Origin of the sequence: Duganella vulcania (assembly GCF_009857655.1) — a bacterium.
In the GTDB taxonomy this organism is placed as follows: Bacteria; Pseudomonadota; Gammaproteobacteria; order Burkholderiales; family Burkholderiaceae_D; genus Rugamonas; species Rugamonas vulcania.
The window spans coordinates 113,953-171,195 of the sequence record NZ_WWCX01000003.1; the positions used below are offsets into that span (position 1 = coordinate 113,953).

Consider the following 57,243-nt stretch of genomic DNA (forward strand, 5'->3'; position numbering starts at 1 on the left):
TGATTCCGACAATCAGGGCCAGCTTGCGGAATGAGCCGAACTGCCAGATGAACAGTATCAGCATCGCCACGACGGCCCCCGGCAGATATTTGCCGAGCGAGGAGTTCGATTCGGCCGCTTCCTCCAGCTCGGCGCCGATCTCAATGCGGTAGCCGGGCGGCAGTGCGATACGGGCGATGGCCGGCGCGGCCAGGTCGACCGCTTGCTGGGCCGTGCCCTGCGTGTTGCGCGCGCTGACGGTCAGCGTACGTTCCAGGTTGCGGCGGCGGATCGTCGACGGTTCCGTGCCCAGGCTGACACTGGCCACCGCCGACAGGGGCACGGCGGCGCCTCCGCTTGCTGGCTGGACCAGGGTCTGGGCCATGTCTTCCGGCGTGATGCGCTCGGCCTGGCTGCCGCGTACGACCAGGGGCACCAGCGTGTCGCCATCGCGCAGCACGGAGACCGCGGCGCCGCTGTTGCGGGTGGCCAGCGCACTGGCAATTTCCTCGCTGCTGATGCCGAGGCGGCGGGCCTTGTTCTGGTCGACCTCGATATCCACGCGCGACAGGCGTGGACCCCAGTTGTCCTTGACCTGCACCAGCCCGGGCAAGGGGCGCAGGGCGTCTTGCACCTGCTGGCCGATCTTGCGCAGCACGGCTTCATCGCCGCCCGAAATGCGATAGGCCACCGCGCCCGCGTCGTTGGACGTGCGCGAGAAGCGCTTGGCGTCAACGCGCACGTCCGGGTGATGCGCGGTCATCCAGTCCTGGGTACGGGCCATGGCCTCGGCAAGCTTGTTTGGATCGGCAACGGTGACGGTGAAGTAGCCAATATTCGAGGCGGGCAGTGGCGGGTTCAGCACCAGCACCACGCGCGGACCGCCTTCGGCCACATAACCAATGCTGGTGGTGACCTCGGGATTGGCGCTGCGGTCGCCGAGCCAGCGGCTCAAGTCGCGCACCACGTCCTGGGTGCGGCGCGAGTCGCTTCCGGGCTGGAGTTCAAGCTCGACCTGGAACTGGGGACGGTCCGAGGGCGGCAGGAAGCCGGCTGGGCGGCTGCCCAGCACCGTCAGGGCGATCGCCAACACGGCACACATCCCGGCAAGGAAAATGCCTTTATGGTCGAGCACGCGGCGGATGGTGCGCGCGTAGGCGGCGTAGAAGCGGCTTTGCTTGGGCGCCTCGTCATGGGCATGCCCTGCCTGCAGGAAGTGGTAGCACAGCAGTGGGGTGACGGTCAGGCACAACACCCAGGAACCGAGCAGGCACAGCGTCAGCACCACGACCAGCGGACGCAGGTACTCGCTGGTGGAGGTGTTACCGAAGAAGAAGGGTGAGAACGCGAAGATGATCACCAGCGAGGAGGCCAACAGCGGAATGGCGAGCGTGCGGCCCGCCTCGATGCAGGCGTGGCGGCGGTCTTCCCCCGCGGCCAGGCGGCGCTCGACGTCTTCCACGATGACGATGCCGTTGTCGACCAGCAGGCCGAGGGCGATGATGATGGCGGCCATGGAGACAATGTGCAATTCGATGCCGATGGCACGCATGACCAGCAAGGTGGCGAGGATGGTGAGCGGCACGATGCTGCCCACCACGACGCCGGCGCGCCAGCCGAGGAACAGCACCACCACGATCATCACGATGATGACCGTTTCCAGCATCACCTGGTTCATGTGGCCCATTTCGGCGGCCACCACATCGGGCTGGAAGGTCACATAGTCCAGCGTAAAGCCGGCGGGCAGCTGGTGTTCCAGTTCGTCCACGCGCTCCTGCAGCGCCTTGCCCACGGCCTTGATGTTCTGGCCGCGGCGCATCGCGACGCCCAGCACCACCGCATCCTGGCCGCGCAAGATGGCGGCGCTTTCGACGGGATCGGCCTTCCGCAGCTGAACCTGGGCGATGTCACCCAGGCGCACGCTGGCCGTTGCGGCGGACTTGTCCGCGCCCGGCACGCTGAGCAGGAATGCCTTGAGCGCGGGCAGCGAGCGGATTTCACCCGATGCCACGACCGCGCTGTTGATCCCGGCAATGACGGCCTGGCCGCCGGACTGCACCACGTTTTGCTGCTGCAATTGCTGCAGGACGCTGCCGCTCGATAGGCCCAGGGCCGCCATGCGGGCGCGGTCGAATTCGATGTACACGCGTTCCTCCTGCAGGCCGTGGAAGCTGACGCCTTGCACGCCTGGCACGCGCAGCAAGCCTTCACGCAGCTGTTTGAGCGGCGCGCGCATTTCGCTCATCGAGAACCCCGGCGCCGTGACGGCAATCGAGGCAATGGCGACGCGGCCAAAGTCATCGTCCACCTGCGGCGGCAGCGTGCCGGAAGGGAAGTAGGGAACGGCCTCGTCCACCTTGGAGCGCATGCGTTGCCAGACCGGCACGAGATCGCGCACGTCTTCGCGCAGGCTCACTTGCACCAGCACGCTGCCGGCGCGCACGGTACTGGTGACGGCCTTGAGTTCGCTTAGCTGGCGCAGGCGTTCCTCCAGCGGGCGCGCGACCAGTTGCTCCATGCGCTCGGCCGGCAGGCCGGGATTGGCCACCAGGATCACGCCTTCGCGCATGGTCACGGATGGCTCTTCCTGGGAGGGAAAGGTGAGGAAGGCAAAGGCGCCGGTGACCAGGATCAGCAGCGCGACAAAGAAAGTCAGCCGGCTTGAATTCAGCGCGGAGGAGGTGAGCTTCACTGTTGGGCTCCTTGCAGCAAGGTCTGCGACCGGTGCGCGACCACCGCCTGGCCTTCGCTCAGGAACGCGGTGCCGGCGACCACCACCTGGTCGCCGATGCTGACGCCACTGGTGATGGCGACGCGCCCTTCGGGCAGAAGGCGGCCGTCGGTGCCGACCGGGCGGCGCTGCACGCTGCCGTCCCTGACGAGGTACACGCTGGCGCCCTTGGCGTCATTGGCGGCGATGATGGCGCTCGCGGGCAGCGTCAGGGTTGGCGTGCCCTGGCGTGGCAGTTCCAGCGCCACGGCGGCACCGCTGCGTATGCCTGCGGGCGCCTGCTCGACACGGAAGATGGCTTGTACCAGCGAACCATTGTCGCTGCGGCCGGAGAGGCGTTCCAACTTGACGGCTAAACGATCATTGCCGCTGCGGGCTTGCGCCGCCATCCCGGGCTTCAAGTGGGCGATCGCCGCATCGGGAAGCTGGGCGACCAGTTCCAGCGCGTTCCCCGACTCCAGCTGCAAGATGGTTTGGCCTTGGCCGACATCGACAAAGGGCTGTGCCGAGCGTGCCACCACCTGGCCGTCGAACGGCGCGGTGATGCGGGTCAGTTCCAGGTCACGGCGCGCAGTGGCGAGAGCCGCTTCGGCGGCGGCTTGCTGGCTTGCGGCCAGTTGATGCGACGCTTGCGCCGCTTGCAACGCCGCCGGGGAAATGACACCGTCGCGGGCCAGGGCCTGTTGCTGGTGCAGCCAGGTCTGGCGCTCGGCCAGCGTGGCGTGGGCCGCGTCGCGCTCGGCCACCGCCTTGTCGAGCCGCCAGCGCGCCGGGGCTGGATCGAGTTGCGCCAGGACCTGGCCCGCGCGCACCTGATCGCCGACATCGGCTTTGATCAGGGTGAGACGGCCGGCGGTTTCGAAGCTCAGATCGGTGCGCTGGCGGGCGCGCAGGGTTCCGACAAAGCTGTCGGCTTGTTGGCTGGCGCTATCGCCGGCAACTTCAATTTTGACCGGTTTTGGGGGAGTGGCAGCCGGGGGAGCGTGCCTGGCGCAGGCCGCCATCAGCAGGGCGGCGCTGAGCGCGCAGAGGGAACGGGTACGCATGGGGGATCTTCCTTATAAATGCGATGGTGTTTCGGTTCATGGCAGGGCGCGGATAGCGCTGTCCAGGGCGGCGCGCATCGCATCGCGCTGCTGAGGGGTAAATTGGTGCAGGTTGAGCAATTCGAGCAAGGCGATGCCGTCCAGTGCCGCAGCCAGGAGCAGCGCCTGGTCGGCCTGTTCGCCGCTTTGGCCCAGCCAGCCATAGCTGCGTGCGTAAAGGCCTTGTACTGGCGCGATCAGTTGCGGATGCGACGATACGGCGGCGAGCAAATTGGTCAGCAGCCGGCGCTGCTCCGGGGGCATCTCGAATGTCTCGCGGGACATCTGGCTCAGCGCCGATTTGATGGTCGGACCGTCCGCAGCCTGGTGCTCTTGCGGGCGGGCCAGCACGTCGTATTCGTTGACCATGCGCTCCACGAGGGCGGCGAGCAGATCGTCACGGGTCTTGAAGTGATAGATCAGGCCAGCCTTGGTGACATTCGCGGCCAGGGCGACGGCATCGATCGTTAATTGTTGGACGCCGTGTTTGCCGACAACAGCGGCGGCGGCATCCAGTAATTGGTCGCGCTTGCTGGTGCGGCCGGGTCGTTTTTCCGTGGAGGTCATGGGGTTTTCCTTTTCATTTGATTCTTTACTTTACGTATAGTATAGTTTTGAAAAACTGCTGTCAATTGAAAAGGTGTGTCAATGAAGATTCTTAATTCCCTTCCTCTGCTTGCCGCTGTGGCGGCGTTGTGCGGGTGTGCCGGCATGGCACCTGAAATTGCGCCGAAGATCGCGCAGAAAGCGACGGATGTAGAGATCCCGGCACAGTGGGCAGGTGCTGTTCCGCCTGCCGACGGCGCGGTGTCCGCCGCCTGGTGGCAGGCGTTTGGCGATCCGGTGCTCGATGCGCTGGTGGTGTCGGCGCTGGTGAACAACCAGGATTTGAAAATTGCCGCCGCCCGGCTGGAACAGTCCCGCGCGCTGGTCGATGGGGCAGTGGCCGAGCGCCGTCCCCGTTTGGACGCCAGCGCCGGGGCGCAGCGTGGACGCGATGGCGCAGGCAGCCCGAAGATGGAGCGTACCGCGCTGGGCCTGCGCGCTGGCTGGGAGGTCGACCTGTTCGGCCGCGGCGCCCAGGGCGTTTCCGCGGCCCGGGCGGATGCGGAGAGTGTGCGCCGTGGCTGGCAAGCCGCACGGATCGCGCTGGCGGCGGATGTCGCGACGGCCTACTTCGAATTGCGCACGATCGAGCATCGCCAGGCGCTGCGCCGCGAGGCGATCGAAGTCGCCCAGCGCCAGGTTGAAGTGTCGTCGCGCAAATTCCGGGCCGGCATGGCGACCTCGCTGGATATGCAGCGCTGGGATAGCGAACTGGCACAGGAACGCGCCGCGCTGGCGCAGATCGATGGCCAGCATCAGGTTCGCTTGCGCCAGCTGTCGCTACTGCTCGGAAGCAGCCAGGCGCCGGCCCTCGGTGCGGCTGTCTTGCCAGCGGAGGTGCCGGGAGCGCCGGCGACGCTGCTGCCCGGTGAGTTGCTGGAACGGCGGCCCGATGTGCAGCGCCAGGCCCGCGCTTTGGATGCGGCATTGGCGCGGGCCGGCGTGGCGCGCCGCGATGTCTATCCCAGCCTGCAGATCGGCTGGTCCGCCTCGCGGGAACGCCTGGCGGAGCAGGGGGCCGCGGTGGCGCCGCAACTGGCGGTCGGTTATGGCGTGTCGCTCAGCATGCCGATCCTCGACGGCGGCCGCATCCGAGCCAATATCGCCGTGCAGGACGCGCGCGTGGCCGAGGCGATGGCAGAGTACGAGAAGGCCATGCTCGGCGCATTGGTCGATGTCGAGTCGCGCCTGAGCCAATGGTCGGCGTCCGGCAGCGCGCTGCAAGAGTGGCGGCGCGCGGACGCTGCTGCCGGCACTGCCGTGCAACACACGGCACGGCTGTACGAAGCTGGGACGGTCGACATGGGCGCGGTGCTGGACGCGCGCCGCGTGCATGTGCAGTCGCGCGATGCGCTCGCGCAAGCGGTCGGCGCGCGATGGGAGGCGGCAGTGGGATTGCGGCGGGCCTTCGCGGGCCCGTTGTGATGCGCCCCGATAGTACAATGGCGCCGCGCTGACGGCGCGCGCATGGCAAGGCGTGGCCCGGCCGGCGTCCACACGGGAGAGCACATACATGAACCAGTTGCGTTTCGACCTGAGCGATTTGCAGGCGATGGTGGCGGTGGTGGAGCAGGGCGGCTTTCGTGCCGCCGCGACGGCCTTGCACCTGTCGCAGCCGGCGCTGTCGCGCCGCATCGCCAAGCTGGAAGAAGCGTTGAACGTCAAACTGTTCGAGCGCAGCACCCGGCGCGTGTCGCTGACCTTGATGGGCCGCGAGTTCTTCGTGCAGGCGCAGGAGATACTCGACGGCGTCGAGCGCTCGCTGCACCAGATCAGCGACCTGTCGCGGACCCATTCGGGGCAGGTGACCGTGGCCTGCGTGCCATCGGTGGCGCATCACTTCCTGCCGCCCATCCTGCAGCGCTTTCATGTGGCGCTGCCGCGCGTGCGCGTGCGGGTGGCCGACGAGGGCGCGCACGAGGTGTTGAACATCGTCGCGCGCGGCGAGGCCGATTTCGGCGTCAACTTTCTCGGCGCGGGCGAGCCGGGGATCGATTTCGAAGCCATCCTCAAGGAACGCTTCGTGCTGGCCTGCCTGGCGGACCACCCGCTGGCGCGGCGCCGTTCGGTCAGCTGGGACGATATCGGCAAGCATCCGTACATGACCGTGGCCAAGTCCAGCGGCAACCGCCTGCTGCTGGACCAGGCGATGGCGCCGGCCGAACAGCGGCCGGCCTCGTTCATCGAGGTGCGCCACGTGTCGACCCTGCTGGAGATGGTGCGCGCGGGGCTGGGGGCCGCCGTCGTGCCCCAGCTGTCGATGCCGGCCGGCGCCACCGGCGCGATGCTGCGCGCCGTGCCGCTGACCGCGCCGGGCATCGAGCGCACGCTGGGCATTATCCGCCGTTCCGGCCGGGTGTTCTCGCCGGCGGCCCAGCAGTTGTATGAGGAACTGAAGGCGGCGCTGACCGCTTGATTGATGCTTTCAGGGTATCAATACGAAGAAAGTATGCATTTTACTTTCGCTATGACCCTCCTGATAATGACCAGACAAAAATCTGATCGTAAAACAGGAGATACTCATGCAGACCTCTATCGTGTGCGCGGCCGTGCTGGCGTTCGCCATTCCGGCGGCCTCCGCCGAACAACTGGACATAATGAATTCCGGCGGCTACACGGCGGCCTATCTGGCGCTCAAGCCGCGCTACGAGGCCGCCAGCGGCGACACGCTGGCCACCGCCTGGGGGCCGTCGATGGGCAAGTCGCCGGAGGCGATACCCAATCGCCTGGCGCGCGGCGAACCGGCCGATGTCGTCATCATGGTGGGCTACGCGCTCGACCAGTTGATCGCGCAGGGGAAGGTCGATCCCGCCAGCCGCACCGAGCTGGCCGACTCCCGCATCGGCATGGTGGTGCGCGCCGGCCATGCGCTGCCCGATATCTCGACCGTCGAGGCGTTCAAGGCGACCTTGCTCGGCGCCGGGTCGATCGCCTATTCCGACAGTGCCAGCGGGGCCTACATCGAACGCGAACTGCTGAAGAAACTCGATATCGAGGCGGCCGTCAAACCCAAGGCCCACATGGTGCAGAAGACCCCGGTCGCCATCCAGGTGGCCGAGGGCAAGTACGAACTGGGCTTCCAGCAGGTCAGCGAGATCCTGCCGGTGCGCGGCGCCACCTTCGTCGCCCGCATCCCGGAGCCGCTGCAAAGCGTGACCCGCTTCGCGGCCGGCATTCCGGTGCAGGCGCGCCATCCCGAGGCCGCCCGCAAGCTGCTGCGTTTCCTGGCCGGGCCGGAGGCGCGTGACGCGGTGGCCGCCAGCGGCCTCGATCCCTTGCCGAACAACTGAGTTCCCCACGTTTTTCCACCCCTGATGCCGCCGATGCGCGGCCAAGCGAGACCACAATGACTGCCACTTCAACCAGGACGCAATCCCGCGTCGGCATGGTGCTGCGCGTTACCAGCGGCAATTTCATGGAAATGTTCGATTTCTTCCTGTTCGGGTTTTACGCGACGGCCATCGCCAAGGCGTTTTTCCCGTCCGATAACGAGGTCGCGTCACTGATGATGACGCTGATGACCTTTGGCGCCGGCTTCCTGATGCGCCCGCTGGGCGCGATCGTGCTGGGCGCCTACGTCGACCGCGTCGGCCGCCGCCAGGGCCTGATCGCCACCCTGGCGCTGATGGCGCTGGGCACGGTGCTGATCGCCTGCGTGCCCGGCTACGCCAGCATCGGCGCGCTGGCGCCGGCGCTGGTGCTGATCGGCCGCTTGCTGCAGGGCTTTTCCGCCGGCGCCGAGCTTGGCGGCGTGTCGGTGTATCTGGCGGAGATGGCCACGCCGGGCCGCAAGGGCTTCTATGTCAGCTGGCAGTCGGCCAGCCAGCAGGTCGCGATCATCGCGGCGGCGGCGCTGGGCTACGGCCTGAACCTGTGCTTCACGCCGGCGCAGATGGGCGCCTGGGGCTGGCGCATTCCGTTCTTCATCGGCTGCATGATCGTGCCGGTGCTGTTCGCGATCCGCCGTTCGCTGCAGGAGACCGAGGAGTTCCAGCGCCGCACCCATCGTCCGACCTTGCGCGCCATCCTGCGCTCGATGCTGGACAACTGGGGCCTGGTGGTGTCCGGCATGATGCTGGTGGCGCTGACCACGGTCTCGTTCTACCTGATCACCGTCTACACGCCGACCTTCGGCAAGACCGTGCTCAAGCTGAGCACCGGCGACAGCCTGATCGTGACGCTGTGCGTGGGCCTGTCCAACTTCATCTGGCTGCCGCTGATGGGCTCCCTGTCCGACCGCGTGGGCCGCCGCCCGCTGCTGCTGACCTTTGCCTTGCTGACCATCGTCACCGCCTATCCGGCCATGCGCTGGCTGGTGGCCGACCCGAGCTTCGGCCGGATGCTGGCGGTGGAGTTGTGGCTGTCCTTCCTGTACGCCAGCTACAACGGCGCGATGGTGGTGGCGCTGACCGAAGTGATGCCGGTGGAGGTGCGCACGGCGGGCTTCTCGCTGGCCTACAGCCTGGCCACGGCGCTGTTCGGCGGCTTCACCCCGGCCATCGCCACCGCGCTGATCGAAGCCAGCGGCGACAGGGGCGCGCCGGGACTGTGGATGACGGCGGCGGCGGGGTGCAGCCTGTTCGCGACCTGGATGCTGTACCGGCGCCACGATATGCGGCAGGCCGTGCTTGCGCCTGCGCACTAGATCGAGCAGGGCGCGGGCATCGAGGAGGTCAACAAGGCGATCATTCGCATGGACGTGGCCACGCAGCAGAACGCCGCGCCGCCGGCGGCCAGGATGGACGTCATCTGGCGCGGCTTTGATGCAGATCAAGGTTCTTGGGGGAGGCGTTGGACTACAGTGACCCTGCCTCAATAAAACTCAAGAGCCGAGAGCCATGATTTCGCTCTACACCTGCCCGATGCATCCGGAGATACGCCGGGATCATCCGGGAAGCTGCTGCGGCAGCCGATGGTGGCGGCGCCGGCGATGAGCCTGAGTTCGGCGTCCGTCATCGGCAACGCCTTGCGCCTGCGGTGACTTGTCAACATCATCCTCTGGAGCTAATGTGCGAAAACTTCTCATTCTTCTGCTGGCAACGCTGACGCTCTCGCTCAGCGGCTGCGGCTACAACACCCTGCAGGCAAGCGATGAACAGGTCAAGGCCAGCTGGTCCGAAGTGGTGAACCAGTACCAGCGGCGCGCCGACCTGGTGCCCAACCTGGTCAATACGGTCAAGGGCTATGCCGCCCACGAACAGAGCGTGCTGACCGAAGTCACCCAGGCCCGGGCGCAAGCAAGCTCGATCCAGGTGACGCCCGCCGTGCTGGCCGATCCCGCCGCGTTCGCCAAGTTCCAGCAGGCCCAGGGCGCGTTGTCGGGCGCGCTGTCGCGCCTGCTGGCGGTGAGTGAAAACTATCCGCAGCTCAAGGCCGACGCCGGTTTCCGCGATCTGCAGGCGCAGCTCGAGGGTACCGAGAACCGCATCACGGTGGCACGCAAGCGCTACATCGAGTCGGTGCAGAACTACAACGTGACGGTGCGTTCCTTTCCCAGCAACCTGACGGCCAGGATGTTCGGCTTTGAGCTCAAGCCCAACTTTACGGTGGAGAACGAGAAAGCGGTCAGCACGGCGCCCGCCGTCTCCTTCGACGCGCCAGCGAAGCCGGCGCCGGCCAAGTGAGATGAGCTTCCCCCGGCTCCCTTGGATGGTTGTCGCGGCCCTGTGCGTGCTGGGCAGTCTGGCATTCGCCCAGGATGCGCTGGTGAAGGTGCCGCCGTTAAACTCGCCGGTCACGGACCTCACGGCCACCCTGAGCGCCGACCAGCGCAGTGGCCTGGAGGCCGATCTGCGCGCGTTCGAGCAGCGCAAGGGGAGCCAGGTGGCCGTGCTGATCGTTCCAACGACCAAGCCCGAGTCGATCGAGGCATACGCGATACGGGTGGCCGAACAATGGAAGATCGGACGCAAGAAGATAGACGACGGCGCCATCCTGGTGGTGGCCAAAGACGATCGCGCCTTGCGCATCGAGGTCGGGTATGGGCTGGAGGGGGCGCTCAACGATGCAACGGCCAAACGCATCATTGACGAGGTTATCGTGCCGCGCTTCCGGCAAAACGATTTTTATGGCGGGATAGCCGCCGGTACCGCCAGCATCATCAAAGTGGTCGACGGCGAGGCGTTGCCGGCCGCTGAGTGGGAGCGCCGGCCCGATGAGCTCCCGGGGTTGCGGCAATGGCTGCCGGTCGCCCTGATCGCCGCGCTGGTGCTTGGCGGGATCCTGCGGGCGGTGCTTGGCCGTGTACCCGGCGCCGTGGCCGCCGGTGGCATCATCGGCCTTGCCGCCTGGCTGCTCGCGGGCGCGGCGGTGATTGGATTGATCGCCGGCATGCTCGGCTTCGTGTTCACGCTGGCCGGCGGTTCGCGCCTGGCCGGCATGTACCTCGGCAGCGGCCACGGCCGTGGCGGCTGGGGTGGTGGCGGGGGAGGTGGTGGCTGGGGCGGGGGCGGTGGTGGATTTGGCGGCGGTGGCGCGTCAGGAAGGTGGTAACGATGGACTTCGCACGCACGGCAAGACACCTGCTGACCAGCCAGCGCACGGCCAGGCGCTATTTCACGGCCCGGGGCCTGGCTGCGATCAAGGCTGCCATCGCCGAGTCCGAGACTGCTCATCTGGGAGAAATCCGGTTTGCCATCGAGGCGGCATTGCATCCGGCCCAGCTGTGGCACGATGTCACGCCGCGTGAACGCGCGGTCGAACTCTTTTCCGAACTACGGGTATGGGACACGGAGCACAACAGCGGCGTGCTCATCTACGTTCTGCTGGCCGACCACGCCATTGAAATCCTTGCGGACCGGGGCATCCACGCGCGCGTCGGCGGCGCCACATGGGATGCGATCGCGCAGACCATGCAGGCCGATTTCGCGGCCGGCCGGTTCGAGGCGGGAGCGCTCGGCGGCATCGCCGCCGTCTCCTGCGAATTGGTCGCCTGCCTGCCAGCGAAGGAGGGCAATCCGGACGAATTGCCCAACGACGTAACCTTGCTGTGAGGCGGTCGGCTTACTTAGCCGTATCCGGCGTGGCCTCCATCCGGTCCATCATCATCTGCATCATCATCTTCATCATGCCCATCTGTTGCTGGGTCGCGTCGGGGGCGCCTGGCTTGCCGCAGCCCATGGTGCCGGACGGGCCGTTCATCATCGACATCGCGTCTTTCATCGTCTTCATGTGCTCGCCCATCAAGGCCTTGCGGTCTTCCGGGGTTTTGGCGTTCATCATCTTTTCATGCATTTCCTGCATGTGCTTCATTTGCGCATCCATCTTCGTCGCAGGCGCGGAGGCGGCGGGATGGTGCGCATCGTGCTTCGGCTGGTCTTGTGCCGCAGCCAGCATCGGGCTCATGATCAGCGCGAGCGCCAACGCGATAGTTTTGCTTTTCATGTGGTTCTCCAGAGTAGGTCGGCAGCCAATGGGTGCCGATCCATACTACGGAGGTGGTCGTCGAATTTGATTGATCCAAATCAAAACACCACAAATACCCCGATTGCACGCGCTGACTGATCAGTGTTTCTCGAACACCAGTTCGCTTTCGCCGCGCTGCATCAGCAGGCTGCCATCCCGCACCGCGAGCGTGTGGTCGAAGCGCGCCTGCGGCGGCGCCGGCGGCTCGAAGTCCAGCTGGTAGGTGCCGCGCCGCGCATCCGCCGCCGGCACGGTGTACACCATCCATTTGTTGTCGTTCACTTCCGGGTGGCTGATTGCGATCTGGCGCACCGGCGCATCGAAGGTGGTGTACCAGCCCTGCGCGCCGGTGCGGCCTTCCGCTTTGAGCGGCGCATCGCCCAGCAGCGCGATCTTGAGGCCGGGGATGATCTTGCCGTGGTAGCGCATCTCGACCCGCACCCGGCCGGCGATCACGGTGATGGGCGGCGCCCCGGTGGACGGCCGCATCGACGCTGCCCGCGCCGTGGCGCTCTCGGAACGGAACACCACTTGCTGGCCCAGGACTTTCCAGCTGCCATGGGCGTATTCGTCCACCGCGCCGTAGGCCATCGAGTACTCGAATTTGCCGTTCGGCCGCAGCAGGATCTCGGCACCCACTTCCGTCACGCCGCGCAGATAGTAGTGGCCGGGCAGCGTGGCTTGCAGTGCCAGGTCGTCGGCGCTGGCCTGCTGCGGGACCGGCTTCGCCTCAGCCTCAACCACGGCCGGGCTGGCCGGCGCGACCCAGCCGGCCTTCTCCAGCAGAGCCGCCAGCGGTGGGTTCTTGCTGTCGGCGATCGATGCCCAGGTGTCGGCGCTGAAGGTTTCGCGGCGCGATCCCAGCTGCGGCAGGCGTTCCACCAGGTTCTGGCCCAGCCAGCCTTCCAGCAGCGGATCGGCGTAGCGGGACAGGTGCAGCGCCAGGGTTTCCTGCATGTTGCCGCAGTCGCTGCCGGTGCCAAAGCCGTGTTCGCGCAGCAGGGCCCAATAGCTGGCCGGCGACTCCAGCACGACCTTGGCCAGATGGATATTCGAATAGAGGCAGGCCCGCTTCAGCGGCAGGCTGAAGTTCTTGCTCACCTTGCGCAGCATGTCGGCGTCGAGCGACGCGACGGCCCGGTCCAGCGCCGTGCCCCATGGCGTAAAGGTGGTGGTGTCGATCACGCCGCCGTGGGCCAGCAGCATGTCCAGCGCCTCCATATTCCCCTGCGAAATCGCATAGTCCACTGGGCTGGGCTGCAGCCCGCCGTTGTTCAGCTTGTTGCGTCGATTCGGATTTTCTCCCTGCGCCAGGATCGAAGGCAGCAGGTCCGTGCGGTCCGAGCGGATGGCGACAAACAGGAAACGCGGCGCGCCCGGCTTGGCGGCCGGCGCGCGATTGCGCAGCAAGCCCCGCTGGATCAGCAGCGTCGCCACGTCGGGGTCCGGCGCGGCGAAAGCTGCATCGATGGCGTTTTCGCTCAAGTCCTGCACCGGGGCTCCGGCGTTGATCAGCTTGCGCACGCGCGCCACGCTGATCGGGTTTGCTCCCGTCAGCACTTGCTCCAGTGGCGGGTTGCGCAGCTTCGACAGCGATTTCTTTTGCACCCGCACGATATGATCGAGCAGCAGGTCCAGCACGGCGTCGTCGTCGCCGGGCGCCGCCAGCGCCATCGACAGCGCAGGATCGGCGCCGGCGAGGGGATCCACGCCTTGTGCCAGCAAGGCTTTCACGCTGCCGGCGTCGTTGTCGCGCGCGGCGTTGGCCAGATCCTCCTCGCTGCCGCCGGCGCTGACGGGCGCGCCCAGTGCGGCCAGTTTCGGTATCCATTCGAAGCGGCGCGCGCGGGTGGCGTGGTTCAGCAGCGTACCGAATCCCACGCCCGCGCTGCCGGCGTAGAGAGTGCGGTAATCATGAGTCGAGCCCTCTTGTTGCGGACCTTGCTCCTGCCAGTGCATATCCTTGACCAGCAATTGCTGCAGCACCTGGTCGCGTTCCGGCGCGTTGCTGTGCATGGCCAGCATGGCGGCATCGAGCCAGAGGTCGCGCTTATCCTTGTCGTAGCGCGGCAGGCGCTGCTTGAGCCAGGCGATGGCGTCGGCATTGCCCGCTTCGGCCGCGAAATCAAAGAGGGTTTTGCCTTCTTCGCTGTCGGCCGGACTGGTGCCGGTTTTCAGCAGGGCGTCCAGCACCTCGGTGCCGCGCGTCTGCGACAGCACGGCTGGCCACATCAAGTAGTCGGCAAAGGGACGCGAGATCTTGTCTTCCTCGTTCTTCTTGCGCTTGTTTTCGATGTCGTAGCGGATGTAAGGCCGCAGCGCGCCGGCCTGCAGCAGCGCCAGGATATTCCCGGTGCGCTGTTGCGGGGTGATCAGCTCCGGTACACCGCGCCCGTGCTCTTTTTGCTCCAGTGCGAACTCCAGCGGCGCCAGCATGCTGTTCTGGCCGCCGAACTGGCGCGGATCGGCGCCTTGCTTGAGCAGCATCCGCACCATCTCGGGCGTGCCGAACATCGCGGCCAGGTGCAGCGGCGCGGCGTTGTCGCGGCCGGTGCCCTCGTCGATGCTGGCGCCGCGCGCCAACGCCAGCGCCAGCATGCGGGTCTTGGCCGGCAGCAGCGCCGCGTGGCGGGCCTGCATCGCTTGCCAGTGGGCGGTGTCGCGGGCATCTTTTTCCTCCCGGCGCCATGCGTCGGCTTCCGCGCGCAGGCTGGCCGCCGGCAGCAGCAAGGCATGCAGCAGCTTGTCGCCTTCGACCAGGTAATCGTTGAGGTGGTCCACCTTGGCCAGCAAACGGGTGAATTCCGCTTCGTCGCCCTCGCTGGCCGACTTGAACAGGGCCAGCACCTCGGGCGTCGGCGCCAGCTCCCCGCGCGCATGCTCGACATAGTTCACCTTGCGCTGCATGCCGTAGCGGGATGCCCGGGGCAGGGCGTCACCTTTCTTCCACTGGGCGATCAGTGCGTCCGCTTCGCCGAGTTGTTGTTCGGTCAGAGTGTCGTCCCAGGCGTCCTCGTGCCGCAGCGCTTCCTTGCCGCCACCCTGGACGGCCAGGCGGTGCAGGGTGTAGCCCAGCACATAATCCTTCGGCACGCCGTACCCCATGGCGTAAAAATTACTGAGATCCTGCTGCGCATCCGCGCTGCCGCCTTGCGCGGCCTTGCGCAGCCAGAACTCGGCCAGCTTGGGGTCCACCGACAAGCCATAATCGGATTTCCAGTACAGCGTGCCCAGTTTGTAGGCGGCCTCGATGTCGCCCTTTTCTGCGCTGGCCTTGTACCAGTCGCGCGGATCGCGCCGGCCCGTGACGGAGGTGCTTGGCAGCGGCGCGCCGACCTTCCAGGCGGTCGCGATGCTTTCGGCCTCGGCCAGCTGTTCCGGCGACATTTCCGCCGCGCCGCGCTGCAGGATCGCAGCGAGATCGACGCCCTCGGCCTTGTCCGGGCGACGGCTGGCCATCAGGAAGAAGGCATGGGCCAGCACGCGGTCGTAGGCCACGCCTTCGGCGCGCTGACGGCGCGTGGCCAGCTCGTACAAATCGTTGGCGCCGCCCAGCGCCGCCAGGCTGGCGATCCACCTGGTGGACTGCCCCCGGTCCGTCTCCGCGAATTCGACGTCGTAGATGGCGATCAACTGGCGCTGCGCCTCCGTGTTGCCTGAGCGGGCCGCCAGCAGGTACCAGGGTTCCGCTTTGCGGGCATTGCGCGTCCAGTCCTGGCAGCGCCGGTCCTTGTTCATGTAGAGGTCGCCCAGCGCGGTCTGGGCCGCCGCGTCGCCGGCCTCGGCGACCGGCGTGAGCGCGCTGACCGCCTCGTCGCAGCGGCCGTCCTCATAGGCGGCCAGGCCGCCCGCCAGGTCGGCGTGGGCGGTCCCGGCCAGGCCGATTCCCATGCCCAGCAGGGCCAGCGTGAGGACTTTTCGTTTCATATGTGCTTTCACAATGCTGCGGCGAAGCCGCGAAGGCCACCATGATAAACGGGAAACATATTTTTATGGCAACACCGTTGAAGCTTGGCGGAGTCCGTCGCAAAAATGGCTTGAGTTTTATAGATTATGTCTGTAATCTATTTTTAGCGTTTGCTTGAACTCTAAATTACGAGGGCCTTATGAACACGACATTCCCCACTTTCCCCCGGCGCACCGTCATCGGCGCCGCGCTGCTGCTCGGCCTGGCCGCGTGCAGCCAGCCGGCGCCGCCGCAGGACACGGTGGCGCGGGTCGCCTGGTTCACCGCCCAGCCGGCCGCGTCCGGCGTGGCCAGTTTCACCGGTGTCGTGCATGCGCGGACCGAAAGCAACCTCGGTTTCCGCGTGGCCGGCAAAATCGTCGAGCGCCTGGTGGATCCCGGCCAGATTGTCCGCAAGGGCCAGCCGCTGATGCGCATCGACGCGGTCGATTACGACCTGGCGCTGGCCGCCGCCCGTTCGTCGGTCGACGCGGCGCAGGCGCGCCAGGTGCAGGCGGTGGCGGAGGAGGCGCGCCTGCGCAACCTGCTGGCCCACGGCGCCACCTCGGCCCAGGCCTACGAGCAAGCCAAGGCCGCCGCCGACGCCGCCATCGCCCAGACCCGCGCTGAATCGGCAAGGGCGCGCGAGACCGAGCACCAGCGCGACTACGCCGTGCTGCTGGCCGACATGGATGGCGTGGTGCTGGAAGTGCCGGCCGATGTGGGGCAGGTGGTGCCGGCCGGCCAGAGCGTGGTCAAGCTGGCGCGCCAGGGCGTGCGCGAGGCGCAGGTCTTCCTGCCCGAGCAGGAGCTGGCGCTGGCCAGGCGTCCTGCCAGTGCCTCGCTGTACAGCGAACCGGGCAGCTCGGCGCCGGCCACCTTGCGCGAGCTGGCCGCCGTCGCCGATCCGCAGACCCGCACCTACCTGGCGCGCTACACGCTGAGCGGCAGCGCAGCCCAGGCGCCGCTGGGCGCCACGGTGACGATACGCATCGCCACGGCCAGTTCGGCCGCGATCAGCGTGCCGGTCAGCGCCCTGACCGACCAGGGCAACGGTCCCGCCGTCTGGGTGATCGACAACAAGAGCTCCACCGTCAGCCTGCGTCCGGTGACGGTGGCGCAATTGGGAGAAGAGCAGGCCAGCCTGTCGCAGGGGCTGGCCGCAGGCGAGCGCGCGGTGGCGGTCGGCGGCCATCTGCTGAAGGCCGGCCAGAAGGTTCGCCTGCTGGCCGAGAGCAAGACCGGGAGCGGATCATGAGCGGCTTCAACCTGTCCGCCTTTGGCGTGCGTGAGCGCGCCATCACGCTGTTCCTGATCATCGCCATCAGCGCTGCCGGGCTGTTCGCCTTCTTCCGTCTCGGGCGGGCGGAGGATCCCAGCTTCGTGGTCAAGGTGCTGACCGTGGCCGTCAGCTGGCCGGGCGCGACCGCCAGCGAAATGCAGGAGCAGGTCGCCGACCGCCTGGAAAAGCGCCTGCAGGAACTGGAGGCCTACGACCGCGTGGAAACCAGCGCGCGGCCCGGACTGGTGACCATGAAGGTCTACCTGAAGGACGACGCTTCGGCCAAGACGGTCGAGGACCAGTTCTACCAGGTGCGCAAGAAGCTGGGTGACGAGGCGATCAACCTGCCGCGCGGCGTCCTCGGCCCCTTCGTCAACGACGAGTTCTCGGACGTGTATTTCTCGCTGTTCTCCCTGAGCGGCAAGAAGCTGCCGCACCGCCAGCTGGTGCTGAAGGCGGAAGATGTCCGCCAGCGCCTGCTGCATGTGCCGGGCGTGCAGAAGGTGAACATCCTGGGCGAGCAGCAGCAAAGGATTTTTGTCGAGATTTCGCACGAGCGCCTGGCTACGCTGGGCATCAAGGCGCAGGCGGTGATCGATGCGCTGGGCCGGCAGAATACCGTCACCTCGGCCGGCTTCGTCGAAACGCGCGGGCCGCGCGTGCAGCTGCGCCTGGACGGCGCCATCGACAGCGTCGACAGCGTCAAGGCCATCCCCATCGCCGCCGCCGGCCGCACGCTCAAGCTGGGCGACATCGCCGACGTGCGCCGTGGCTACGAAGACCCGGCCAGCTTCGCCATCCGCACCCAGGGCGAGGCATCGCTGGTGCTGGGCGTGGTGATGAAGCGCGGCTACAACGGCCTGCAGCTGGGCCGCGACCTCGGCGCCGCCCATCAGACGCTGCAAGGCGAACTACCAACCGGCATCGAACTGGCGCAGATCTCCGACCAGTCGCTCGCCATCAAGGCCGCCGTCAACGAGTTCATGATCAAGTTCGTGGTGGCGCTGGCGGTGGTGATCGTGGTCAGCCTGGTCACGCTGGGCTGGCGCGTCGGCCTGGTGGTGGCCGCCGCCGTGCCGCTGACGCTGGCCGCCGTGTTCGTCATCATGCTGGTGACCGGCCGCGTGTTCGACCGCATCACGCTTGGCGCGCTGATCCTGTCGCTCGGCCTGCTGGTGGACGACGCCATCATCGCCATCGAAATGATGGTGGTGAAGATGGAGGAGGGCCTGAACCGGGTCGCCGCCGCCACCCACGCGTGGACCGCGACGGCCGCGCCCATGTTGTCGGGCACGCTGTTGACCATCATCGGCTTCCTGCCGGTCGGCTTCGCGCGTTCCACCGCCGGCGAATACGCGGGCAACATCTTCTGGGTGGTGGCCTTCGCGCTGATCACCTCGTGGGTGGTGGCGGTGCTGTTCATTCCCTACATGGGTGTGAAGATGCTGCCGGACATACCGGTCAAGGCCGGTGGCCACGACGCCATCTACAGCACGCCGAACTACCAGCGCCTGCGCCGGCTGGTGCGCTGGTGCGTGGACCACAAGTGGCTGACCGCAGCCGTCACCGTCACCTTGTTCGCATTGGCGGGCGTGGGCATGGGCGCGGTGCAGAAGCAGTTCTTCCCCAACTCGGAACGTCCCGAATTGACACTGGAAGTGAACCTGCCGCCGGGCAGCGCCTTCGCCGCCACCGACGCGGCCGTGCGCCAGATCGAGGACGCGCTGCGCAAGGAGCCGGAAACCAAGCTGGTGTCGAGCTATGTCGGCCAGGGCACGCCGCGCTTCTTCCTGTCGGTCAATCCCGAGCTGCCCAACCCGGCCTTTGCGCAGCTGATCGTGCTGACCGCCGGCCCGCAGGCGCGCGACATTCTGAAGCAGAAAATCCGCGCCATGATCGCCGAGGGCCGCTTCCCGCAGGCGCGGGTGCGCGTCAGCCAGTTCCTGTTCGGGCCGCCGGTGCCGTATCCGGTGCTGTTCCGTGTGGCCGGTCCCGACCTGGACCGCGTGCGCGAGCTGGCCGGGCAGGTGCGCGCCGTCATGGCGCAGAACCCGGACATGCGCGACGTCCACCTCGACTGGGGCAACCGCACGCCGTCGCTGCACCTGGCGCTGGACCAGGAGCGGCTGCGCCAGGTTGGCCTGTCGCCGCGCGACGCGGCCACCCAGTTGCAGGCGCTGTTGAACGGCATCCCCGCGACCCAGGTGCGCGAAGGCTTGCGCACCGTGGATGTGCTGATCCGCAGCCCGCACGCCGAGCGCAACAACCTGGCCGACCTCCGCAACCTGACGCTGACCACCGACAGCGGCGCCAGCGTGCCCTTGTCGCAAGTGGCGCGGCTGGAGACGCGCATGGAAGACTCGGTCCTCAAGCGCTATGACCGCGAAAGCTATATCGCCGTGCAGGGCGACATCCGCGACGGCACGCAGCCGCCGGACGTGACCAAGGCCATCCTGCCCAGGCTGGAGCAGCTCAAGGCCAGCCTGCCGCCCGGCTACCACATCGACACCGGCGGCGCGGTGGAGGAGAGCGCCAAGGCCGACACGGCGCTGGCCAAGCTGTTCCCGCTGATGATCATCCTGATGCTGGCGGTGATCATGGTGCAGGTGCGGTCGTTCGCGACGATGTGGATGGTGTTCGCCACCGCGCCGCTGGGCCTGGTGGGCGCGGTGCCGACGCTGCTGGTGTTCCATCAGCCGTTCGGCTTCAACGCCATCCTCGGCCTGATCGGCCTGGCGGGCATCTTGATGCGCAACACGCTGATCCTGGTGGACCAGATCCAGCACGACCTGGCCGCCGGCCTGACGCCTTACCAGGCCGTGATTGAATCGACGGTGCGCCGCGCGCGGCCGGTGATCCTGACGGCGGCCGCCGCCATGCTGGCCTTCATCCCGCTGACCCATTCGAGCTTCTGGGGGCCGCTGGCGTATGTGCTGATCGGCGGCGTTGGCGTCGGCACGGTGCTGACGCTGCTGTTCCTGCCGGCGCTGTATTCGCTGTGGTTCAGGGTCAGCAAGCATGCCGCCGCGGCGGTTGAATCGAACGATATGGAAACCAGGGAGGCAGCATGAACACCGTCGTCAAACAATTGAGCGGCGTGCTGGTCGCGCTGCTGGCGGGCTGCTCGCTGGCGCCGACCTATGAACGTCCTGCGCTGCCGGTGGCCGGCGAGTGGCCGGCCGCGGGCGCGCCGCAACACGCGGACGAAGGCCCGTCGGCGCGCAGCGTGCCGTGGCAATCGTTCTTCCGGGACGAGCAGTTGAAGCAGCTGATCGGCATGGCGCTGGAACACAACCGTGACCTGCGCGTGGCGACATTGAACATCGAGCGCGCCCGCGCCCTGTATCAGGTGCAGTCGGCCGACCGGCTGCCGGGCGTGAACGCCGGCTTGAGCGGCGCGCGCCAGCGGGTGCCGGACCTGGTGGCGCCTGGCGGCCGGGGCGGACTGACCACCAGCTACACGGCGGGCCTGGGCGTGACCGCCTTCGAGCTGGACTTGTTCGGCCGCGTGCGCAATCTATCGGGTGCGGCGCTGGAGCGTTTCGCCGCGACCGAGGAAGGGCAGCGCGCCGCGCAGATCAGCCTGGTGGCGCAAGTGGCGTTCAGCTACGAGGCGGTGCTGGCCGACGAGCAGTTGCTGGCGCTGGCCCGCCAGACGCTGGACAGCCGCAGCGCCTCGCACCAGCGCCAGACGTTGCTGCGCGCCTCGGGCGCCAACTCGGACTACGACTTGCGGCAATCCGAGTCGCTGCTGGAGGCCGCGAAAATCGCGGTGCTGCAGGCGCAGCGCCAGCGCGCGCTGGACGAGAACGCGCTGGTGGTGCTGATCGGCCGGCCGGTGCCGGCGGCCTTGCTGCCCGGTCCCGGCAAGCGCTGGGACGGCGAGGCCATCGCGGCCCTGCCGGCCGGGTTGCCGTCGGACTTGCTGACGGCGCGGCCCGACATCCGCCAGCAGGAATCGCTGCTGCGCGCCGCCAACGCCAACATCGGCGTGGCGCGGGCCGCGTTCTTCCCGCGCATCAGCCTGACCGGCGCGTTCGGCTCGTCGAGCGACGCGTTGGGCGGCCTGTTCGATTCCGGCAGCCGCGCCTGGAACTTCCTGCCCCAGGTCACGCTGCCGATCTTCGACGGCGGGCGCAACCGCGCCAATCTCGGCGCGGCCTTGGCGGAGCGTGACATCGCGGTGGCGCAGTATGAAAAGACGGTGCAGGTCGCGTTCCGCGAGGTGGCCGATGCGCTGGCCGGCCACGCCACCCTGGGCGAGGAACTGCGGGCGGTCAGGGCGCAGGAACAGGCCGAGCAGGCAAGGCACGACCTGGCCAGGCTGCGCTACGACAGCGGCGAGGCCAGCTACCTTGAATACCTGGACGCGCAGCGCGCCTTGTTCGCGGCGCAGCAGCAGGCCATCCGGGCCGGCCTGGCCGAGCTGCAAAACCGCATCGCCTTGTACAAATCGCTGGGTGGTGGGTGGAGCGCGCCGCAAGGCTAGCGTTCCGAAGGGCTGCCGTCAGGTCTCGGCGGCGGCCCGGTGATCCGGTTCCAGGCCGGTGCTGGTGGGGGCGTTGCGCAGGATGAGGTTGACCGTGTTCCGCGCGTTGCGCAGGATGGTCTCGGACAGCACGGGATCGGCAACGACACGCGCCACCGACACCGCGCCGACCATCACAGAGACGATGGATTCGGCCACGCCGAGATAGTCGCTGTAATCGAGTCGCATCAGATAAGACGCGAACAGTTTGACGAAGCGCGTATAGCCGTCGGTGACCACTTCCTTGATCTGGTCATCCGCATCCCTGAGTTCGCTGGCAAGGTTGGCCATCGGGCAGAGATTGCCCAGCGTGGTGTCGCGGTGCTGGTTGAGGTAGTAGTCCACGATCAGGCCGATCGCTTCGCGCGGCGGCTTGCCGGCGGTGGCGGCGTCGATCAAGGCGCGGATCTGCTCGAACGCGGCGGCGCTGGCCTCCGCCACCAGGTGTTCCTTCGATTGGAAATGGCGGTAGAAACCACCCTGCGTGAGTCCGGCCGCGACCATGATGTCGGAAATCGCCGTTGCGGAAATGCCTTGTCGTAAAAACATTCCCGACGCGGTCGACAGGATACGCTTGCGGGTTTCCGCCGCCTCTGCATTTGATTTGCGCATAGTGAGCTCCCGAAAACGATCACCGAAATATAGATGATCATTGTACGCCAAAATGGTTTTGGCCGAGAGCGGGCGGATGGCGTCCCCAGGGGGATTCGAACCCCCGTACTCACCGTGAAAGGGTGATGTCCTAGGCCTCTAGACGATGGGGACTGTGAACTGCCAGATATTCGCACATTGGTGGAGGTAAGCGGGATCGAACCGCTGACCTCTTGCATGCCATGCAAGCGCTCTCCCAGCTGAGCTATACCCCCCTGTGTGCGGGCCGCATTATAGCAAAGGCCGGGGCAAAGCAAAAGGTGGCGTTTTCAAGCGCGCACTACCTTTCCAATCTGTAATGAAGTGATCATGCTACCGTTAGCCGCGAATGGCTAAAATTCGCCATCCAAATCGGTCGGACCAGTATATCCTCGCAATTTCCCACAGCATCCACGTCCCGCTAGTGCCGTCACACGAGCTGATTGGTCTCGCGTTGCGCAACCCGGCAAAAAACCTGTATGTCGACGGCATTCCGGCGCTGAGGTGACTGGAGTTTCTGTGCCAAACGAGGGTATGATGAACCTATTTTTTAACGCTCGCGGCAACAGCGACTGATGACCGCTTCCCGGTCAACAATAAAAAGATTTTCTTGAACAGGGTAGTATGAAGACTATTGAATTGGCAGGCGGTCCGCATGCCGTGCTGGCTTTGCACGGCTTGCTGGGCAACCCGCTGGAAATGCAGTATGTGGGCAAGCGCCTGCAACGTGCAGGCTACACCGTTGTCATTCCATTGATACCGGGTTACGGCTACTCGTCCGGCCAGGCCGACTCCTATCGTACTACCCGCAGCGAGCGCTGGTACGAGGAGGTCGCGCGCCTGTTCGACCAGCTCAAGGAGACCCACGCCAGCGTGTCGGTGGTCGGCCTGTGCATCGGCGCGGTGCTGGCCTTGCGCCTGGCGATCGAGCGCGGCAACGAAATCGCCTCGCTCGGCCTGCTGGCCACCACGCTGTCCTACGACGGCTGGAGCATTCCCAAATACCGCTTCCTGTTGCCGCTGGCGTATTACACGCCGGCCCGCCACTGGTATTCGTATGAGGAGCGCTATCCCTACGGGCTGAAGAACGAGAACCTGCGGCGCTGGATCGCGCGCGAGATGAAGGTCAGCGATTCGTCGGCGGCCGGCGCCTCGCGCCTGTCGGCCGAAGGCATCTTCCAGGCGCACCGCCTGATCAAGCAGGTGCGCGCGCAGCTGTCCAAGGTGACCGCGCCGGCGCTGATCATCCACGCCGAGGAAGACGACGTCGCCAGCACCAAGAGCGCCGACCTGGTCGAGCGCAGCATCAGCTCGCCGAGCCGCCGCAAGGTCATCCTGCACGACAGCTACCATATCATCACCCTCGACAATGAGAAGGAACTCGTTGCCGACGAAACGGTTGCGTTCTTCAACCAGCATCTGCCGTCCCAGGACGCGCTGCTGAACCGTGCTTAACACCTATTAAACAGAGATTATTTTTTATGAATTCATTCCCAACCGTCGCCAAACTGCTGGCCAAAAGCCTGGACGTGCCAGAAGATACGATCCAGCCGCAGACCGAACTCGAAGCGCTGGGCGCCGATTCGCTGACCGTGATCGAACTGATTTTCGACCTGGAAGAAGAGTTCGGCATCGAAGTGGGCGACGAGCGTCCGAAGCTGGTCGTGGTGCAGGACATCGCCGACCAGATCGATACCTACCTGGCCAGCAAGGCCACCAGCGCATGACCATGCAGCGTGTGGTGATCACGGGCCTGGGGGCGATCTCGTCGCTGGGCGTCGGCGCCGACCGCAACTTCGAGCAGGCGCTGGCCGGCCACAGCGGCATCGGCCTGCTGCAGCTCGGCGGCGACCGCCAGCGGCCGGACACGCCCGCCGCGCAAATCCGCGGTCCCTTGCCCGAGCTGGTCAAGAATTCCGAACTGCCGATCTTCGACCGCTTCTCGCTGCTGGGCTGGGCCGCCGCCAGCGAGGCGCTGGCCCAGTCGGGCCTGGATGCGACCGTCGCGCCCGAGCGCAGCGGCGTGTTCTGGGGTAGCGGCATGGGGGGCGCCGGCACCGTTGAATCGGGCTACGTCGACCTGTTCATCGACGGCAAGACCCGCGTGCGGCCGATGTCGGTCGTGGCCGGCATGACCAATGCGGCGGCCGCGCAGATCGCGCTGCGCTGCGGCTTCAAGGGCAGCGTCAACAACTACAGCAGCGCCTGCGTGTCGTCGGCGCAGGCCATCGGCGAGGCTTACCGCCACATCCGCCACGGCTACGCCGACCGCGTGCTGGCCGGCGGCTCGGAAGCCCTGCTGTGCTACGGCGTGGTCACCGCCTGGGACGCCCTGCGCGTGCTGGCGCCGTTCGACGCCGAACACCCCGAGCGTTCGTGCCGGCCGTTCTCGGCCGGACGCGGCGGCCTGGTGCTGGGCGAGGCGGGCGCCGCCGTGATGCTGGAATCGCTGGCATCGGCACGGGCGCGCGGCGCCACCATCCTGGCCGAGCTGGTCGCCTACGGCACCAGCAACGACGCCACCCACATCACCAAGCCGGACGCCGACGGCCAGGAGCGGGCCATGCGCCAGGCGCTGGAACAGTGCGGCCTGCCTGCGTCGGCGATCGGCTACATCAACGCCCACGGCGCCGGCACCCCGGCCGGCGACTTGGCCGAGACCACCTCGATCAAGCAGGCCTTCGGGCCGCTGGCGCGCGATCTGATGGTCAGCTCCACCAAGTCCGTGCACGGCCACACGCTGGGCGCGGCCGGTGCGCTGGAATTCGTGATGACCACGCAGGCCGTGCGCCACGGCGCGGTGCCGCCGACCGCCTTCCTCGACCGGCCCGATCCCGAGTGCGACCTCGATTTCGTGCCGCTCGAAGCCCGCCGCGGCGTGCCGCTGCAGGCGGCGATGTCGAACTCGTTTGCCTTCGGCGGCAGCAACGTCGCGCTGATCGTCAGCGCGTTCCGATGAGGGCTGGGCTGCGGCGCTGCGCCGCGTTGGTGCTGCTGTCGGCCGGCTGCGCGCAGGCGCAGCAGCAACCCGCGCAGGATCAGGCGCCGCGCCTGGTCGGCGACATCGGGCTGGGCATCAGCAGTTCGCCGGTCGCGGTGCCGGCGCAATCGCGCAGCACCAGCGCCGTCCCGTACGCCAATTTTGAATACGGCCCGGCGTTCGCGCGCATCGACACTTTCGGCGTCAAGCTGGCGCCGGCCGGCTACGGCAGCGTCGAACTGCTGACGCGCGTGCTGGAGGACGGCTACCGCGCCAGCGCGCCGCCGCAAGAGCGGCTGCGCTCGTCGGTGCCGCTGGGCCTGGGCACCTTGCAGGTCACGCCGGTGGGCGCCTTCATGGCCAACGTCTATCGCGACCTCGGCAAATCGCACGGCACCATGGTCGACCTGATGTACGGGGCCGAGATCGATCACGACCGCTTCGCGTTTTATCCGCAAGCCGGCGTCGAGTACCGCTCGGCCAGCTACGTGCGCTACTACGACGGCGTGGCGCGCTCGGCCAGCAATCCGTTCGCCGGCCTGCTGGTGGAGGCGCGCCTGAGCGGCCACTGGTACCTGGTCGCCAACGTGCGCCGCACCTGGCTGGACGACTCCATCCGCAGCAACCCTGCGGTGCACCGCCGCTCGCTCGATTCCGGCCTAGTGGCGCTCAGCTACCGCTTCGAATAATCACAAGTCCACCTTCACACCCAGCTTGACCAGGCGCGGCACGCCGGCGGCCAGCCGCGTGCCGGCGCCGGCCCAGTACTGCTTGTCGCCGAGGTTCTCGATATTCAGCTGCCACGTGGCGCGCTTGCCGCCGATGCTGGTGGCGTACCGCGCGCCTGCGCTGAACAAGGTCACGCCGCCGAGGAAGGCCTGGTTCAAATCGTTGACCGGACGGGCGCTGTAGTAGTACGCGCCGCCGTTGACCGACCAGCCGGGCAAGGCATCCACGTCATACGAGAGGAAAGCGCTGGCGGTGCGCCGCGAGGCGTTCTCCGGCGCCTTGCCGTTGTAGGCGGCGGTGGTGTTTTCAAATGCCGGGTCCAGCAGCTGGGCCGAGGTCTGCCATGACAGCTGGCGCGTCAGCTTGCCCTGCGTGGACAGCTCCAGCCCGCGATAGTGCTGCGCGCCGTCGGCCACGAACACATTGGCCGCGTTGGTGTAGTAGCCGGGGCGGTGGATGTCGAACAGCGCGGCCGACACCAGCGTGCCGCCGACGCTCAGCCAGCGCGCGCCCAGCTCGCGTTGCTTGCTGACCCCGGGCGCCATCTTGACGCTCTGGTTGGCCGTGCCGGTGGGCGCCGATTCGCCTTCCTCCAGTCCGCGCGCGGCCGAGCCGTAGAACGACAGTGCCGGCGACAGCTTGTAGATCAGCGAGGCCATCGGCGTGGTCTGGCCGACGTCGTAGTGATTGTCGCCCTGGTCGCTGCGGTAGCTGGTGTGGCGCAGGCCCAGCACGGTCTGCCACTGCGGCGACAGCGCGATGCGGTCCAGCGCGTAGACGCCGGTCTCGCGGGTCTTCAGTTCGGCGGTGGTGGGCGCGGCCGGCGCGGCGCCGAACACCACGCCCGACAGCGGAATCGCCACCGGGTTGTACAGGTTCTGCGCGGCGATGGTGTAGTTGCGCTGGTAGATCGGGTCCTGCGATTTGCCGGTGTGGGTGGCGCCCAGCGTCAGCTCGTGCTTCAGCGCGCCGGTGGCGACCGTGCCCGCCAGCTCGGCGCGCAGCAGCGTCGATGCCGTCACCTGATGCTGGATGTTGCCGGTGATGCGGCCGGCGCCGGTCTGCAGCGCGGCCGCGTTATTCAGGCGGAAGATGGGCAGCGTGCGGTCGCGCGCGGTTTCCGAGTGGCCCGCTTCCAGCGTCACCGCCCAGTCGCCGGCCAGCGCGTAGTCGGCGCGCAGCTGGGCGTTGTCGGTCCTGGTTTCGAAGCGTGCCCAGTCCGGGCCGACCAGGGCGCGCGGATCGACCGCGCGCGGCAGGCTGATGACGTTGTTGACGGCGGCCGGCAGCATCACGGCGGCTTGCTCCGTCACGCGGCGGCGGTCGTGCTCCAGGTCGGCCTTGAGCAGCAGGCGGCTGTTGACGCGCCAGTCCAGCGCGGCCGATGCGAAGCCGCGGTTGCCGTTGCCGACGTCGCGCAGGTAGGAACCCAGCGTGCCGCCGGCGGCATTGATGCGCACGCCGAATTCGCCGCGCTCGCCGAAGCGGCGCGCCACGTCGGCGCTGGCGACCGCGCTGCCTTGCTGGTCCAGCGCCAGCCCGACGCTGGTGACCGGCGTGGCCCCGGCGCGCTTGGTGACGAAGTTGACCACGCCGGATGGCGACGTGAAGCCGTAGTACAGCGCGGATGCGCCTTTCAGTACCTCGACGCGCTCCTTGTCCTCCATCGGCACCTGCGAGAAGTTCATGATCGGCAGCGAGCCGTTCAGGCGGTAGTTGGTGCGGTTCTCCACGGCGATGCCGCGTATCACCAGCTGGTCCCAGGTATCGCCGCCGTTCTGCTGGCGCGTGACGCCGGCGGTGTTGCGCACCGCGTCGTAGAGGCCGGCGGCTGCCTGGCGTTCCAGCAGCTCGCGCGTGACGACGTTGACGGTGGACGGCACGTCCATGATGTCCGCGCCGCGAAAGCTGCCGGCCTCGGTGGTCCGGGGCAGCAGGCCATCGGCGCGGGCCGCGGTGACCTTCACTGTCTGCAGCACCTCGTCGTTGGCGGTCTGGGCGGCGGCGGTGCCCGCCAGGCAGGCCAGGGGGAGGGCATAGCAAAGACGGAAGTAGGAGGGACTGCGCATGTTCGGCTTTCGGGACGACGGAAACGCGCATTTTAACGCAAATGAGAACCATTCGCAATTGTGGTGGAATACAGGCGTTCGGCTAGTCCGTAATTTCAGGAAGCATGGTGGGATCCAGAAGAATCGTGTGCTGTTTCGCGTTTCGCTCGCACACAAAAATGTCGTCCTTGGGACCGTCTTTCGGCCCGAGATGAAGCAGTTGCATGCCGGACTGGCACCACGGGCAGGTAGCGGTCAGCCGGTGAAGGCACAGTGCATCATTTACGCTGAGCTCCAGGTAATACTTCCCTAATAGGATGTGCTCGAACTTGCGCCGCTTCAGTACTTCTGAAAGCATCAGCAGTATTAAACCTCCGCCGAACAGAAACACTGCGGCAGGACTCCAATTTGAGAATTTTCTTGAGAACGATGGCAGTATCGTGCACAGAAGGGCTGCGATGCCCGCGAAAGTAGCCCATCCGCCTGCGCGGGCGAGGTGCCGCCTTGGTATTCGTTTCCCTGCCAATACCGGGTGTCGTACTATCCGCATTTGTTCTACCGTGAAGGTCGGTTTGCCATTAGCTGGCGGAATCGAAACGGGAGGCGGCGCAGGCGCGAGATACGGGTAGTGCTTGAAGAATTCGTCCCGATCTTTTGCAAGGTCAAAAACCAGATCGCTCCAGAAAAGAATATCTACCGAGAACTTCCCACGGGCAGTGCGGTCGGCCGAGACTATACGCATCTTTTCCTGGAGGACGTTATCGCGGCTGGCTGTCGTCGCAATATAGAGCGCGCCCAATGGCGGCTTGAAGGACTCGGCGTTTCGGATTTCCGCCAGGATGGCGTCTTCGGTCAGGCCGCCCATCGTGTTCTTGCACTGGATGCCGATTGCTGTCCTGGGGGCGCCGAGAGTCCCGTAGATGTCGACGCCGTCCTGCCGTTGGCCGGGCCGGCCATGACGGAAGAAGTCCGTGTGCCGCCAGCGAAGTTTGGCGGCGGATAACGCTATGTCCTCGAATTCGTCCCCGGTTCTTGGCGGAGGGACCTGTGATCCAACAATGGTAGGCATGTGAGCAGGGGATTCTTTTGAGGTGAGCAGGAAAACATGCTAATGCAAACATGTCCGTGTGGCAACATCATATTTCCATTGACCTGCGGGGACTTTGCGATCGCGTAAAATAGTGCCCCCTGGATGCTCGCCTTGCCTTTCCTGATGATTGTCGATAATGCCGTTGCCGCTGATTTCCGCCCGGACCTGGTCCGCTGGCGCCAGCTCGTCACGCCGGCCTGGCTGGCGGGGCTGACCGCGGGCGCCGAGGTCGAGGCGCCGCCGGCGGCGGACTGGCGCCTGTTCGAAGTCGGCTGCGGCGCCGCGGTGCTGTTCGAGCAGGCCCATGTTCCAGGCGCGTCCTACTTCGACACCGCCTGCATCGAACAGCTGCCCCTGTGGAACAAGGTCCCCGACCAGGCCTTGCTGGCGCTGCTGCTGGCGCGCGGCGTGCGCCACGACACCACCGTCATCCTGTACGGACGCAACAACCTGGCCGCCGCGCGGCTGGCGCACCTGCTGCTGTACGCCGGCGTGGCCGACGTGCGCCTGCTCGACGGCGGCTTCGCCCGCTGGCAGGCCGGCGGCCATGCCTGCGCGCGCGGACCGGCGCCGGCCCCCGCGGCAGCCTCCAGCTTCGGCGCCAGCTTCCCGGCCCATCCTGAATACCTGATCGGCACACCAGAAGCGTGCGCCTTGCTGGCGCGCGGCGACGGCGTGCTGGCCAGCATCCGCACCCGGGCCGAATTCACCGGCCAGGCCTCCGGCTACCACTACATCGCGGCCGGCGACATCCCCGGCGCGCGCTGGGGCAGGGCGGGCGAGGACGGCGACGTCAACAGCATGAGCGCCTATCACGAGGCCGACGGCAGCATGAAACCGGCCGCCGAGATTGCCGCGCAGTGGGCCGAACAGGGCATCCTGCCCGGCACGCCAACCGCCTTTTACTGCGGCACCGGCTGGCGCGCCTCGATGGCGTTTTTCTACGCCTGGCTGATGGGTTGGCCCGCGATCAGCGTCTACGACGGCGGCTGGTTCGAATATGTGGAGACGGGCTGTTTCGACGCTGGTCAGCTCTGACTCGTATCGGCCAAGCTAAAGAGGGGAGACCCGCTCCGGTGCAGGCCGGAACAAATTTCCCCGCATGTTGAATAACGATATAAACTATTTCTATCGTTGGTCTATGCTTATTGGGGGCGCAAATATGGGCAAGCTGGTGCATTGCGGCGGTATCCCGTCGCACGAGAAAGTGGCGGGAGGGTTCGACATCAAGGTGCCGGGTTTTCTTGTTGCGCCGACGCGCCATCTGTTCTTTACCGGTAAAGGAGGAGTAGGGAAGACATCGCTGTCGACTGCCACTGCGCTCACGCTGGCCGATTCCGGTAAAAAAATCCTGCTGGTGAGCACCGATGCCGCGTCCAATCTGGATGAAATGCTGGGCGTCGAGCTGCGCAACAGCCCCACGCCCGTGCCCGGCGTCCCCGGTTTGTCGGTATTGAATATCGACCCCGACAACGCGGCCGAGTCGTATCGCCAGCGCGTGCTGGGGCAGATGGACGCCGGTGCCAGCGAAACGGAACGCGCGACCGTGCGTGAGCAACTGTCCGGCGCCTGCACCACGGAGATCGCTTCATTCGACGAGTTTGCAGCGCTGCTGGCCGACGATGCGGGTGGCTATGACCATATCGTCTTCGACACCGCGCCAACCGGACACACCTTGCGTCTGCTGAGCTTGCCGCAGGCGTGGAGCGGATTTTTGGCGGGGAACGACCGCGGGGCGTCCTGCCTCGGCCCCCACTCGGGATTGAAGATGCAGGAAGTGCGTTTCAAGGCTGCCTTGCTTGCCTTGAGCGACCCTGCCCGGACCACCGTCATCCTGGTCGCCCGCGCCGACAAGGGCGCACTTGCCGAGGCGGCGCGCACGTCGGATGAATTGCGCATGCTTGGCCTGAACAACCAGCGCCTGATCGTCAACGGCGTGTTCCGCGCCAGCGATCCGGCCGACGCGGTGGCCTGCGCCATTGCCTCGGTCGGGCAGGAGGCGCTCGATGCGATGCCGCTCACCTTGCAGTCTCTGCCGCAAGACCAGGTGCCCTTGCGCGCCTTCGACACGGTGGGTTTGCCGGCATTGCGCGCGCTGCTCTCGGCGCATGCCGCCCCGGTCGCCGGCGCCGAAGCGGTGACTGGAACGGCTCAAGCTTTGCCGGGCCTGGACGCGCTGGCCGACGAACTGGCGGCGTCCGGCCACGGCCTCATCATGGTGATGGGCAAGGGCGGCGTGGGCAAGACGACCATCGCCGCGGCCTTGGCCCTCGGGTTGATCGCACGCGGCAAGACCGTTCATCTGAGCACCACCGATCCGGCGGCCCACCTGGCCGGAACGCTCGCCAGCGAGGTGCCCGGCTTGCGCGTCGACCGCATCGACCCCAAGATCGAGACCCAGCGCTACATCGACCGCATGATGGCGGCAAAATCGCCGGGACTGAACGCGCAGGAACAAGCGCTGATGCTGGAAGACTTGCGCTCGCCGTGCACCGAGGAAGTCGCGGTCTTTCACGCGTTTTCCAGGATTGTCAACGAAGCGCGCAGCGCCTTCGTCGTGCTTGACACTGCGCCAACCGGGCACTCGCTGCTGCTGATGGATGCTGCCGGCGCCTACCATCGGCAAACGCTGCGCGATTTCGAAGGCCATGGCAGCGGCCGCATGACCACGCCCCTGATGCGGCTGCAGGACGGAGCCTACACCCGGATCATTCTGGTCACGCTGCCGGAGGTCACCCCGGTTTCGCAGGCGGCGGCCCTGCAGGACGACCTGCGCCGCGCAAGCATCGAGCCATACGCCTGGGTCATCAACAAGAGCGTGGCGGCGGCCGGCACGCGCGATCCGCTGCTGGAAGCGCGCCTGGCGGGAGAGCGCAAGCAGATGCGCCGTATCGCAGCAGGATTGGCGGCCCGCAGCTTCATCGTGCCGTGGCGAATTCATCCGCCGGTCGGAGTGGCCGAGCTATCCGAGCTGGTCACTCACAAGGTGTCTCGGGAAAACGCCTGAGCCGGCTGGCGACCGTCCAACTTTCCATACAACAGCCATCGCAAGCGTCTGAATTTCGGGGCGCCTCGGGCATGTTACAAGATGTTGCCATTGTGAACTATATTTAGAATCAAGGACTTGCCTCCAAATTTTCGTTCGTCCAAGGCTGGCACAACCATTGCTATCTAGCCTGAACCCCGCCGGCGCACTGCTTAGCGGTGACGACAACAAAAATCTGGAGAACCAAGTGAAAAAGAAACGCCCATTAACCCTCTACATCCTGATCGCCATGGTGCTCGGTATCGGTGTCGGCTATGCCTGCCATGACACCTTCCCCGACAAGGCGCTCAGCGCCACCATCGCCGGCAATATCTCGATCGCCACCGACGTGTTCCTCCGTCTGATCAAGATGATCATTTCGCTGCTGGTGTTCTCCACGCTGGCGGTCGGCATTGCGCACATGGGCGACGGCAAGGCCGCCGGCCGGGTCGGCATCAAGGCCATGGGCTGGTTCGTGATCGCTTCGCTGGTGTCGCTGACCTTGGGCATGCTGCTGTCGAACTTCCTGCAACTGGGCACCCACCTGGGCCTGCCGCTGCCGCCGATGGACGCCGCCACCGGCCTGAAGACCTCGGCCTTCACGCTGAAGGACTTCGTCGCCCACATGGTGCCGAAGTCGCCGATCGAGGCGATGGCCAACAACGAGATCCTGCAAGTGCTGGTGTTCTCGATCTTCTTCGGCAGCGCGCTGAGCGCGATGGGCGAAGCGGGCGCCAAGCTGACCGCCGTGATCGACCAGCTGGCCCAGGTGATGTTGCGCATCACCGGCGCCATCATGAACCTGGCTCCGCTGGCCGTGTTCGCCGCGATGGCCTCGGTCATCACCACCAACGGCCTGGGCATCCTGGCCACCTTCGCCAAATTCATGGGCGGCTTCTACCTGGGCCTGGTGTGCCTGTGGGCGCTGCTGGTCCTGGGCGGCTTCCTGTTCATCGGCAAGCGCGTGTTCCGCCTGATGGCCCTGATCCGCGAGCCTTTCCTGCTGGCGTTCTCGACCGCGAGCTCGGAAGCGGCCTATCCGAAACTGCTGGTCGCGCTGGACCAGTTCGGCGTGCAACGCAAGATCTCCAGCTTCGTGCTGCCGATGGGCTATTCCTTCAACCTGGACGGCTCGATGATGTACTGCACCTTCGCCGTGCTGTTCATCACCCAGGCCTACGGCATCGATTTGTCGCTGGGCACCCAGATCACCATGCTGCTGTTGCTGATGGTGACCTCCAAAGGTATCGCCGGCGTGCCGCGCGCCTCGCTGGTGGTGATCGCCGCCACGCTGAACCAGTTCCACATCCCTGAAGCCGGCCTGCTGCTGTTGATGGGCATCGACCAGTTCCTGGACATGGGCCGCTCCGCCACCAACGCCGTCGGCAACGCTGTCGCCACCGCCGTGGTCGCGAAGTGGGAAGGCGCCTTGGAAGAAGAAAAGGAACAACCTGTCGTCGCCACGATGCGTGCGGCTTGAAGAATAATTAGAGGAGATTGAAAGATGCAAAAGCATGTGATGGGCGCGTTGGCGCTGGGTCTGGTATCGGCCGTCGCGCAGGCGCAATCGAGCGTGACCGTGTACGGCATCGCCGACGCCGGCCTGGTGCTGGAACGCGGCGGCCCCGCCGGTAACACGCAGAACGTCAGCAGCGGCGTGGGTTCCGGCTCGCGCCTGGGCTTCAAGGGCAAGGAAGACCTGGGCGGCGGCATGAGCGCCGGCTTCGTGCTGGAGAACGGCTTTAACATCGACACCGGCACCGCCGGGCAGGGCGGCCTGCTGTTCGGCCGCCAGGCCTACGTCAGCCTGTCCGGCTCGGCCGGCTCCATCAGCGCCGGCCGCCAGTACATGCCGTACTTCAAAGCCCTGCGCGACGTGATCGATCCGTTCGGCACCGGCTTCGCCGGCAACGTGCAGAACATCTTCTTCCCGAGCACGCGGGTCGACAACTCGGTCGAGTACATGACGAAGAAGTACAACGGCTTCTCGGCGGACCTGCTGTACGGCTTTGGCGAAACGCCGGGCGACACCGTCAAGAACCGCACCCTCAGCGGCGCCGCCAGCTACGACAACGGCCCGCTGAGCGTGGTGCTGACCCACCACCAGCGCGATAACGCGCTGGCCACCGCGCACACCCGCTACACCATGCTGGGTGGCCGCTACCGCTTCGGCGACATCACCGGCCACGCGGCCTACTCGCGCAACAAGGACCTGCTGGGCATCGGCAGCCGCGACGCGCTGGTGGGCGTGACGGTGTCGGTGGGCGCCGACAAGCTGCTGGCCTCGTACATCGACCACCGCGACGACTCGTCGCCGCGCCAGCGCGCCCGCCAGGCCGCGATCGGCTACCTGCATCCGCTGTCGGTGCGCACCGACCTGTACGCCGCGTACGGCCACATCGTCAACCGCAACGGCGCCAATTTCCACGTCGGCACGGCCACCGATAGTGGTACCGGTACAACCGGATTCAACCTGGGCGTGCGTCATGTGTTTTAATGACGGCGTATGAAACGAGGATAACAACAGAGGAGACTATGGCAGCAGCACCACCGCAGACCGTCTTGCCGTCTCGGCCGGGCCGCCGGCTGCTGCGCCGGGCCGCGCTGTGGGTGTTGCTGCTGCTGTGCTGCCTCGCGGTGGCGGCGCTGGCCTGGCGCTGGACCGAAAACGCCGCCACCGAAAAGCTGCGCCTGGCCGCGGCGCAGCGGCTCGACGGCTACGCCGTCAGCCTGGAAAACCTGTTGTCCAAATACGACTTCCTGCCCGGCACGCTGGAGCTCAACAAGGACGTGATCGCCTTGCTGCAGCAGCCCGACGACGAGACCCTGCGCGCCGAGGTCAACGCCTATCTGGAACAGGTCAACCACCTGTCCAAATCGACCACCATCTACATCGTCAACTTGCAGGGCGTGACGCAGGCGGCCAGCAACTGGCGCGAGCCGGACAGCTTCGTCGGCGACAACGTCGCCTTCCGCCCCTACGTGCGCGACGCGCTGCGGCGCACGCCCGGCGGCTTCTACGGCGTCGGCACCACGCGCGGCGAGCCGGGCTACTTCTTCGCGCATGGCATTTATCACAACGGCCGCATGCTGGGCGTGGCCACCGTCAAGGTCAATATCGAGAAACTGGAAAGCGGCTGGATGCAGGGCAGCGACAAGGTGCTGCTGACCGACGCCCACGGCGTGGTCTTCCTCAGTTCCGAGCCGGAATGGAAGTACCGCGCGCTGGCGCCGCTGTCGCCGGCCGTGCTGCAGGAGCTGGAAGTGTCGCGCCAGTACTTCTCGCACGCCTTGCTGCCGCTCGGCATACGCGAACTGCGCAAGCTCGACAACGGCGCCGCCATCGTCGCCACGCCGGCGCCGGCCGCGCGCATGCGCATGCTGGCACAGACCCGTTCGCTCGCGCCGCGCAAGTGGCAGTTCGTCTACCTGTCGGACCTGGCGCCGGTGGAGGCCAGCGCCCGCAACGCCTTCCTCTTCACCTGGCTGTCGGAAGCGCTGCTGCTGATGCTGGTGCTGTACGCGCGCCAGCGCCGCCGGCTGGGCCGGCAACGCCAGCGCGCCCGGCTGGACCTGCAGCGCGCCTACGACGACCTGGAATCGATGGTGGCCGAGCGCACCGCCAGCCTGCAACAGATGACCCACAACCTGAGCGAGGAAAACGTCGTGCGCCGCCAGGCCGAGCAGAAGCTGCGGCAGGCGCAGAGCGAGCTGGTCCAGGCGGGCAAGATGGCGGTGCTGGGCCAGATGTCGGCCGGCATCACGCACGAGCTGAACCAGCCGCTGACGGCGCTGCGCACCATGTCCGACAATGCCCGCGTGCTCATCGAGCGCGGCCGGCTGGACGAGGCCAAGGACAACCTGCTGACCATCTCGCAACTGGTCGCGCGCATGGGCGCGCTGACCGGCCAGCTGCGCCAGTTCGCCCGCAAGTCCGACGCCAGCGTCAGGCCGGTGGCGGTGGCGGGGGCCATCACCGCCGCGCTGTTCCTGGTCGAGCGGCGGGTGGAGCAGGAGCGGGTCAACTTCCGCATGTCGATGCAGAGCCCGGACGTGTTTGCGCTGTGCGACACCAATCGGCTGGAGCAGGTGCTGGTCAACCTGTTCACCAACGCGCTCGACGCGATGGCCGACAGCGACCCGCGCCAGCTGACCGTGAGCGTGTCGCGCAGTTTTCAAAAGGCCATGATCGCCGTCTCGGATACCGGGCCGGGCATTCCGGAAGCGATCCGCCGCCACTTATTCGAACCCTTTTTCACAACAAAACCGCAAGGGCAGGGCCTGGGCCTGGGGCTGGCGATATCCGAGCAGATCATCCGCGAGTTTGGCGGACGGTTGCTGGCGGAAGCCACGACCACGGGCGGCGCCCGGTTCATCATTGAATTACCCATTGCGGAGCAGGAGACAGCATGAAAGTATTACTGATCGAAGACGACCCGACCGTGCGCGCAGGCAGCGCACAGGCGCTGGACCTGGCGGGCATCGAGGTGCAAGCCTTCCACACCGCCGAGCAGGCGCTGCCGCTGATTACGCCGGGCTTTGACGGCGTGGTGGTGAGCGATGTGCGCCTGCCCGGCATGAGCGGGCTGGACTTCATGGCCGCCGTCAAGACCATCGACGCGCAACTGCCGGTGGTGCTGGTGACCGGCCACGGCGACATCACGATGGCTGTGGGCGCCATGCGCGACGGCGCCTACGACTTCATCGCCAAGCCGTACTCGTCGGAGCAGTTGACCGACGTGGTGCAGCGCGCGATGGAAACCCGGCGGCTGGTGCTGGAAGTGGCCGCGCTGCGCCACCGCATCGCGCACGGCGAGGGCATCGAGGCGACCCTGCTGGGCGACTCGGCCGCGATCCGCGACCTGCGGCGCCTGATCCTGGACCTGGCCGACGAGCCGGCCGACGTGCTGATCTACGGCGAAACCGGCACCGGCAAGGAAATGGTGGCGCGCTGCCTGCACCAGTTCAGCCGCCGGCACCAGAGCAATTTCGTCGCGCTCAACTGCGGCGCGATTCCCGAGACCATTTTCGAAAGCGAAGTGTTCGGCCATGAATCGGGCGCCTTCACCGGCGCCGCCAAGCGCCAGGTCGGCAAGATTGAGCACGCGGACGGCGGCTCGCTGTTCCTCGACGAGATCGAAAGCCTGCCGATGGCGCTGCAGGTGAAGATGCTGCGCGTGCTGCAGGAGCGCTACGTCGAACGGCTGGGCTCGAACAGCCCGGTGCCGGTGGACGTGCGCGTGATCGCGGCGGCCAAGGTCGACCTGAAGGAATGGTCGGACCAGCAGAAATTCCGCAGCGACCTGTACTACCGTTTGAACCTGATCGTGCTGAACCTGCCGCCGCTGCGCGAACGGCGCGAGGACATCCCGCTGCTGTTCGAGCACTTCCTGCTGGGCGCCGCCGCGCGCTACAAGCGCAGCGCGCCGCCGGTGCCGGGGCCGCTGATGCAGGCGCTGATGGCGCACGACTGGCCGGGCAATGTGCGCGAACTGCGCAACATCGCCGAGCGTTTCGTGCTGGGCCTGTCGAGCGGCGCCGATGGCCTGCTGTCGGCGCGCAGCCTGGCGCCGTTGCCGCTGGCGGAGCAGGTGGGCTGCTTCGAACGCGCGGTGATCGAACAGGAATTGCGCAGGGCCAGCGGCAGCGTCACCGAAGTGAGCAACGCGCTGGGCGTGCCGAAGCAGACGCTGTACTACAAGATGCAAAAGTACGCGCTGACGCCGGACGATTACAAGTAAGCGCCTAGTTCAGTGCGCGCTCGCCGGCGCGCAGCGTCAGCACCTGCACGCCGCTGCGCGTGACCGCCACCGTGTGCTCGAACTGCGCGGACAATTTTCCGTCCATGGTGACGACGGTCCAGCCATCGTCCTCGGTGCGGACCGCGCGGCGGCCCTGGTTGAGCATGGGTTCGATGGTGAACACCATGCCTTCCTGGAGCACCAGTCCGGTTTTCGGCTTGCCCCAGTGGAGCACCTGCGGCGGCTCATGCATCTCGCGGCCTATGCCGTGCCCGCAATATTCGCGGACCACGGAATAGCCGTTGCGGCGGGCGTGGCGCTCGATCGCATGGCCGACATCGCCCAGCCTGGCGCCGGGGCGGACCGCTCGGATGCCGCGCCACATGGCCTCGTAAGTCACCTGCACCAGCCGCCTGGCCAGCGGCGACACCTCGCCGACCAGATAGGTCTTGCTGGAGTCGGCGATGAAGCCGTTCTTCTCCAGCGTGATATCGAAGTTGACGATATCGCCGTCCTGCAGAAACTCCGTGTGCGACGGCACCCCGTGGCACACCACGCTGTTGCGTGAGGCGTTGAGCGCGTAGGCGTAGCCATATTGCCCCTTGCTGGCCGGCCGCGCCTGCAGCTCGTTGACGATCAGGCTGTCGACCATATCGTTGACCTGCATGGTGGACATGCCGATCAGGCTCAGTCGATCCAGATGGGTGAACACGCTGGCCAGCAGCTTGCCCGCTTCCGCCATCAGCGCGATTTCCTCGGGACGCTTGGTCATGCCGCGCTCCGGAGAGGCGGGGGCTCGACACCGGCCGCGCGCAATTCCCGCGCGACGATCTCGTTGAAGGTCAGCGTAGGGTTCAATTCGCTCAACATGCCCATCTTGATCCAGAACGCCGCCTGCGCGTTGATGGACCGGCAAGCGACGGCGCTTGCCTTGCGGATCTGGTCGTGCAGATCATCGTCGATGTTCACAATGCCCATTTTTTATCCTATATATGAAACGTATACGAATCATATACGAGCTTGCGACGATTTTCCATAACTAAGTGATAATTTGTGTATTTTTTACACTGGCTAGCTGCTATCCTGACGCCCTCCGCCGGAGCGGGCCGTCAGCCGGGACATATAACTGAATGAGGAGTTGAGATGCGTCGAATCTGCTTATGCCTGATATTGTCCTGTGGTGCGCTTTCCCTGTCGGCCAATGCAGTTGATGTGTTGCCAGCTCATTTGGTCGGCACGTGGGGCACGGGATCCTCGCTGTACGATGGCGTGGATAAGCAAACTGAAATCTACCTTCTCCCGGACGGTTTTGGGATGGCCGCCGGCTCATCGGAGCCTGCCCGCCGTGCCGATGCCCTCGACGGTGGAAAGCCCGGTGCGCGCGCGATCATCGGTTTTCCTGTGCGCGCGGTCTTGGACGGCGAGACTTTGTCGGTTCGCGTTGTGTTACCCAAGAACCAGCCAGCAACGAAAGACGTTAATGCGGCCCTTTCATGCCGCTATGAGCGGACAGGCGAGAAATTAACGTGCACCGGCCCGGACGGCGTTCCAGTGACCATGACCCGACGCAGCGTTTCCGTTTCGGACGAAATTGTGCGGACCATCGATCAGGTTCGGGCGCAGCAGTATTAACCCATCAACGAAATGAAGAGAATTAGATATGTCATGCACGAAGCGCGCTTCGCTTTTTATCCTTGCCGCACTGTTGTTTGGGTGTTCACGTTCGCCCCAGCCACCGCAGGAGGTGCCGGCGTCCAAGCCCACGGCAAGCAAGCAAACCGCATCTAAAGAGATCACCGAGAGCCAGGCGCTGGATCTGCTTTTGGCCGCGCTGAAACGGCGCAAGGTTGCTGACCTGGATTGCCTTGAATTTATGGCGGAAACCGACGATCCCGCTGTCTTGAAGGCGGAACAGTGGGAGTTTGCGGCGCATGAAATACACGATCAAAGATGCGGTGGAGACCCTGCTGTGTCGCCCGTGCGTGATCGCTATCAAGTCAGCTCGGCGGGTAAGGTCAAGGTCTATAACGCGGCAGAAGGCGAATTCGAAAAATTCAAATGAGGCATCTTGCTCTCCTTGCAATAGTGATGCAGTGTGACAACATAACAGCTGTTCTTTCGATGTTGCCATATGAAAACGGGAACGTTTTCGGTAGAATTTAACTTGCTCTACAGTAAGTAAAGCACTCCTCGGCGCCGCTCAGCTCCCGCGCGCCAGTCACCGCAGCCCCGCTCCGCTGCTCTTGAATTCTCTCCGGTTTCCCCAGTCCGCCAGCACCGGCGGCATCGCGTGTGGCCGGCCTTCTCGTCGCAAGGTAATGTCATGAACCGAATTTACAGAGTTGTGTGGAATGCCGCCCTGGGTGTGTGGCAGGTCTGTTCGGAGCAGGGTGGGGCGCGCGGCAAGCGCAGCGCTTCCCGTACCGCGCGGCGCGCGTTGGTCGCCGCCGGCCTGGCATTGACCGGCGCCCTGGCGCTGGCGGCCGACCTGCCCACCGGCGGCGCGGTGGTGGCGGGCCAGGGCAGCATCGCGCAACAGGGCAAGACGCTGACCGTCAACCAGAACTCCGGCAAGCTGGCCATCGACTGGAACAGCTTTTCCATCGGCAGGGATAGCACCGTCAACTTCGTGCAGCCATCGGCCGGTTCGGTTGCGCTGAACCGCGTGACGGGCAGCGACGTATCGCAGATCCAGGGCGCGCTCAAGGCCAACGGCCAGGTGTTCCTGCTTAATCCGAACGGCGTGCTGTTCTCGCCGACGGCGCGGGTGGACGTGGGCGGCCTGCTGGCGTCGACGCTGGCGATGACCAACGATGATTTCATGGCCGGGAACTATCGCCTGCAAGGCGCCAGCGCCAACGCCATCATCAACCAGGGTAATATCCGCACCGCCGGCGGCGGCTCGGTGGCGCTGGTGGCGGCGCGCATCGTCAACAACGGCGAGATCGCGGCCGATCGCGGCAATGTGCTGCTGGGCGCGGGCAGCGAGGTGCAGCTGGATTTCGGCGGCCCGGTCAAGCTGCAGGTCAAGCAGGCGGCGCTCGATGCGTTGATCGACAACGGCGGCGCGGTGCGCGCCGATGGCGGCACGGTGCTGATGACGGCCAAGGCGGCCGGTGACCTGGCCAGCACGGTGATCAACAACACCGGCGTGGTGCAGGCGCGCACGCTGGCCACCGGCGAGCGTGGCCAGATCGTGCTGCTGGGCGATATGCACAATGGCCGCATCGATATCGGCGGCACGCTGGACGCCAGCGCGCCCTTGGCCGGCAACGGCGGCTTCATCGAAACCTCGGCGGCGGAAGTGGCCACCGGCCGCGCGCTGAAGGTGGACGCGGGCGCGGCGCGCGGGCAGGGCGGCGAGTGGCTGATCGATCCGTACAACTACACCATCAACGCCACCGCAGCCAACAACATCGACGCGGCGCTCAATGCCGGCACCAGCGTCACGGTCAGCACGTAGACCAGCGTGAGCGGCTATGGCGGCGGCGCCAGTGGCACCGGCGACATCACCGTGGCCAGTGCGATCAGCAAGACCGGCGGCGGCGACGCGACGCTGACGCTGCGCGCGGATCACAGCATCGCGGTCAACAGCGATATCACCTCTACCGCCGGCAAGCTGGGTATCACGCTGAGCGCGGCCAACGCGAGCGGCGCCACCTCGGGCGGCGTCGATGTCAACGCCAACCTGACCAGCAATGGCGGCGCCATCATGCTGGGCGGCGCTGCGGGCACGGTCACCAACGGCATCGGCTATGCGCTCAACTACAGCGGCAGCACGGCCGGTGTGATCGTTGAAGCGAACATGAACATCCTGTCGCAGGGAGGCAATATCACCATCAACGGCAAGTCGTCGGTGGGCTCGAACAATGGCAGTTACTCGGGTGTGACAGGCGGCGTGTATATCTACTCTGGCGCGACCATCCTGTCGGGGACCGGCAACCTGTTCATGACCGGCGAGAGCACCGGCGGCATCAAGACGTTTGGCGTCGGCTTCGAGGGCAATTCCGGCACGCTGACCACGGTCGGCAGCGCGACCAGCGGCGGCGGCATGCTGCTGAACGCGGTGAATTCGACATCCGGTTACAGTTCGTCGCTGCAGGACCAGGGGGCGATCGGGCTGGTGCCCTACGGCAGCCGTGCGCGCGTTGCGTTCCAGGGGCCGTCGGTGGCGAGCTGGCTGGTGTTCGTCAACGGGGCGCCGCAGTTGTCGGCTTATACGCAGTCGCCGCAGTTGTCCAGCTGCGCGACGCCGTATCCCAACTGCGGCACGCTGGTGATTCCGGGCTCGAACAACAGCTATCTGTATGCGACCTACCAGGCGGTGAGCATGGCGACCCAGCCGGTCTATGTGATACAGAGCGGGGCAGGCACCAAGGTCTATGATGGTTCGACCACGGCGACGGGCCTGACCTTTACCACGCTGGGCGGGCCGTCCGGCTTCTCGGTGTCGTCGCTGACGCCGTCGGTGACGTACACCACGTCGAGCAAGAACGTGGGCAGTTATGCCAGCCTGACGCCCGATGCGTCGAACCCCTCCAGCTATGTGAATGGCGGTACCACCTATGCGGTGGGCTACTTCAACACCGGCAGCTATACCATCACGCCCAAGACGCTGACGCCTGCCGCGTCCAGCAAGGTGTATGACGGCAGCACCACGGCGGCGGTGACTGCGAGCGGTGTGGTGTCGGGCGACTCGGTGACGCTGAGCGGGACAGGCGCGTTTGGCAGCAAGAACGTGGGCACCTATTCGGTCAATGTCAGCAATATCTCGTTGGGTGGCGCGGACGCGGGCAACTACACGCTGGCGAGCAATAGCGCCAGTGCGTCGGCCAGCATCACCGCGCGTGCGGTGACACTGACCGCATCCAAGACTTACGATGGCGCGGCCGGCCTGGCGGGGAATGTCACGCTGGGGAATCTGGTGGCTGGTGAGGATCTCACCTACACCGGTGCGACGGCGAACAGCGCGCAGGTGCTGGGTGCGAGTTATGTGAATGCGATTACGTTGGCCGATGGCGCTACCGGCCTGGCTTCCAATTATGCGGTGCCGGGTTTGTCGGCGGCAGGTGCGTCGAATACCGCGTCGATTACGCCGAAGGCGTTGACGGTGACCGGCATGACGGCGGGCGACAAGACGTATGACGGCACAACGTCGGCGGTGCTCACTGGCGGTTCGCTCAGTGGCCTGGTGGGTTCGGAGACGCTCTCGTTCTCCGGCCAGGTGGGCTCCTTCGCGGACAAGAATGCCGGCGCCGGCAGGGCGGTTACGGTGAGTGGCGTGGCGCTGGGTACTGGTACTGGGCAGGCGTCGAACTATACGGTGTCCAACCCGGCCGGCTTGACGGCGACGATTTCGAAGCGTGCTGCCAGCGTGTCCGGCATTACGGCGGCGGACAAGACATATGACGGCAGCGCGGCTGCGGTGGTGGATGCCAGCGGCGCGCTGCTTTCGAACCTGGTGTCGGGCGATCAGGTGACGGTGTCGGCGAACGGTGCGTTTGCTGATGCGAATGCGGGTGTGGGCAAGCCGGTGACGCTGACCAGCACTTATGGCGGTTCGGACGCGGGCAATTACGCGATCACCGATCAGGCCAGTGCGGCGGCGACGATCGCGCGCAAGCAGTTGACGATTGTGGGGATGTCCGCGGCCGACAAGACGTATGACGGTACGACTTCGGCCACTTTGAGTGGTGGTTCGCTCAGTGGCCTGGTCGGAACGGAGACCTTGGGCTTTTCCGGGCAGGTCGGTGATTTCGCTGATCGCAATGCCGGTAATGGCAAGGCTGTGACGGTAAGTGGGCTGGTGCTGGCCGATGGTTCGGGACTGGCTTCCAACTATCAGTTGACGATGCCGTCGTATGTGGTGGCTTCCATTTTGCCCAAGGGTTTGACGGTGAGCGGCGCGACCGCTGCGGATAAGCTTGAGGATGGGACGACGGCGGCTGTGTTGACGTCCGGTGGGGTGGTCAGTGGTAAGGTGGGTAGCGATGATGTGCATCTCAATGATGGTGCGGCGTCGGCGAATTTTGCGCAGACCACGGCTGGCAATGGGTTAACTGTTAACGTCAGCGGTCTGGCGTTGGCCGGGACTGATGCGCAGAACTACAGCATTAGCGGGACCACGGTGGCTACCGCGAATATTCTGCCGGCGCCCACGCCAACGCCGACGCCGACGCCGACGCCAACGCCGGCACCAACGCCAGTGCCAACGCCAACTCCAGCACCAACGCCAACGCCAACGCCAACGCCAACGCCAACTCAAGCACCAACGCCAACGCCAACGCCAACGCCAACGCCAACGCCAACGCCAGTACCAACGCCTGTCCCGACGCCAGTGCCAGTGCCTGTTCCGGCCCCTGTGCCGACGCCGGTTCCTGCGCCGGTTCCAACTCCCGTGCCGACTCCAGTTGAAGTGCCGGCACCCGCGCCGGTGGTGACGCCAGCGCCAGCGCCTGTTCCGACGCCAGCACCAGCACCAGCACCAGCACCAGCACCAGCACCAGCACCAACGTCGGTCCCTGCCGCAGTATCAGTTCTGGCGGCGACGCCGGTGCTGCAGTTGCAGGGCGGCTCCGCGCCTGCCTTGCCATCGCTTAGTGTCGGCGGGCTGAATTACACGCCGGTCTCCGACGCCAGCGGTGCGACCCTCGCCGCCGGCGGCACAGGTGGCGCTGCCAGCGGCGGCAGCTCAGGCTCCAGCTCCAGCTCCAGCACCGAACGCTCACCAGTCTCGCAAGGACTTGGCGCCGGACGTGACGTGAAGTTCCTGAGCGTGTTCGTGGTTGGCGGCGGCATCCAGATGCCATCGGCTGCCGTCGACACCAGTACTGCCTCGGCAGGAACCGCGACAAACCCCACGCAATAAGACTAAAATCCACTTAACCATCAGATTGCGTTGAAAGCCGACATGAAACCAGCTTTGACTGTTCTGACCACCGCCATCACGCTGTGCTTTGGCGCTGGAGCCCTGGCACAGCAACGTCCCGATGCCGGACAGCTGCTGCAAGAGAACGGCCCGCGCGCGCTGCGCGAACCGCAACCCTCCACAGCAACGGTGCAACTGCCCGCCGCGCCGCCGCTACAAGTGCCTGCCGGGGGCATGACTATCACGTTGAAACAGATCGACATCAGCGGCAACGCCCTGATCGCGCAGGACGAACTGCTGCGCGCCATCGGCCCGGTGCAGGGCAAGACCTACGACTTCGCCGGCCTCAGTGCGCTGGCGGACCAGATCTCCGCCCAGTACCGCAGCGCAGGTTACCCGTTCGCGCGCGCCTACCTGCCGCGGGAGCGTGATTGAAAGCCACGAACTGGAACGCGTCACGCTGATCCTGGACGACCAACCCGGCATCAAGAGCATCCCGGTGGTCAAGCCCGGCCGCGAGGTCGGTACCGGCGACCTGGCGGTCGAAGTGCGGCGCGAGCACCGCTACGCCGGCGATGCCGGCATCGACAACGACGGCAACCGCTACACCGGCCGCACGCGCGCCCACGTCAACCTCGACATCGATAGCCCGCTGACACTGGGCGACCAACTGGTCCTGCAGGCCATGGTCACCGATGAAAAGATGTGGTTCGGCGCCGCCAACTACGCCATGCCGCTCAACGCCTACGGACTGCGCGGAAAAATCGGCTACAGCCATTCCTACTACACGCTGGCCGACAGCTTCGCCGCGCTGAACGCCACCGGCACCGCCGACGTCACGAGCGCCGGCCTGAGTTATCCGGTGGTACGTTCGCAGCGCCTCAACCTCACCTTGTCCGGCATGTTGGAGCACAAGCGCCTGCACGACCGCCAGGGCGCCACCGCCACGCACAGCGACAAAGGCAGCAACAGCCTGCCGATCGCCCTCAACTTCGATGTGCGGGATACCCTTCTGAACGGAGGCATCAGCTACGGCGCCGTCAGCTGGACGCCGGGCCGCCTGCAACTGGACGCCGACCTGGCGCCGCCCGATGCCGCCACCGCGCGCTCCGCCGGCCAGTTCTCGAAACTGAATCTGGACCTGGCGCGCATCCAGTCGCTCAGCGAAGGGCTGGATCTGTACGGCCGCATCTCGGCCCAGTGGGCCAGCAAGAACCTGGATTCGTCACAGAAGTTCGGCCTGGGCGGACGCAATGGCGTGCGTGCCTATCCGAGCGGGGAAGGGTATGGCGACAGCGGCGCGCTGGTACAGGTCGAACTGCGCTATGCCATGGGCTTGTGGCTGCCGTATGTGTTTTACGATGCCGGTCGCGTCACCACCAACCGCGATCCATGGACGGCCGAGGTGAACCACCGCGGCCTGGCTGGTGGCGGCGCCGGTGTGCGCTATGCCGGACGCACCTGGAATGCCTCGTTGATCGCCGCATGGCGCACCCACGGCGGCGCGCCGCGCTCCGAGCCCGGCAAGGGACAGCCCACGGTGTGGGCCAATGTGGGCTATCAGTTCTAAGTGCGAATTCAGTCCCGTTCCGGCACCGGCACGTTAAAGCCGTTCAGCGTGACCGATACCAGCGCGTACAGGCCGACCAGGTAGATCAGCTCACTGGCGCCATGCTGGCCGAAAGTGTCGACGGCCAGCCGGTACAAGGGCTCCGGTAGCGTGCCGCCCCGGCTCAGCGCGTACGCCGTGTCGTAGGCGATGCTTTCTTCCTTGTTCAAATCTCCCGGCTTGACATCGGCCACCAGCGTGGACAGCCGCTCGGCGGTCATGCCTTCACGCTCGGCGACCGCGATGTGGGCGTAGATCTCGTACGCCGCGTTGTAGCTGGCGCCGACTGTCAGGATGGCGATCTGCCGCACGTTTTCGGGCAGCTTGGTGCTGGCGGTCATGGCCAGCGTCAGGTCCCAGATCGCCTTGCCGATGCCCGGCTCGTGCAGCCATGGGTTCCATGGGCCCATCAGCGCGCCGTCCTCGCGCACCGAAATGAAATCGTTGAAGTTACTGTTGATGCCCTTACGCATATTGTCGTACAGGGCTTTTTGTTCGGAGGTGAGGTCTTTCGGAGCAATCAGGGGCAGGCGCATGGCGGTTCCTTCGTGGTTGAACTGTCAACCCTCAGCATAGGCGCGCGGCGCCGCGAACTCTGTACGCCATCACACCCAGGGCACGGTTGAAAATGCGCGGCCTCAGCAATAATAGTAAAATGTTGTGGTTTATTAAATAACAACTGTTCCACCGTGGAAATAGAAGGGCTGTCGCGCCCCATTGAGTGCAAGGTCGAGCTCCTTTCGGAGTCCGCCCACATATTGCGGATGGCCAGAAGATGGTGCTGACCGACGACACGACAAGCGCCGCGCCGATAGAGGGCGGGGAAGAGGTGCCGTTTCAACGCCACGGTGGCGCGCTCGAAGAGGATGGGATCGGCGAGTGGTCGCCTACGCGCCATCTGGTGCAATGTGCAGTGGCGGTTGCCAGTTATGACTTCAAAAGCGGCAAGCCCATCGTCAGCGCGATGCCGACGGTGAACCGGCAAGGCAATGTGCCGGTCATCGAATCTTCCGAATACACCGGCGCCCTCGGCTTTGCCGACCATGCCACCGGCGAAGCGCTGGCCCGGTTGCGCCTGACAGGGCATTTCGATGGCGCTCCGAACCGAGGCAGTGGGGCGACCGATGAGTTTCTGGTCGTCGAAGTGCGGCATATTAACGGGGCCTGGGCTCAGGAAACTCCTCGCGCGGCCGCCTGCTTGAACGTGACGCCTCGGCACCGATCGCAGACATTGTCGAAGCGGTTTTCTACTATCACGAATACGATACGCTTAAGGATGGCTAAACGTTATGGAATATTTCCAATCAATGTCGGATTTGATTGCTGGCTTAAAACACCTAAAACAGGAAGCATGGATTCATACGGATATGCGGATCTGGTTGTCAGATCCGCTAAAATCAGATTTTTATTACTTGCCTTGGGACTACATGCAAAGCCTGGATGATGATGAGGTCTTTGAGGACGACGGTGGTCTTGAACTGCCAATTTTTTTGAAAGACAAAAATTTGATGGAGTGGATGTTAGTTAATGTCCTTACTCATATCGTGAATTCTATTAATTGGAAGGTCGATGGCGTGAAGGAATTCATTGATCAAGTCAACTATTACCGTGAATTTGATACCTTTAAGCGCTGAGAAAATAATGGTCTCGGTAAATCCGGCGCTTTTAATGAGGCGGGTTTTATGGATTTCTTGTTCGGGTAAGCTCGCTGCTTATGGTGCAATCCGGAGTATGAAATACTGGGGAATTTGATGCCGCTCGCTGTCGCTTTGAAGAATTTTGCCGACGCATTCGCAGCTGGCTCCCAAAGTCTAGGGCGGCGTGAATATCGTGCACCCCAGCCATTCACAGAACCGATTCCAATTGGACTGGTTCCGAATGTGCCCAAAGGACAGCGCGTGGACGATCCCCAAGCAAAGGAAAAGGTAATTGCCTTAGCTGACGCGATGGATGCGCAATTCAAAACGTGGGGAGAAAAGGACAAGGCGCGCAAACCTGTAAACGATGTGTCAAGAATTGTTGGGGTGAACTAAATGGTCGATTTGACGAAGTACAGTGTACCCATGCTGTCGAAGCTGGCGCCTCGCACAGAAGATATCCACTGGAGAAATTAGATGTCGCTTGACACCGCCTTGAGGAATTTTACAGATGCTTTTGCAGCCAGCTCCGAAAATTCCGATGCATGCGGCCGAGCATAGCCGGGCCGGCTAGTTCAGATGTGCACCAGCGCGTTGTGCAGCGCTTCACGGTCGCCGGCCGAAGGCTGGTACAGGTAGTTGAATTTGCCGGACACCATGGTCGCCACCGGCAGGCCGTCGCAGAACAGCAGGCGGTTGCCAGCCAGCGCGGGAACTTTGTCGCCGGGGAGCAGCGTGCCGCACAAGTTGAGCGGGTCGATGCCGGAGACGCACACCAGGCTGCCGTCGTGCTTGCGGCGGCGTGTCTCGCGCAGCAGCGGGATGGCTTCGGGCAGGGCGAACTGTTCGCCCGACAGGCCGGCGACGAAGCGGCCGCCGCGTATTTCGCCTCGCGCTTCCAGGCGATGATAGACCGGCAGCAGTTCGCGCCATGATGGCATCCACGCGGGCTCGCGTTCCAGCAGGCGCCAGAACATCACGCCGTAGCGCCGTAGCAGCGTCATGGCGATGTGTTCCAGGGTGTCGGGCGCGATGCGTGGCGTGCGGGCTGGCGGCGCGGCGCGGGTGGCGGCGACGCTGACGCCGGCGTTGGCTGTGCTCTCGGCCTTGGCGTCGGCCATGGCACCGTCTCCGGCGCCGGCGCCGGCTTCCGCGATTTCGCTCACGCGTTCGCGCACGGTGATGCCATCGCCGCGACGCACCAGCGCCCAGCGTCCCGCTTCCTCCATCGACGGCGCGGCGCCACGTTGGCGGCGCTTGTCGCTGCTGGAGCGCTTGTTCGCGGGCAGCAGCATGGCGCGCAGGCCGGCGTAGCTGTCGGCGTTGACCAGGCCTGTCGCCACCAACTCGCCCAGCGTGTTTTCCAGTTCCACCGGCAGCAGGCGCGCTTCATGCGCCAGTTCGTCGAAGAACATGGCGCCTTCGCTGCGCAGCGCTGCCAGCACGCGCGCGGCGCGTGGCGATACTTCGACTTCGGCGGCGACCACCGGCAGCGCGTGCCACAACGCCAGCTGGCGGCGCGGCAGCAGCACCAGCGGCGTGTTGCGCACTGGCCCGCCGGCGGCGCTTGATGGTGCACCGATGCGCGTCCAAACCAGTTTGCCGCTGCGGCACAGGTTATCGAGCCAGGATTTGTCGTAGTCCCGCATGCGCAATGACAGCAAGTCGCTTTCCCACGCGCCGGCGCCGGCTTCGTAGCCTTCCAGCTGGGCGAGCAGCAGCGGCAGCGAGTCTTCGCCTTGCAGTTGGGCGTCCGGCGACAGGTGCTGCCAGTCGAACAGGAAGCGCATGAAGTCCTGACGCTCCACTGGCTCGATTTCGCGCCGCAGGCTTTTGATGGTGTAGCGGTGGATGCGCGCCAGCAGGTGGCGTTCGCACCATTCTTCGGCTTTGGCGCCGGGGGTGAAGCGGCCGCGCATCACGTAGCCCTCGCTTTCCAGCTGCGTGAGGGCGATGGTGGCGGTGCTTGTTGTGAGGCCTAATGCGCCGGCAATGGCGTCCACCTTTTGCGGGCCGAAACCGCTCAGCCGCGCGCGCAGGATCTCGACCAGCGCGTTGTCGGCGGTCCAGGCGTCGGCGTCGGCGGGTGGTGCGGCCAGCGGTGGTATGGCCTGCGCTTGCGGATAGGCGGCCAGCAGGCAGGCAAGGCGTTCCAGCGGTACCCAGAGGTCGATGCCACGTGGCGCGGTTGCCGTCGCCGTCTCGCCGCGCAGGCGCGTTGCGCGGCCGCCGGCGGCCAGCGCGTCGAGCCAGGCGGGCCAGCCTTCGTTGGTAGACGCTTCGGCCTGTGTGATGCAGGCCAGCGACATCAGGGCTTCGTGCATCTCGTCGGCGTTGCGCACGCTCGGCCAGGCTTCCTCGGCCACGCTGGCGATGGCACCGGCGTCGAGTGCGCCCAGGTCGTCGGTGGACGCTGGATCGGTCCAGCGCCGGTTGATGACGGCTTGCGTGCGGCGTTCCTCGATCGGCGCGTCGTCGAGGAAGAAGTAGGGACGGGCGTTGAGGATCTCCATCGCCAGCGGCGACGGCGCCGGCAGGTCGCGCGCGATCAGCGTCACTTCGCCGGCCTCCATGCGGCGCAGCAGGGCCAGCCAGCCTTCGCTGTCCATGGCTTCATGCAGGCAGTCGTCCAGCGTCTGGTCGACCAGCGGATGGCTGGGCAGCTCTCGTTCGCCGACGATGTTCTCCAGGCACGCCGCCTGGTCGGGGAAGACGGAGGCCAGCAGGTCGTCGCTCTTCATGCGTTGCAGTTGCGGCGCGACCTTGCGCCCGCCGGCGTAGCGCGGCAGGGCCAGCGCGGTGGTGGCGTTCCAGCGCCACCGCACATTGAACAGCGGCGCGTCGAGCAGCGCCTGGATCAGTATGTGCTCGGCGGTGGACGAACGCAGGTAGCGCCACACTTCATCCAGCGGGAAGCTGTGCGCGGTCGACAGCGACAGCACGATGGCGTCCTCGCTGGCGGCGGCCTGCAGTTCGAAGTTGAAGCTGCGGCAGAAGCGCTTGCGCAGCGCCAGGCCCCAGGCGCGGTTGATGCGGCTGCCGTACGGCGAGTGCACCACCAGCTGCATGCCGCCCGATTCGTCGAAGAAGCGCTCCATCACCAGCGTGTCGCGGGTGGGCAGGGCGCCCAGCGCGGCGCGCGAGCGGGCCAGGTATTCGACGATCTGGCGCGCGGCGGCGTCGGCCAGGCCGAGGTGCTCGTACAGCCAGTCGATGGCGCGCTCGATGGCGGCGGCGCCGTCCGCGACCGCCGCCAGCTGATGTTCGATCTCGCCGCGCAGGCGCGCCACGCCCATCGACAGTTCGTCGCTGCGGCCCGGCGCCTCGCCCAGCCAGAAGGGCATGTTGGGCGGGGCGCCGTGCGCATCCTCCACGCGCACCTTGCCCGCTTCGACGCGTTGGATGCGGTAGGAGGTGTTCCCGAGCTGGAAAACGTCGCCGGCCAGGCTTTCGACGGCGAAGTCTTCGTGCACTGTGCCCACTATCTGGCTCTGGGGCTCCAGCACCACCGTGTAGTCGGCGTTGTCCGGGATGGTGCCGCCGGAGGTGACGGCGGTCAGCTTGCCGCCGCGTCGTCCGCGCAGCGCGCCGGCCACCGTGTCGCGGTGCAGGTAGGCGCCGCGCACGCCGTTGCGGCCCGAGTGCCCCTCGGACAGCATGCGGATCACGGCGTCGTAGCTGGCGCGTTCCAGCTGTGCGTAGGGCGCGGCGCGGCGCACCATGTCGAACAGTTCGTCCTCGCCCCATTCGCGGCTGGACACTTCGGCGACGATCTGCTGCGCCAGCACGTCCAGCGGGGCGCTGGGGATGTGCAGCATGTCCAGCTCATCGCGGCGCACGCAGTCCAGCAGGGCGGCGCATTCGATCAGGTCATCGCGCGAGGTGGGGAACAGGCGGCCCTTGGGCAGGCCGCCGACCTGGTGGCCGGAGCGGCCTACGCGCTGCAGCAGCGCGGCGATGCTTCGTGGTGAAGACATCTGGCACACCAGGTCGACGTCGCCGATGTCGATGCCCAGCTCCAGCGAGGCGGTGGCGATCAGCACACGCAGCTCGCCGCGCTTGAGGCGCTGCTCGGCGTCGAGCCGGTATTCCTTGGCCAGGCTGCCGTGGTGGGCCGCCACCAGTTCCGCGCCCAGCCGCTCGCCGAGGTGGCGCGCCATGCGCTCGGCCATGCGGCGCGTGTTGACGAACACCAGCGTGGTCTTGTGCTGCACCGAGAGTTCCGCCAGGCGGTCGTACACGCGCTCCCAGACTTCGTTGGCCATGATCGCTTCCAGCGGCACGGGCGGCAGTTCCAGGCCCAGGTCGCGCGCGCGCACGTGGCCGACGTCGACCACCGCACAGTCGCCGCCGGCGCCGACCAGGAAGCTGGCCACCGCCGATATCGGTTTCTGTGTGGCCGACAGGCCCACCCGCACCGGCGGTTGCGCGCACAAGGCGTCGAGCCGCTCCAGGCTCAGGGCCAGGTGGCTGCCACGCTTGGTGCCGGCCACGGCGTGGATCTCGTCGACGATCACCGTGCGCACGGTCGACAGCATGGCGCGGCCGCTGTCGGAACCCAGCAGCACGTACAGCGATTCCGGCGTCGATACGAGGATGTGCGGCGCGCGCCGGCGCATGGCGTTGCGTTCGGCCTGGGTGGTGTCGCCGGTGCGTACCGCGCTGCGGATGCCGTGGTCGGGCAATCCCATCGCGGCCAGCTCGCGGCCAATGCCTTCCAGCGGCGCCAGGAGGTTGAGGCGGATGTCGTTGGACAGCGCCTTCAATGGCGATACATACAACACCCGTAACTCGTCGGGCAGTGGGGCGCCGGCGCTTTCGGCCACCAGCGCGTCGATGGCGGCCAGGAAGGCGGTCAGCGTCTTGCCCGAGCCGGTGGGGGCTGCGATCAGCGTCGGCCGGCCGGCCCGGATCAAGGGCCAGGAGCGCCGCTGCGCCTCCGTGGCCCCGGCGAAGGCCGAGCGAAACCACGCCGCCACGGCGAGGTGGAAGTCTTGCCACAGGTCGGCGGCGGCGGGCGGTTTGCGCATGCCGATATAGTTGGGGATGTCCGGCTGGATGTCAACCGTCCCCACGCCGGCGTTCTGGCGTTATGCCTCGCCGACTTGCACCACCACCTTGCCGCGCGCCGTGCCGTCGAGCAGCGCGGCGTGGGCGGCGGTGACGCTGGCCGCGTCCAGCGTGTAGACGCTGGCGTCGAGCGCCACTTTCAATTTGCCTTCGGCGACCAGCGCGGCGGCTTCCTTCATGATCGCGCCGTGCTGCGCGCGGCCTTTGCCGGACAACAGCGGCAGCAGCGTGAACACGCCCGAGTAGGTCGCGGCGCGGAACGACAGCGGCGCCAGCGCGTGCGTTCCCCAGCCCAGGCAGCTCACGACATGGCCGCCGTACTGGCGCGCGGCGCGGAACGAGGCGTCCAGCGTGGCGCCGCCGACGGTGTCGTAGACCACGTCGAAGCCTTCGCCGCCGGTGTGCTGCTGGACGTATTGTTCGACGCTGGTGGTTTGATAGTCGATGAAGGTCGCGCCCATCTTCTCGATGGCCTCGCGCTGGCCGGCGCTGCCGGTTGCATAGACCTGCGCGCCGCGCGCCGCCGCCAGCTGCACCGCCATGTGGCCGACGCCGCCGGCGCCGCCGTGCACCAGCACTTTCATGCCCTCGCCGGTGCGGGCGCGGTCGACCAGGCCTTCCCAGGCGGTGATGAAGATCAGCGGCAGGGCGGCCGCTTCGCGCATCGTCAGCTGGGGCGCCATGTGCGCCAGCAGCCGGGCATCGACCGCCGCGTATTGCGCCAGCGAGCCTTGTACGTCGCCTATGCCGCCCGTCATGCCGAAGACGCGGTCTCCGGCCGCGAAGCCCTGCACATCGTCGCCAACGCTGTCGACGATGCCGGCGATGTCGATGCCCAGCACCGCGGGCAGCCGGACCTGGGCGTGATCGGCCTTGCCGGCGGCGATCTTGGTGTCGAGCGGGTTGACGCCGCTGGCGATCACGCGCACCAGCACCTGGCCGGCGGCGGCGACCGGGCGGGCGATCTGTTGGTCCGACAGCGGTGCGCCAAAGGTGTTCAGTACGACGGCTTGCATGGTGTTCATGGTGTGGCTCCTCGGTGGTGGGTTGATGGAGCCATTCTCCGGCCGGACGGCGGCCGGAAAAAGTGGGCTGCGCCGCATTCAGTATCCCGGAATCGTGGATAATCGGGCTGGAACCGCCCGCTGAACAAGGAGAGAATGTGGATCGTCTGGATGCCCTCAAGGTTTTTTGCGCCGTCGTCGATGCGGGTGGCTTCAGCCGTGCGGCCGCCAGGCTGGGAATTTCGACATCCTCCGTCACCCACCAGATCGGCGTGCTGGAGGCGCATTTCGGCGTCAAGCTGCTCAATCGCACCACGCGCAGCATGTCGCTGACGGACGAGGGCCGCCGTTGCGTCGAGCAGGCGCGCCGGCTGCTGGAGGAGATGGATGAACTGGAGGGCAGCTTGAGCGATGCCCGCCAGGCGCCGCGCGGCAGCCTGCGGATCGACATGCCGGGCATCCTGGCGCGCCAGTTCGTGGCGCCGGCGCTGCCGCGCTTCCTGGCCGCGTATCCCGAGTTGAGCGTGCGGCTGACGGCCAGCGACCGCCTGATCGACATGGTGGACGAGGGCGTGGACGTGATGCTGCGTATCGGCGAGCTGCCCGATTCCGCGCTGGTGGCGCGCAGTGTTTTCAAGAACCGCTATATCTGCTGCGCCTCGCCGGCGTTCATCGAGCGTCATGGCCGGCCGGCGCATCCCGACGACTTGAACGATTTCCCCTGCCTGAATTTCCTCTATCCCAAGGCGCGCCAGGTGCGGCCGTGGATCTTCCAGCAGGACGGCCGGCCGTTCACCAGCACGCCGCGCGGCGCGGTGGCGATGGACCACGTGGAATCGCTGATCGAGATGGCGGTGGCCGGCGCCGGCGTGGTGCAGCATTTGTCGGTGTCGCTGATCGAGCCGCTGCGCAGCGGCGCGCTGCTGCCGCTGCTGCAACCGTGGCAGGCGCCGGGGCCGGATGTGTCGGTGCTGTATCCGCAGCGGCACCAGCGCGCCGCGCGCGTGAAGGTGTTCGTGGACTTCGTCGAAGCCTTGTTCAAGGACGCCGCGGCTTGCGGCCCGCCAGCGGATTGATGGTGGCGGCGCATTCGCCGCAGAAGCCGTACAGCGACAGCGAGTGCTCGTGCAGCACGAAGTTGCGCTCCCTGGCGACGGCCTCCTGGCGCAGTTCGATTTCGGCGTCGAGGAATTCCTCCATGCGGCCGCAGTTGGTGCAGATCAGGTGGTCGTGGTGGCTGCCTTCATTGAGCTCGAACACCGAGGCCACGCCCTCGAAGTGGCGCCGTATCAGGATGCGCGCGTCGGCGAACTGCATCAGCACACGGTACACCGTGGCCAGCCCCATGTCGATCTGCTCTTCATGCAGCAGGCGGTAGACGTCGTCGGCGTTCAGGTGCTTGCTTTTCGATTCTTGAAACAGCTGCAATATGCGCAGGCGGGGCAGGGTGGCTTTCAGTCCGAGTTTGCGCAGTTCCTGGGGGATGTCCATAGGGCTCCATGATGATAATGATTCTTATTCTCATAGTAGCTGAATTTTATATAACTGGCAACGCCTGTGCAAACGTGCAGCGTGGCAGCGTCGACAAGATAGCTGGCTGGACAATATATTTGGTGGCTAAAAGCTATTTCTGTTGATACTTAATTATCCGAATGTGTGAGTTTTCGATAGAATTTTTGGTGTCTTACTCTAATTCATCGACAGTTGCCCTGAGGCAGTATAAAGTACTTACATCCGATTCAGTTCGTCGGAACGGCACCCGATGTGCCCCCATGACCATCCCACCTTGTTGAGTTTGAGCGCCCTCCGTTGCGGACGGCGCCAGCGTCTTCGCGCGTCCTGAACACGGTTCATTTGGCGAACGATTACAGGAACACGAATGACCGTTGAATTTTCACCATTGCGCACATTGACCTTCAGCCTGGCGCTGCTTGCCAGCGCCGCCGCGCAGGCCGGCGACGGCGACGCCGCCGCTCCGCGCTGGAGCTTCGGCGGCTATGGCACGCTGGGCCTGGTGCACAGCAACGACAGCCGGTCCGACTTCACCGCCAACGTCCTCAATCCCGGCAACGCCGGCGCCAGCCACGAATGGAGCGCCACGGTGGACAGCCGCGTGGGCGTGCAACTGGGCCTGAACCTGGACAGCCGCTGGTCGGCGGTGCTGCAGGTGCTGTCCGAACGCACGCTGCAAAGCGGCTATGCGCCGCAGGTCGAATGGGCCAACGTCCAATACCAGGCCACGCCGGACCTGAGCCTGCGGTTGGGGCGCATCGCGCTGCCGCTGTTCCTGGCCGGCGACTACCGCAAGGCCGGCTATGCGCTGCCGTGGGTGCGGCCGCCGGTCGAGGTGTACGGCGCCATCCCGATCAGCAATAGCGACGGCGTCGATGCCAGCTACCGTTGGAGCGCGGCGGGTTTCAACAATGTCACACAGGTGTTCCTCGGCCATACCGATATCGTCGTCGCGCCGCACACGCATGCGGTCGCGCGCGCGATGACGGGGCTGTCCAACACTACCACCAGCGGCGCGCTGACAGTGCGCGCCAGCGCGATGTGCACCGAGCTGACCGTGGGCCTGGCGCGCGAGCTGTTCGACGGCTTGCGGCAGTTCGGGCCGCAGGGCGCGGCACTGGCGGCGCGCTACGATGTGGACGCCAAGCGCGCCGACGTGGTCTCGCTGGGTGCCAGCTACGATCCCGGCGCGTGGTTCCTGATGGGGGAATTGGGGCGCATGAACGCGCGCTCCTACCTGGGCGACAAGACCGCCGCCTACATCAGCGGCGGCTACCGCTTCGGCGACCTGACGCCTTACCTGACCTATGCCATGTCGCGCTCCAACACGCCGACGCGCGTCGCGGGCATGAGCCTGAGCGGCCTGCCGCCGCATCTGGCCGGCGCCGGTTTCCTGCTCAACGCCGGCCTGAATCAGATACTGGAGACGATCCTGCAGCAGCGCAGCGTGACCGCCGGTGTGCGCTGGGACCTGCGCGCCAACTATGCGCTCAAGCTGCAGTATGACCGTTACACGCCGCGCGATGGCTCGAACGGCACCTTCGTCAACGTGCAGCCGGGCTTCCAGTCCGGCCATCCGATCGGCGTGGTCAGCGCGTCGGTCGATTTTGTGTTCTGAGGGGGATGACATGCATACCCTCCGATTGATTTCACTATTGCTGGCGCTTGCGCTGGCGTGCGCCGGCGTTGACGCGGCAGAGCTGGTGGTCATCGTCTCGGCCAGGAATCCCGTGTCCGCG

General features: G+C 66.0%; 47 protein-coding genes and 2 tRNA genes (2 of these 49 cut by a window edge). 33 read left to right on the top strand and 16 right to left on the bottom strand.

Annotated features, from left to right (window positions below; genetic code table 11):
* The 3 genes in view from GTP90_RS04960 to GTP90_RS04970 are tightly spaced (at most 36 nt apart) and all read right to left on the bottom strand, a layout consistent with a single transcriptional unit that may run on beyond the window.
* Window positions 1-2,671 carry the 5' portion of an efflux RND transporter permease subunit gene (locus tag GTP90_RS04960; RefSeq protein ID WP_161082449.1) on the bottom strand. The gene continues 440 nt to the left of window position 1, outside the view, so 2,671 of the gene's 3,111 nt are visible here — the first part of the coding sequence; it begins with the start codon at window positions 2,669-2,671; its stop codon lies beyond the left edge, outside the window.
* A complete protein-coding gene (locus tag GTP90_RS04965; protein ID WP_161082450.1) occupies window positions 2,668-3,756 on the bottom strand; it encodes an efflux RND transporter periplasmic adaptor subunit in 1,089 nt (362 codons plus the stop codon). Before GTP90_RS04965 ends, GTP90_RS04960 begins: the two co-directional genes overlap by 4 nt.
* A 36-nt stretch (window positions 3,757-3,792) precedes the next feature.
* On the bottom strand, window positions 3,793-4,362 hold the full coding sequence (locus GTP90_RS04970) for a TetR/AcrR family transcriptional regulator (protein WP_161082451.1): 570 nt from the start codon (window positions 4,360-4,362) through the stop codon (window positions 3,793-3,795).
* 81 nt (window positions 4,363-4,443) lie between these two features.
* On the opposite strand from GTP90_RS04970, the gene GTP90_RS04975 reads away from it, so the two are divergent.
* From GTP90_RS04975 to GTP90_RS05005, 8 genes are all read left to right on the top strand, one after another.
* On the top strand, window positions 4,444-5,826 hold the full coding sequence (locus GTP90_RS04975; RefSeq protein WP_161082452.1) for an efflux transporter outer membrane subunit: 1,383 nt from the start codon (window positions 4,444-4,446) through the stop codon (window positions 5,824-5,826).
* Between the two features lie 88 nt (window positions 5,827-5,914).
* A complete protein-coding gene (locus GTP90_RS04980) occupies window positions 5,915-6,817 on the top strand; it encodes a LysR family transcriptional regulator (protein WP_161082453.1) in 903 nt (300 codons plus the stop codon).
* 106 nt (window positions 6,818-6,923) lie between these two features.
* On the top strand, window positions 6,924-7,691 hold the full coding sequence (locus GTP90_RS04985; protein WP_161082454.1) for a substrate-binding domain-containing protein: 768 nt from the start codon (window positions 6,924-6,926) through the stop codon (window positions 7,689-7,691).
* Window positions 7,692-7,747: 56 nt separating this feature from the next.
* Window positions 7,748-9,046 (top strand): MFS transporter, encoded by a 1,299-nt coding sequence (locus tag GTP90_RS04990; protein ID WP_161082455.1) that lies wholly within the window; start codon window positions 7,748-7,750, stop codon window positions 9,044-9,046.
* A 217-nt stretch (window positions 9,047-9,263) separates the two neighbouring features.
* The gene (locus GTP90_RS36810; RefSeq protein WP_254451736.1) at window positions 9,264-9,335 is read left to right on the top strand and encodes a hypothetical protein; all 72 of its coding nucleotides are present in this window, start codon (window positions 9,264-9,266) and stop codon (window positions 9,333-9,335) included.
* A gap of 75 nt (window positions 9,336-9,410) precedes the next feature.
* Window positions 9,411-10,025 (top strand): LemA family protein, encoded by a 615-nt coding sequence (locus GTP90_RS04995; RefSeq protein WP_161082456.1) that lies wholly within the window; start codon window positions 9,411-9,413, stop codon window positions 10,023-10,025.
* A gap of 25 nt (window positions 10,026-10,050) precedes the next feature.
* Window positions 10,051-10,893: a TPM domain-containing protein gene (locus GTP90_RS05000; RefSeq protein WP_254451732.1), complete on the top strand. Its 843-nt coding sequence runs from the start codon at window positions 10,051-10,053 to the stop codon at window positions 10,891-10,893.
* A gap of 2 nt (window positions 10,894-10,895) precedes the next feature.
* The gene (locus GTP90_RS05005) at window positions 10,896-11,393 is read left to right on the top strand and encodes a TPM domain-containing protein (RefSeq protein WP_161082458.1); all 498 of its coding nucleotides are present in this window, start codon (window positions 10,896-10,898) and stop codon (window positions 11,391-11,393) included.
* Window positions 11,394-11,403: 10 nt separating this feature from the next.
* On the opposite strand, the gene GTP90_RS05010 is transcribed toward GTP90_RS05005, so the two are convergent.
* Both GTP90_RS05010 and GTP90_RS05015 read right to left on the bottom strand, forming a co-directional pair.
* Window positions 11,404-11,784: a hypothetical protein gene (locus tag GTP90_RS05010; RefSeq protein WP_161082459.1), complete on the bottom strand. Its 381-nt coding sequence runs from the start codon at window positions 11,782-11,784 to the stop codon at window positions 11,404-11,406.
* A gap of 120 nt (window positions 11,785-11,904) precedes the next feature.
* Window positions 11,905-15,732, bottom strand: a complete 3,828-nt coding sequence (locus GTP90_RS05015) for an SEL1-like repeat protein (RefSeq protein WP_161082460.1) — start codon at window positions 15,730-15,732, stop codon at window positions 11,905-11,907.
* A 179-nt stretch (window positions 15,733-15,911) separates the two neighbouring features.
* Between GTP90_RS05015 and GTP90_RS05020 the strand changes: the two genes are divergently transcribed.
* From GTP90_RS05020 to GTP90_RS05030, 3 genes are read left to right on the top strand one after another with little or no spacing between them, the layout of a single operon-like run.
* The gene (locus tag GTP90_RS05020; RefSeq protein WP_161082461.1) at window positions 15,912-17,009 is read left to right on the top strand and encodes an efflux RND transporter periplasmic adaptor subunit; all 1,098 of its coding nucleotides are present in this window, start codon (window positions 15,912-15,914) and stop codon (window positions 17,007-17,009) included.
* On the top strand, window positions 17,006-20,104 hold the full coding sequence (locus tag GTP90_RS05025; protein ID WP_161082462.1) for an efflux RND transporter permease subunit: 3,099 nt from the start codon (window positions 17,006-17,008) through the stop codon (window positions 20,102-20,104). Before GTP90_RS05020 ends, GTP90_RS05025 begins: the two co-directional genes overlap by 4 nt.
* Window positions 20,101-21,522: an efflux transporter outer membrane subunit gene (locus GTP90_RS05030; protein WP_161082463.1), complete on the top strand. Its 1,422-nt coding sequence runs from the start codon at window positions 20,101-20,103 to the stop codon at window positions 21,520-21,522. Before GTP90_RS05025 ends, GTP90_RS05030 begins: the two co-directional genes overlap by 4 nt.
* Window positions 21,523-21,540: 18 nt before the next feature.
* On the opposite strand, the gene GTP90_RS05035 is transcribed toward GTP90_RS05030, so the two are convergent.
* The 3 genes from GTP90_RS05035 to GTP90_RS05045 all read right to left on the bottom strand — a co-directional run bounded on the left by GTP90_RS05035 (window position 21,541) and on the right by GTP90_RS05045 (window position 22,427).
* Window positions 21,541-22,173, bottom strand: a complete 633-nt coding sequence (locus GTP90_RS05035; protein ID WP_161082464.1) for a TetR/AcrR family transcriptional regulator — start codon at window positions 22,171-22,173, stop codon at window positions 21,541-21,543.
* A 77-nt stretch (window positions 22,174-22,250) separates the two neighbouring features.
* Window positions 22,251-22,326, bottom strand: a tRNA-Glu gene (locus tag GTP90_RS05040).
* Window positions 22,327-22,351: 25 nt separating this feature from the next.
* Window positions 22,352-22,427: transfer RNA gene (locus GTP90_RS05045), tRNA-Ala, on the bottom strand.
* Window positions 22,428-22,815: 388 nt separating this feature from the next.
* Between GTP90_RS05045 and GTP90_RS05050 the strand changes: the two genes are divergently transcribed.
* The 4 genes from GTP90_RS05050 to GTP90_RS05065 are packed head-to-tail and all read left to right on the top strand — an operon-like array spanning window position 22,816 to window position 25,860.
* The gene (locus GTP90_RS05050) at window positions 22,816-23,646 is read left to right on the top strand and encodes an alpha/beta hydrolase (protein WP_161082465.1); all 831 of its coding nucleotides are present in this window, start codon (window positions 22,816-22,818) and stop codon (window positions 23,644-23,646) included.
* 26 nt (window positions 23,647-23,672) lie between these two features.
* On the top strand, window positions 23,673-23,918 hold the full coding sequence (locus GTP90_RS05055) for a phosphopantetheine-binding protein (RefSeq protein ID WP_161082466.1): 246 nt from the start codon (window positions 23,673-23,675) through the stop codon (window positions 23,916-23,918).
* Entirely contained in the window at window positions 23,915-25,150 is a 1,236-nt protein-coding gene (locus tag GTP90_RS05060) for a beta-ketoacyl-[acyl-carrier-protein] synthase family protein (protein WP_161082467.1), read from the top strand. Before GTP90_RS05055 ends, GTP90_RS05060 begins: the two co-directional genes overlap by 4 nt.
* On the top strand, window positions 25,147-25,860 hold the full coding sequence (locus GTP90_RS05065) for a MipA/OmpV family protein (RefSeq protein WP_161082468.1): 714 nt from the start codon (window positions 25,147-25,149) through the stop codon (window positions 25,858-25,860). The genes GTP90_RS05060 and GTP90_RS05065 overlap by 4 nt, the downstream gene beginning before the upstream one ends.
* On the opposite strand, the gene GTP90_RS05070 is transcribed toward GTP90_RS05065, so the two are convergent.
* Both GTP90_RS05070 and GTP90_RS36355 read right to left on the bottom strand, forming a co-directional pair.
* Window positions 25,861-27,969, bottom strand: a complete 2,109-nt coding sequence (locus GTP90_RS05070) for a TonB-dependent siderophore receptor (protein ID WP_161082469.1) — start codon at window positions 27,967-27,969, stop codon at window positions 25,861-25,863.
* Between the two features lie 82 nt (window positions 27,970-28,051).
* Window positions 28,052-29,017: a hypothetical protein gene (locus GTP90_RS36355; protein ID WP_175047978.1), complete on the bottom strand. Its 966-nt coding sequence runs from the start codon at window positions 29,015-29,017 to the stop codon at window positions 28,052-28,054.
* A 144-nt stretch (window positions 29,018-29,161) separates the two neighbouring features.
* Between GTP90_RS36355 and GTP90_RS05080 the strand changes: the two genes are divergently transcribed.
* The 6 genes from GTP90_RS05080 (at window position 29,162) to GTP90_RS05105 (ending at window position 37,804) form a co-directional block, all read left to right on the top strand.
* The gene (locus GTP90_RS05080) at window positions 29,162-30,076 is read left to right on the top strand and encodes a sulfurtransferase (RefSeq protein WP_161082470.1); all 915 of its coding nucleotides are present in this window, start codon (window positions 29,162-29,164) and stop codon (window positions 30,074-30,076) included.
* A gap of 124 nt (window positions 30,077-30,200) precedes the next feature.
* Complete coding sequence (gene arsA / locus GTP90_RS05085; RefSeq protein ID WP_161082471.1) at window positions 30,201-32,045, top strand: arsenical pump-driving ATPase; 1,845 nt, start codon at window positions 30,201-30,203, stop codon at window positions 32,043-32,045.
* A 226-nt stretch (window positions 32,046-32,271) separates the two neighbouring features.
* A complete protein-coding gene (locus GTP90_RS05090) occupies window positions 32,272-33,543 on the top strand; it encodes a dicarboxylate/amino acid:cation symporter (RefSeq protein WP_161082472.1) in 1,272 nt (423 codons plus the stop codon).
* 24 nt (window positions 33,544-33,567) lie between these two features.
* The gene (locus tag GTP90_RS05095; RefSeq protein ID WP_161082473.1) at window positions 33,568-34,560 is read left to right on the top strand and encodes a porin; all 993 of its coding nucleotides are present in this window, start codon (window positions 33,568-33,570) and stop codon (window positions 34,558-34,560) included.
* A gap of 38 nt (window positions 34,561-34,598) precedes the next feature.
* The gene (locus GTP90_RS05100) at window positions 34,599-36,476 is read left to right on the top strand and encodes a sensor histidine kinase (protein ID WP_161082474.1); all 1,878 of its coding nucleotides are present in this window, start codon (window positions 34,599-34,601) and stop codon (window positions 36,474-36,476) included.
* Window positions 36,473-37,804 carry a sigma-54-dependent transcriptional regulator gene (locus GTP90_RS05105; protein ID WP_161082475.1) on the top strand — a complete coding sequence of 444 codons (1,332 nt, stop codon included), beginning with the start codon at window positions 36,473-36,475 and terminating at the stop codon, window positions 37,802-37,804. The genes GTP90_RS05100 and GTP90_RS05105 overlap by 4 nt, the downstream gene beginning before the upstream one ends.
* A 4-nt stretch (window positions 37,805-37,808) precedes the next feature.
* Here the strand turns inward: GTP90_RS05105 and map are convergent, their stop codons facing one another.
* The gene (map, locus tag GTP90_RS05110) at window positions 37,809-38,576 is read right to left on the bottom strand and encodes a type I methionyl aminopeptidase (protein WP_161082476.1); all 768 of its coding nucleotides are present in this window, start codon (window positions 38,574-38,576) and stop codon (window positions 37,809-37,811) included.
* On the bottom strand, window positions 38,573-38,782 hold the full coding sequence (locus tag GTP90_RS05115; protein WP_161082477.1) for a ParD-like family protein: 210 nt from the start codon (window positions 38,780-38,782) through the stop codon (window positions 38,573-38,575). The genes map and GTP90_RS05115 overlap by 4 nt, the downstream gene beginning before the upstream one ends.
* 165 nt (window positions 38,783-38,947) lie before the next feature.
* Between GTP90_RS05115 and GTP90_RS05120 the strand changes: the two genes are divergently transcribed.
* The 6 genes from GTP90_RS05120 to GTP90_RS05165 all read left to right on the top strand — a co-directional run bounded on the left by GTP90_RS05120 (window position 38,948) and on the right by GTP90_RS05165 (window position 46,242).
* Window positions 38,948-39,436, top strand: coding sequence for a hypothetical protein (locus GTP90_RS05120; RefSeq protein ID WP_161082478.1), 489 nt, complete (start codon window positions 38,948-38,950; stop codon window positions 39,434-39,436).
* Window positions 39,437-39,464: 28 nt separating this feature from the next.
* Complete coding sequence (locus GTP90_RS05125; RefSeq protein ID WP_161082479.1) at window positions 39,465-39,866, top strand: hypothetical protein; 402 nt, start codon at window positions 39,465-39,467, stop codon at window positions 39,864-39,866.
* Between the two features lie 261 nt (window positions 39,867-40,127).
* Complete coding sequence (locus GTP90_RS05130; RefSeq protein WP_161082498.1) at window positions 40,128-41,267, top strand: two-partner secretion domain-containing protein; 1,140 nt, start codon at window positions 40,128-40,130, stop codon at window positions 41,265-41,267.
* A gap of 6 nt (window positions 41,268-41,273) precedes the next feature.
* Window positions 41,274-44,672, top strand: a complete 3,399-nt coding sequence (locus GTP90_RS36360; RefSeq protein ID WP_175047979.1) for a beta strand repeat-containing protein — start codon at window positions 41,274-41,276, stop codon at window positions 44,670-44,672.
* Between the two features lie 42 nt (window positions 44,673-44,714).
* Window positions 44,715-45,107 carry a POTRA domain-containing protein gene (locus GTP90_RS05160; RefSeq protein WP_161082480.1) on the top strand — a complete coding sequence of 131 codons (393 nt, stop codon included), beginning with the start codon at window positions 44,715-44,717 and terminating at the stop codon, window positions 45,105-45,107.
* Window positions 45,100-46,242, top strand: a complete 1,143-nt coding sequence (locus tag GTP90_RS05165; RefSeq protein ID WP_161082481.1) for a ShlB/FhaC/HecB family hemolysin secretion/activation protein — start codon at window positions 45,100-45,102, stop codon at window positions 46,240-46,242. Before GTP90_RS05160 ends, GTP90_RS05165 begins: the two co-directional genes overlap by 8 nt.
* An 8-nt stretch (window positions 46,243-46,250) precedes the next feature.
* Here GTP90_RS05165 and GTP90_RS05170 read toward each other — a convergent pair whose 3' ends face one another.
* Window positions 46,251-46,817 (bottom strand): carboxymuconolactone decarboxylase family protein, encoded by a 567-nt coding sequence (locus tag GTP90_RS05170; protein ID WP_161082482.1) that lies wholly within the window; start codon window positions 46,815-46,817, stop codon window positions 46,251-46,253.
* Between the two features lie 185 nt (window positions 46,818-47,002).
* On the opposite strand from GTP90_RS05170, the gene GTP90_RS05175 reads away from it, so the two are divergent.
* The 3 genes from GTP90_RS05175 to GTP90_RS05185 all read left to right on the top strand — a co-directional run bounded on the left by GTP90_RS05175 (window position 47,003) and on the right by GTP90_RS05185 (window position 48,314).
* Window positions 47,003-47,725: a contractile injection system protein, VgrG/Pvc8 family gene (locus tag GTP90_RS05175; protein ID WP_371875022.1), complete on the top strand. Its 723-nt coding sequence runs from the start codon at window positions 47,003-47,005 to the stop codon at window positions 47,723-47,725.
* Window positions 47,709-47,915 (top strand): hypothetical protein, encoded by a 207-nt coding sequence (locus GTP90_RS05180; protein WP_161082484.1) that lies wholly within the window; start codon window positions 47,709-47,711, stop codon window positions 47,913-47,915. Before GTP90_RS05175 ends, GTP90_RS05180 begins: the two co-directional genes overlap by 17 nt.
* A gap of 117 nt (window positions 47,916-48,032) precedes the next feature.
* Window positions 48,033-48,314, top strand: coding sequence for a hypothetical protein (locus tag GTP90_RS05185; RefSeq protein ID WP_161082485.1), 282 nt, complete (start codon window positions 48,033-48,035; stop codon window positions 48,312-48,314).
* 179 nt (window positions 48,315-48,493) lie between these two features.
* On the opposite strand, the gene GTP90_RS05190 is transcribed toward GTP90_RS05185, so the two are convergent.
* Together GTP90_RS05190 and GTP90_RS05195 are read right to left on the bottom strand one after the other, a co-directional pair.
* Window positions 48,494-52,948, bottom strand: a complete 4,455-nt coding sequence (locus GTP90_RS05190; RefSeq protein ID WP_161082499.1) for an Lhr family helicase — start codon at window positions 52,946-52,948, stop codon at window positions 48,494-48,496.
* 60 nt (window positions 52,949-53,008) lie between these two features.
* On the bottom strand, window positions 53,009-54,013 hold the full coding sequence (locus GTP90_RS05195; protein WP_161082486.1) for a zinc-dependent alcohol dehydrogenase family protein: 1,005 nt from the start codon (window positions 54,011-54,013) through the stop codon (window positions 53,009-53,011).
* Between the two features lie 137 nt (window positions 54,014-54,150).
* On the opposite strand from GTP90_RS05195, the gene GTP90_RS05200 reads away from it, so the two are divergent.
* On the top strand, window positions 54,151-55,068 hold the full coding sequence (locus tag GTP90_RS05200; RefSeq protein ID WP_161082487.1) for a LysR family transcriptional regulator: 918 nt from the start codon (window positions 54,151-54,153) through the stop codon (window positions 55,066-55,068).
* Here GTP90_RS05200 and fur read toward each other — a convergent pair.
* The gene (fur, locus tag GTP90_RS05205; protein ID WP_161082488.1) at window positions 55,031-55,483 is read right to left on the bottom strand and encodes a ferric iron uptake transcriptional regulator; all 453 of its coding nucleotides are present in this window, start codon (window positions 55,481-55,483) and stop codon (window positions 55,031-55,033) included. The genes GTP90_RS05200 and fur overlap by 38 nt on opposite strands.
* A 388-nt stretch (window positions 55,484-55,871) precedes the next feature.
* On the opposite strand from fur, the gene GTP90_RS05210 reads away from it, so the two are divergent.
* Both GTP90_RS05210 and GTP90_RS05215 read left to right on the top strand, forming a co-directional pair.
* Window positions 55,872-57,122 carry a porin gene (locus GTP90_RS05210; RefSeq protein WP_161082489.1) on the top strand — a complete coding sequence of 417 codons (1,251 nt, stop codon included), beginning with the start codon at window positions 55,872-55,874 and terminating at the stop codon, window positions 57,120-57,122.
* Window positions 57,123-57,132: 10 nt separating this feature from the next.
* Window positions 57,133-57,243 carry the beginning of a type 2 periplasmic-binding domain-containing protein gene (locus GTP90_RS05215; RefSeq protein WP_161082490.1) on the top strand. The gene runs 318 nt beyond the window's last position, so the window shows 111 of its 429 coding nt (coding positions 1-111); its start codon is at window positions 57,133-57,135; its stop codon lies beyond the right edge, outside the window.

Excerpts from the sequence above, each read along its gene's own strand:
- GTP90_RS04965 (WP_161082450.1), bottom strand. The coding sequence starts at position 3,756 with ATGCGTACCCGTTCCCTCTGCGCGCTCAGCGCCGCCCTGCTGATGGCG.
- GTP90_RS04970 (WP_161082451.1), bottom strand. The coding sequence starts at position 4,362 with ATGACCTCCACGGAAAAACGACCCGGCCGCACCAGCAAGCGCGACCAA.
- GTP90_RS04975 (WP_161082452.1), top strand. The coding sequence starts at position 4,444 with ATGAAGATTCTTAATTCCCTTCCTCTGCTTGCCGCTGTGGCGGCGTTG.
- GTP90_RS04980 (WP_161082453.1), top strand. The coding sequence starts at position 5,915 with ATGAACCAGTTGCGTTTCGACCTGAGCGATTTGCAGGCGATGGTGGCG.
- GTP90_RS04985 (WP_161082454.1), top strand. The coding sequence starts at position 6,924 with ATGCAGACCTCTATCGTGTGCGCGGCCGTGCTGGCGTTCGCCATTCCG.
- GTP90_RS04990 (WP_161082455.1), top strand. The coding sequence starts at position 7,748 with ATGACTGCCACTTCAACCAGGACGCAATCCCGCGTCGGCATGGTGCTG.
- GTP90_RS05000 (WP_254451732.1), top strand. The coding sequence starts at position 10,051 with ATGGTTGTCGCGGCCCTGTGCGTGCTGGGCAGTCTGGCATTCGCCCAG.
- GTP90_RS05005 (WP_161082458.1), top strand. The coding sequence starts at position 10,896 with ATGGACTTCGCACGCACGGCAAGACACCTGCTGACCAGCCAGCGCACG.
- GTP90_RS05010 (WP_161082459.1), bottom strand. The coding sequence starts at position 11,784 with ATGAAAAGCAAAACTATCGCGTTGGCGCTCGCGCTGATCATGAGCCCG.
- GTP90_RS05015 (WP_161082460.1), bottom strand. The coding sequence starts at position 15,732 with ATGAAACGAAAAGTCCTCACGCTGGCCCTGCTGGGCATGGGAATCGGC.
- GTP90_RS05020 (WP_161082461.1), top strand. The coding sequence starts at position 15,912 with ATGAACACGACATTCCCCACTTTCCCCCGGCGCACCGTCATCGGCGCC.
- GTP90_RS05025 (WP_161082462.1), top strand. The coding sequence starts at position 17,006 with ATGAGCGGCTTCAACCTGTCCGCCTTTGGCGTGCGTGAGCGCGCCATC.
- GTP90_RS05030 (WP_161082463.1), top strand. The coding sequence starts at position 20,101 with ATGAACACCGTCGTCAAACAATTGAGCGGCGTGCTGGTCGCGCTGCTG.
- GTP90_RS05035 (WP_161082464.1), bottom strand. The coding sequence starts at position 22,173 with ATGCGCAAATCAAATGCAGAGGCGGCGGAAACCCGCAAGCGTATCCTG.
- GTP90_RS05050 (WP_161082465.1), top strand. The coding sequence starts at position 22,816 with ATGAAGACTATTGAATTGGCAGGCGGTCCGCATGCCGTGCTGGCTTTG.
- GTP90_RS05055 (WP_161082466.1), top strand. The coding sequence starts at position 23,673 with ATGAATTCATTCCCAACCGTCGCCAAACTGCTGGCCAAAAGCCTGGAC.
- GTP90_RS05060 (WP_161082467.1), top strand. The coding sequence starts at position 23,915 with ATGACCATGCAGCGTGTGGTGATCACGGGCCTGGGGGCGATCTCGTCG.
- GTP90_RS05065 (WP_161082468.1), top strand. The coding sequence starts at position 25,147 with ATGAGGGCTGGGCTGCGGCGCTGCGCCGCGTTGGTGCTGCTGTCGGCC.
- GTP90_RS05070 (WP_161082469.1), bottom strand. The coding sequence starts at position 27,969 with ATGCGCAGTCCCTCCTACTTCCGTCTTTGCTATGCCCTCCCCCTGGCC.
- GTP90_RS36355 (WP_175047978.1), bottom strand. The coding sequence starts at position 29,017 with ATGCCTACCATTGTTGGATCACAGGTCCCTCCGCCAAGAACCGGGGAC.
- GTP90_RS05080 (WP_161082470.1), top strand. The coding sequence starts at position 29,162 with ATGATTGTCGATAATGCCGTTGCCGCTGATTTCCGCCCGGACCTGGTC.
- arsA (WP_161082471.1), top strand. The coding sequence starts at position 30,201 with ATGGGCAAGCTGGTGCATTGCGGCGGTATCCCGTCGCACGAGAAAGTG.
- GTP90_RS05095 (WP_161082473.1), top strand. The coding sequence starts at position 33,568 with ATGCAAAAGCATGTGATGGGCGCGTTGGCGCTGGGTCTGGTATCGGCC.
- GTP90_RS05100 (WP_161082474.1), top strand. The coding sequence starts at position 34,599 with ATGGCAGCAGCACCACCGCAGACCGTCTTGCCGTCTCGGCCGGGCCGC.
- GTP90_RS05105 (WP_161082475.1), top strand. The coding sequence starts at position 36,473 with ATGAAAGTATTACTGATCGAAGACGACCCGACCGTGCGCGCAGGCAGC.
- map (WP_161082476.1), bottom strand. The coding sequence starts at position 38,576 with ATGACCAAGCGTCCCGAGGAAATCGCGCTGATGGCGGAAGCGGGCAAG.
- GTP90_RS05115 (WP_161082477.1), bottom strand. The coding sequence starts at position 38,782 with ATGGGCATTGTGAACATCGACGATGATCTGCACGACCAGATCCGCAAG.
- GTP90_RS05120 (WP_161082478.1), top strand. The coding sequence starts at position 38,948 with ATGCGTCGAATCTGCTTATGCCTGATATTGTCCTGTGGTGCGCTTTCC.
- GTP90_RS05125 (WP_161082479.1), top strand. The coding sequence starts at position 39,465 with ATGTCATGCACGAAGCGCGCTTCGCTTTTTATCCTTGCCGCACTGTTG.
- GTP90_RS05130 (WP_161082498.1), top strand. The coding sequence starts at position 40,128 with ATGAACCGAATTTACAGAGTTGTGTGGAATGCCGCCCTGGGTGTGTGG.
- GTP90_RS05160 (WP_161082480.1), top strand. The coding sequence starts at position 44,715 with ATGAAACCAGCTTTGACTGTTCTGACCACCGCCATCACGCTGTGCTTT.
- GTP90_RS05170 (WP_161082482.1), bottom strand. The coding sequence starts at position 46,817 with ATGCGCCTGCCCCTGATTGCTCCGAAAGACCTCACCTCCGAACAAAAA.
- GTP90_RS05180 (WP_161082484.1), top strand. The coding sequence starts at position 47,709 with ATGCAAAGCCTGGATGATGATGAGGTCTTTGAGGACGACGGTGGTCTT.
- GTP90_RS05185 (WP_161082485.1), top strand. The coding sequence starts at position 48,033 with ATGCCGCTCGCTGTCGCTTTGAAGAATTTTGCCGACGCATTCGCAGCT.
- GTP90_RS05190 (WP_161082499.1), bottom strand. The coding sequence starts at position 52,948 with ATGCGCAAACCGCCCGCCGCCGCCGACCTGTGGCAAGACTTCCACCTC.
- GTP90_RS05195 (WP_161082486.1), bottom strand. The coding sequence starts at position 54,013 with ATGAACACCATGCAAGCCGTCGTACTGAACACCTTTGGCGCACCGCTG.
- fur (WP_161082488.1), bottom strand. The coding sequence starts at position 55,483 with ATGGACATCCCCCAGGAACTGCGCAAACTCGGACTGAAAGCCACCCTG.
- GTP90_RS05210 (WP_161082489.1), top strand. The coding sequence starts at position 55,872 with ATGACCGTTGAATTTTCACCATTGCGCACATTGACCTTCAGCCTGGCG.